The organism is Clostridium autoethanogenum DSM 10061 (assembly GCF_001484725.1).
GTDB classification, from domain to species: Bacteria; Bacillota; Clostridia; order Clostridiales; family Clostridiaceae; genus Clostridium_B; species Clostridium_B ljungdahlii.
Map to the genome: position 1 here is coordinate 4,037,003 of NZ_CP012395.1, position 57,671 is coordinate 4,094,673.

Sequence of the window (57,671 nt, forward strand, 5' to 3'; positions counted from 1 at the left end):
AGTTATCAGAATTTGTTCAAGTATATTTTAGTTGATGAGTTTCAGGATTCAGATAACCTCCAAATAGAGCTTTTACAACTAATAGGAAGTAAGGGGGTTATATTTGCAGTAGGAGATGAGGATCAATGCATATATTCTTTTAGGGGATCTAAGCCAGAGTGCATGGTGAATTTTGATAACTATTTTAAAGATGGAAGAAAAATTTATTTAAAAATAAATTACAGAAGTGTTAAAAATGTAGTTGAATTGTCCAAAAAGATTATATGTAATAATAAAAATAGAAATGTAAAACTTATTGAAAATAACAGAAAAAATGATGGAAATATATACTTCAAGGTATTTGAAAGAGAAAAAGAGCAGGCCTTTTTTGTATCAAATTCAATCAAAGAAATTATAAATAAGGGAAAATACAAATATAGTCACATAGCTGTATTTTATAGAACAAACCTGGAATCAAGAAGTATAATAGATGCTTTTTTAAAATACAATATAAAGTTTAAACTTTTGGACGGTCAGTATAATTTTTATGAACATTTTATATGCAAGGATTTAATAGCATATCTTAAATTGGCTGTAAATATGTGCGATAAGAATAGTTTTATGAGAATAATAAATAAGCCTTTTAGGTATATTGGAAAAGTAAATATAAAAAAAGTTATAGATAATAGAATAAGGGAAAATTGCTTTGATATTTTAAGGCAAGTAGGTGATTTACCTATTTTTCAGCTTAAAAACATAACTGTGCTTGAAAAAAATATTAGAAAATTAAATAGAATGAAGAAGCAGGATAGAATAAATTATATATTGGATAAATTAGATTATATGGATTATTTAAAAAATTACTGCATGAAATTAAATAGGGATATGGATGAACTTCAAGATATTATAGGAGAGTTTAGGGAAGCTTGCGGAGAATTCGATAGTATAGAATCATTTTTGGATAATGTTGGAAAAGTGGAGCAGACTTTAGAGAAAGGTAAGAAAGAAGGTAATACAGTTACTTTAAGTACTATTCACGGCGTGAAAGGTATGGAGTTTGAGAATGTGTTCATAATAAACTGCAGCGAAGGATTAATTCCCCATGCAAATAGCATACAAAATAATCTGGAAGAAGAAAGGCGGCTTTTTTATGTAGGGGTTACAAGAGCCATAGATAATTTGACTTTGTGTTATTCAAGTACTATTAGGAAAAAAGCAGTAGATGTATCCAGGTTTATAGAGGAATGTGATTTGCTAAATTCGGGAGAGCTTATGAAAAATTGCGGCTTAGAGACAGGAGATTATGTAGTTCACAAAGTATTTGGAAGTGGAAAAATAATAGATAAGGGAGATAATTGCTTAAAAGTATTATTTTCAGATAATAGAGAGATAGGATTTGATTTATCGGTTCTTTATAATGGACAGCTGATGAAGGATGCTGCTAGAAAATGTTTGTGATTAAAGGTAAATGTGTCAAATAATTCGTTCCATACACGTAACTACTAAAAAAATGGTTGGGGGTATGGAATAAAAATGGCTAAATTAAAGTTAAAAAACATTAAAAAAACAACAAATAAAAATATAAGGGAAATATATAAAGATTATTTAGAATATTGCATAAGTATAGGTCAAAGGGAAATGACAATCAAATCTAAACAAAGATATGGAACATATGTACTAAATAAAGTTGTTAATTTAGAAGATAAAATAGAAACATTAACAAAAGATAAAATAGAAAATTATGTGAATAAAATGCGTAGAGAAGGATATAAAGGGAATACTTATCAATCTTTTGTAATAAAAACGAGAGCTTTTTTAACTTATTGTTTTAATCAGAATTATTTAAAAAAATTTGATGTTAAAATACCAAATATTTTATTAGAAAAAAAGCAAATTTATATGGAAGAAGAAATATTAAAATTATTAAAAAAACCTAATATAAATGATTGCTTAGTAGGGGATTTTAGGTCATGGGCTGAAATAAGCTTTCTATTAGGTACAGGATGCAGGGCAGAGACTTTATTAAATGTACATGTAGAAGATATAGATTTTAACACAGATAGTATATTATTTAGGCATATGAAAACAAAAAGGCAAATCACAGTACCATTGTCTAATACTTTAAAAGTAACGTTAATAGAATATATACAGAGAACAGGGTTAAAAAAAGAAGATTACTTATTTCCTCTATTAAATGGGGAAAAAATGAGCTATGATACTTGTCATCAAAATTTGCTTAATTACTTTAAACATAGAAAAATAAAATTTCATGGTGTTAATACATTTAGGAATACCTTTGCTACTATGTTCATTAAGAACGGCGGCGATATCTACCGATTAAAAATTATATTAGGTCATTCTGAGATAAAAACCACAGAAAGATATATAAACTTGTTACCACTACAAGTAAAAAACGATATACAAAAGTTCAATCCTCTTGATGTTCTTTCTAAGAAAAACATAAGAATGTCTGTTAAAAGGGGAGGTAGACGATAATGATTAATTATACTATTATAGATAATTCTACTATCACTTACAATATTTCCGATAATGCTTATAGAATTTATAATTTTCTTTTATCTATGTGCTACAATAAAGATCATTGTTATCCTAGTCAAAAATATATATCTGAAAGGCTCTGTAAAAGCGTTAGAACGGTACAGAGAGGTATACAAGAATGCTTTAAAGCAGGATTAATTTTACGAATAAAAAGAAGAGGAAGTATATCTAACGTATATACGTTACTAAAAACATCGACGTCTAATGTTGTAAATACAGTAAAAACTACTATAGATAAGGTTAAGAAAAGCTATACTAAAAAGAAAAGCCTATTCAATGATTTTCCTCAACGTAAGTATGATTATAAAGAACTAGAACAACAATTGCTAGGAAATGCAGTATATGATCCTAAAAAATTAGAATAAATCAAAAAAGTAAAAGTCCCTTAAATATCATAGCAGGATATTCAAAGAACTAATACTAAAAAAACGAAAATCAAATATTTATCATGTTACTTATATTATAAACTATTTTTTTGAAAATATCAAAATTTTGGTTTATTAAATTCGCACTTTTTTTAATCTTAAAGAATAAGATTTATTTGTGCTACCTAAAATTATTAATAAAAATTACTATTTGTAATATGCAATTATATTTTTATAATTATTAATTGTAAATTAGAGATAGTAATTTTATTTTTTGTAAAAATTAGTATATAATTATGTTAATACGACAGTATTGTAGTTTTAAATATGAAATATGTAATATAACAGATACGCAACCGTTCCTATACAAAGAAATAAAGCTTAAGAATTAATAACTTAATATATAATATGATGGAGTAGAAATTATGGTTAAAAATAGATTAAAAGAAATTAGAATGAAAGAATATATGATGAATCAGAAAGAATTTTGTGAAAAAGTATTAAATATAAGTAGATATACGTATAATCCTATAGAAGGAAATAAGGTTCAAGGAAATATTGAAACAGCAATGAATATAGCTAAAGCTTTAAAAAGAAAAGTTGAAGATATTTGGTATTTTGATAATGAGGCTAAGTAAAGCCTTATTTTTTTATATTTTTGTGTGTATATGGAAACTTTGTTTTTATATGAAAATTTTGTGTGTGGACATGCAATATTTAAAATATCCCACATATACTTATATTGTAGAGTAAGAAAGGTATATGTAGGAGGTATAAAAAATGGTACAAAAGATTATTAGACTATTATTAACAAAGGTTATTCCTTCACCAACAGGTAGTAGGTATGTTGAGGATATTCTGTATAACCAAAGGGTTTATCCTATTTATTCAGAAGTCCAACAAAGACTTACTTATTGCTTAAAAAACAAACTAATCAATCGTGATGAATTAATGACTTTTAAGTATATGCTAAATAAGTATATTAGAAATTCTTATGCCTATAAGGATAAGAAGTGGAAAAATGATGCTCATGAAATATTTACAAAACTTAAAAGTCATTATATCAAAACAAAAGAAATGAAAAGGCTATTGAAATATGTTAATCAATTTTATATTGATATTCCAGAGCCAATACAGAAATTTAAAACAGTATCTTATTTAAAAGTAATTAAGTAAGCATATCAAAGCTTATAATCCATGAGGAAGAACATTAATTTATATATTGCTTACCATAGCTTTATTTTGTTCTTTCTCAAAATCTCTACATAGTATAAACAATTTCAGGGAGGTTTATTCGATGCTAGAAATTTTAGATTATTATTTATTTTATTCAGATCGATTATTAATTAATTTTCTTATACAGCATATATCAGCACAACAATTTTTTATGGGAACATTATTTGTTTCATTAGCAATGGATTGTACTTTAGAAAATAGTAATAAAAAGAAGAAGGTAAGTAAATAATGTTTGTAGAAATGGGTTTAATTGGTGGAGGTTGGTATTGTTACGATAGGATAAAAAATAAAGATATATATTATGTAAAAAGTAAAATTAAAAAAATGTTTGAAAAGAATAATATTGATTATTACCCTATTTATAAAGTTAATCGTAAATTACCTTGGGGATATGAAGTGCTAATAACATTAGGTGAACATGGATTTAATAAATTAAATAATTTACAAGATGAAATACAAACTTCTATAGGCTATCCAATTACTATAGAACAAAGTTTAAATTATGAGTTAGGAATTATAAAAGTAATTGTAAATCCACCTAACACAGAGACAATATTTGCACCAGTTAAAGTAAAACCTTATGAAATATTTGTATCTTTGAATAATACTAATCAAAATCTTATCGTTAATCTACAAAAATTCCCTCATGTCTTGGTTAGTGGGCAAACTGGTTGTGGCAAAACCGAAGAAATTAGATCTATTCTTACTAATTCAATTTATTTTCATACTGCAAGAGATTTAAATTTATATTTTGCAGATTTAAGTGATATGTGTGATTTTGATATATTTAAGAATTGCAAGCAGACAAAAGCTTATGTAAAGAATATTGAAGATTCAACCAAATTATTTGAATATTTAATGCACATATATACTAAAAGACTTCAAATATTCGAGAAAAATAATTGTAAAAATATACAAGAATATAATAGTAGATTTTATGGTAAAAGAATGGCTTATAATTTTATCGTACTAGATGAATTTGCAGATTACTTTCCAACGACAAAGTTAGATAAGAATTATAAACAGAAGGTATTGTGTTACAACTATTTAAAGGAATTTGCACGTAAGTTTAGGAAAGTAGGTAGCTTTCTAATTTGTGGAATACAAAGACCAGATACAACAGTTCTTGATCCAAATTTAAGAAGCTGCTTATGTACAAAAATAGGATTCTCACAAAATTCAGATGCTTCAAGTTTAACTGTATGTGACACCGCAGAATTAACCAATATAGAGAATAGAAAAGGTTTATTAATGTATGGTAATAAGAGAGAATGGTTTTATAGTTTAGCTATAGATGATAATTTAATAAAAGAAAATATTAAAAATAGCATACTTGAGAATAGAGGCTCTTATACAGATTACAATAAATTTTTAAATACAAATAATAATGCAGTACCAATGAAAACCAAAAAATGTGAAAAGGATGATAATCCAGGTATTAAGAAAGATAGACCTAAAACTAAAACAAAGTTAAAGGTGAAAAAGAATGTTAAGTAAGCATAAAAGGGAAATATTAAATTTTATACAAGAGGAAGGAAGCATAACTATTCGCCAATGTGCTAAAATTATATATCATGGACGGAAATATGGCTATGATATGTCAAGGAAAACACTAAGAAGTTTATATCAAGATAAAGCAATTGCCCGTTATAGATATAATATGACCGCAGAAACAATTTATTATATTAACCAACGTTAGGTATTCACGCACTCAAATTACTTGATGTATATGCAGAATTTATTGATTTAGGTTGTACAATTGAAACTTTTAAAAAGAAATATAGAATTTATACTAATGGTAAAAAATATAGAGAAATTGATGCACTATTAGAATTAAATTATCAGGAATATTTTATACCACTAATTATTGAAATAGATTATTCGCACATGACTTCAATTCAAAAATTACAAGAGATATATGAGAGCAATCACTTCCAACAATTATATTTGAAAAAGTTGGGTGAGGAAATATATCCAATAGTTATAATTGTTAGACCAGTTACAACTAATTCGTTAGTTGAAGATCATACTTTTTCAATTTTATACTCAGATTTTGAGTTATCCAATTTGGCAAAAGTTTTAAATAATTAAGTTGCCACAAGTTCGGGTTGTCACTCTCACTATTACACTTCATTTCATTATTCTATTGTCTTGTAAGAATCCCATAAAATCAATAAGTTAAAGTATAAGAAAGTACCTATATAGTAGTAATTACTAAGGTACTTTTTTTAGGTATTATATTTAGTATAAAATAAATAGAATTTACCCATAATGTTTAATAAGAGGTGGTAAAATGTTTTTAGTAGATATATTATTTTTTATTATAGATAACTTTACTTTAATATTGATTGGTATTGGATTAATAATAATAATATATAGTTGGATTACCATATTTGTAAATAAGGATTATGAGTTTATAGCAGATTACAGTAGAAAGTATAAAAATAGAGTTTTAACTATAAAGGATTTAGATAAAATTAAACATGAAATTGAATATATGGAAGGTAGACAATTTGAGAGATTTTCTGAATGGCTATTTAAAAATATAGGCAAATATAAAAAGGTTACTCTAACGCCAGCAGCGAATGATGAAGGCAGAGATTTAATTTTAATTGATGATGACGATAACACTATATTTGTTGAGTGCAAAAGGTATACAGAAAATGCAACAGTTACAGAAGATTTTATGATTGGTAGAGAGATATGCCAAAAGTTAGTTGGAGCAATGGTTGCAGATACTATAAAGCGAGGAATTATAATTACTACAGGAAATATACATCAAAATGCATGGGATTATATAGTTAAATTAGAGAAGAATAGTGATATTAGAATAGAAATTATAACGTTAGATGATATTATGAGAATGATTAAAAAAATAAACAGTCCAGAAGTTTTAAATGTTGTTGGGGCTTGAATATTAAATTAATAGTAGAAAGACTAGGAAACTAAATTCTGGTCTTTTTTTATTAATCAAAGTCTTCGTGGTGATCAATGACTCAAAAAGTAGAAGAAGGTTCAACACGTGATATAATAGCAGACAAAGCATAACTATATTTTTACCAATTTTTATAATCAAATCATAAATCCTAAATAATAATATACATTATATAACTAAAACATACAAATTATGTTGAGAAAAATGTTAAAATGTATTACAATCATTTATAAATATATTTTAAATTGTAGGCAATACAAAATACGGAGGATGTAATATAAATGGAAAATTCTCAAAAAGAACTAATGAAAGATTTTGTGATAAAAAATAAATTTTCATGTTATAACGATGATATAAAAGATATGGCAATCAGAAAATTACAAAACGAAATGAAAAAGGAATTTTTTGATGATATTATTGATTATAAAATACACAATATAAAAGATATAATGACAATATTTTTCAAATTTAATAATAATTTAGGTGTAAATTTACATTGTAATAGAATAATATATGATACATTAAGAACACATATCACATTTAGATATGAAATTGTATGCTATTGCGATAAAAAAAATCCTATATATAGTGAAGTTATAAGAACTTTTGAATATATGAAAATAGAAAGGATAAATGAAATATTTGAATTTATTAAAAGTTTACGAATATATTTTTTTGATATCGATCATCGTAAGTATAAGTATGATGGTTATGGTCATTTTGAAAGAAAGAAAAAGGATATGGTTAAATACATTGATAAATCTATAGAAGAAATTCTTATGTATGGGGTAGTAAAAAAATATTAACTAAAGATAAGAAAAGGAATTAAATATGTTTAATGATAAGATGAGGTTAATTAACGAGACTGTTTTTATAGATACTATTAAAAAAACTAGTATGTGTCTAAAGAAATCTAATGATATTTTAGAAAACTTAAAAGATGGAGTTACTAATAATGAGTATTATAATGCTTTATATATTTTAGATAAAACATGTAAAATTTTAGAAAATTTATCAGAAATGAATTTTAAAGAAGCAAAGCTGTATACTAAATTGATGTTACATAAAAGTGGAAATGAAGAGATTGAAAACAAAGTTGAAGACGATAATATTAAACAATTTTCTAAAGAATGAATTGAAGAAAACGCAGCAGGATTATCATTAGTCCTCTGCCTTTTTTGTCTAAAGTGAATAAATTTTTATAATAATTCAAATTATTTAGTATTTAATAGAGGAATTTCCTTCTACATTGTAGAATATTTACAAAAGAAGGGAGATGTTATCTATGATAATTAATCTAAAAAATATATCAGAGAAAAATATAAAAAATCTGTTGATTAATGGAGATAAAATTGTTAGAAATATAAACCGAATTAGTAAAAATACAAAAAATATTATTAAATTAAATGGAGCAACCTATGCTAAATTAAATATAGATATAAAATCATATGGATCTATATTTAATTTTTTAAATCAAAATTATAAAATGAATGAATATTATACTGATGAATTTATAAAGTATTTTATAAAATTTATGTTTGTAAATTTTAATGATGTATATTATGTAGTTTATGGCAATATAAGTGATCCAATAGATATTAAAGAATCAAAATTAATGCTAACTGGTATGTACTTAAACAAGTTATATTTAACTCTAACAGGACATGTATTTATTGAAGAACCAGACTTTGATATGAAAGTAATTTTAACTTATACTGATAATAAACTTTTAATAGATAAATTTGACAACTGGGGTATAAACCTTATTGATTAAACTAAGAAAAAGGTAGAAGAATATTTATTCTTTTACCTTTTCTTCATTATCTTTAATTATTTCCATTACATCTGAAAGATCACATTTTAAAACTTCACATATTATCTCAAGTAGAGAAAATTTTATGGAATCAGTGTTATTTGCAGCAAGTTTTTTTAAATTAGCATAATTGCATTTGCATTCCTTACTTAACCAATAGATTGTTTTCCCTTGTTTTTTTAGCTGTTCATTTATTTTAATATGTATCATAATAATTGCTCCCGTAAGTAGTATTTCTAACTGTATTATATACCTTTGAGCAATAGTGGTCAAGAAAAATAAAAAAAGTATATTTTTCAAATATAGTGCTTGACCGATAGTGCTTGAGGCAGTATAATAAGATTATAGAAAACAAACATAATTAAAACAAAGTTTTCTATTAATGTAATTTATAGCTTATACAAGGGTGGCAACCTAATAATTGGATGGGGGGATAATTATGGTATACTATCATTTTACACCAATTGATAACTTACCAAGTATTTTAAAATCTAGAACATTAGTTAATAAAAGTAATGGAGTGTTTGTGTGTGATAGTTTCGAGGACTTATGTAAATTTGTAACAATTTATCGTAATCTTAATGGATATAAACTAGATGATTTGGCATATATTAGCTTTGAAACGGATATGGAACTAGAGGAAAGTTTTGATCATGACAAAGAATTTTTTAATGGTGCTAGAGCCTATTATAGTTTGGATGATATAGAAATGGAAAATATATGCGTAAGTTTGTTTTCATAGAAATGAAATATAAAAAAAGCACCTAACAACCCACAAGGAAAATGTTAAGCACTAACTCCAATTAGATTATAACATAATCCTTATGGAAATCAAATAGTAGGAGGCTAAAACATGAGCAACGTATTAGAAATTAAGCAGCAACAATTACAGGAGAAAATAGGACAAATAGTTCCTTGGGATTATGTGCCTAAAGAAAATATTGAGCACGTATTTACAGTGTATATAAGTGGCAATATGCCTATAAAAATTAAATCGTCACTAACTTACAAACAATTTTGTAAAATATGTTAATTAAAAATTAAGAGGAGGATTTTATTATGGAAATGACAAATATAAAAAATTATAGTTCAGAGGATGAGGAAAGACAGATTTTTAATAGTATAGTAAAAAATGCAGTTGAAAGAAACTTAGGTGAAATTAAGGGACAAGATGTAATACTTCATTACAGTGGCGATATGGATTGTATCTTAAATATAGAGAATACACACGTTGCTACAGTTGCTTGTAAAGATAGAAAGATACATTATATCAGACTTTATGGAGATAACGAACAAGAGGTTGACATAGATGTTGATAAGATCAATTCTATTCAGAACGAAATTGACATGATAGATTTTTATATGCAAAATAACAATTTGATAACTATTGAGTTACAATAAAAGTATAATTTTATCTACAATTTTTAGACAACACAAATAAGGCTATAATAATGTAAAAAAACTAGCATTTATTACCTATAACCATATAATTTAAAATATTAGCAAAATATGATAAAAAATGAATTTGTATGAATTTTAAAAACTTGCTATTATATAAGGTACAGGAAGAACTCAACTCTTTTTGTACCTGATAGTAATTAAAAAAAATGTTCTTTGATAATTCAATATAAAATATATTTTTTATTTACAAATATTATTATAATCTTTAATTTTTTAAAAGTCAACAAGTTCGCATAAATTTTTATTTAACGAACTTGTTAAGTAAAATTACCACTTTACCGTCGTTTTTTGATTTTATAAAATAGCTACAATTGTTGATACATCTATGATTACAGGTTTCACTATCTTGGGATATATGGAGAGTAAAAAATAAAAATAGGGGGAATTTTATGATTAAGTATGTAAATAGGACAAGCAAAAAATTAAGACAAAAGGTATTAGATAAGGCACTAAAGGAAGAAATGGAATATTTAAGAAAGAGGTGTTTTCCTTGGCAAAAACAACCGTTCTTATATAATCCAGTAGTAGTTCATGAAAAAGTATTTTTACCAGACAAAGAAGAAGGTAACACATTAGGCTTATATAAATACAATGAGAAGGAAAATAAGCATTATGTTTATGTAGATAAAGCACATGTTTGGGGAGTACATAAAATGCCTGTAAGTTATTTAAGACAGTATTATTACAAAGAAGTTAGAGGAATTTTAAGACATGAATTAATCCATTGCTTTTGTCAGGAAAACTGGAATTATAAGTACATATCTTTTATTAAAAATATGGAACGAGACGCATCACCAATATTTCTTGCAATATTATATTTTTGTGATGGATATACAGGGCATAATTGTACAAAAGGATGGATGCAAACAGAGTTATATAAGAAGATAAAACAAAAGTATTTTAAAAATTATAAACAATTAGAAAAATATCTGGAAGATATGTTATGGAAATTTGCAATTCAGATTAATAAAATAAAAGAATTTACAAACGAGAAAAATTTTAAACTTGGTTTAGATGCTAATTATACAAAAATTTCTAATGAATTTGAGTTTGCACCTAGGAATAATGGACTAACTAAATTTTCTGAAATTAATTTTCAAGATATATTTTTTTCAAAATATAATAAAGATTTAAAAAATAGAAGAACAATTAAAAATGTAAGTAGGATATGGGAAATTGGTTGCAATGTAGATCCAAATAGACTCATAGAACTTTACAATAGAAAGCAATATTGTGAAGCTACATATTATAATACTAAAAAACGTCTAATAGTTCCAAATGCACAGATAACAAAACCAGAAAAGATTATAAATATAAAAGAAAATAAAAATTTTTAAGGGGGGAGTGATGATTATTTGAACATAAAAAGTATAAAAGTTGGACAAGTGATAAAAAATTATAAAGAGTTGTGTTTACTTATGGAAGAAAAAGTTTCTGCTGGAGATACGAAAAAGAAACAACTAAAAGAATGGGCTAGATATTTTAAGTGGCATAAAGAAGGTCAGAAATTTATTATTGATGAAATCTACAAAGATCCTTTACCTAAACAAGATAGAAGAAAAAATAATAGCCATAGCAAGTACATAGAAGAAATTAAGGATATTTTAACATACTATATACATGGACAAATACAAAGAACTGGAAATAATGTTGTGACATTATCTATTAGCGAACTAATTAATATATGTGGCTTTGCTAATAATACATACTCATTAAGTACATATAAAAAGAAAGAATTAAGTGACATATTACATATTGAATTAGTAGCAATATATAATTTTTATTCTTCTACTAGGACAGAATTTAAAAGAATTATAGAACGTGCATTAAAAAATTTGAAAAGTAGAAGTGTATTAATATATCAAGATACTTTCATAGTTGCCAATGTAGACAAAGGACATAATAAAGTAGATAAAAGACCTGCGACAGATGAAGAATATAATCTGATATTAGATACTCAAAATGAAATGCTAAAACATTACAACATGGAAAGCTTTAAAGATTTATTTTTGGCTGGTAAAAAAGTATATAAAAGTTTTATGAATGATGTAAATAAAGAATTAGAATGGGATTTTTATTATCCTGCATATAAGATAATATGTGGTAAAAATGCAGTAAAAAGAGAATACAAAAAAATAATAGATAAGAAAAAACAGTTGAATGATAAATCTATAGAAAGATGTAAAAATTTATTTAAAATAGTAGATGATAATTCCAATGAAAATAAATTGATAAATAATCTCATTTCATTTAAAAACTATAATCCTAATATTGATGATTTAATTCAAATCCAATACCAAAAAAATAAACATGAATATTTTAAAAAGTTAAATGAAGAAAATTATAGGATAAGTAAAATTGAAGAGGATTATAAAAATAAAGATGATGTTTCTTTATCTGATTTAAGTAAATATAAATATAAAACTAAAAGACATAACGATCATGAAGAATATTGGAGTTATCTACTAAATGAAATTGATACATATAATATCCAAAATTAAAAAGTTGAATGTTTTCAAACGCTAATTAAAAGGGTATTTAATATACCGTCAATCTTATTCAACTTTTCAATACAACATATATACATAAAAAATCTAATAACCATTAATTATGATTGGATTTGCGACCCGTAGGGGAAAAGCAAATACATATCATAATTATGAGGGACTTTTAAATTGTGTAGTGTAACGGAACAATTTAATAAGTACCGAACCTCTTATATATTAAGTTTAATTATAATAGTAAATTTGTTGTCAAAGACATTTTCAATTTATTAAATTTGTTCCGTTCCCTTTTGGGTCACTCACAAATATTAATAAATTGAGAGTTGGATTTTTAAAATATAAAAAATAAAATTGGGGGAATAAAATTATGTTAAATAAACAAGTAAGAATGTATTGTGTAAAATTAAATTTAGTTAGAACTGAAGAAGAGAAATATATGTGTTTGCAGAGAATAAGAATGGAACAAATACGATTTTTCTTGAAAAAACACATGTCTAATATTGTAAGAAGAGAATTAGAAGTTAAAAACTGGACGGAAGAATGTAGTAAATTATTTAAAGAAAAAATAAATGAAAATAAATATTATACATATATAGAATCTAAATTACGTGAAATTAAAAAAGATATACATAAATTATATGTAGCTAATAAAGATTTAGATAGAAGTGTTAAAAGTAAAGATATAAAAACAAAAGATATAATTGCAATAGGTGATAATAATCTTGTACGAGTGTTAGGACTTAATTTAGGAAGCTTTACAGATCAAATTATTACAGTTAAAGTTGGCGATATGGATAATATCATTGTAGAAAAAATAGTTAAAGATGGTTTAACTATAGATAAACAACATTATATTTTCTTTACAGCAGGAGCAGGACAAACAAGACAGAAAAAATTTATGATGATAAAAAATGATGAGGCTCTAAAAGATGTAATGTTAACTTTAATGAATGGACTTACTATAGAAGAAATTAATAAAAAGGGTGGAATGAATATATCAAAATTTCTAGCATATTTGAGTTTAAATAATTCTGGTTCTACTGTATGGGAAAATTTTGATATAGATAGATGTATAGTTGTTGCAGATTTTGAGACAATGGTGTCTGCTAAAGTAGATTATATTAGTAGGAAAACAGAGAAAGTAGAATATAGAGATAAGCTAGATAGAAAAAGAACTAAAGATGTTGCTAACTGGACAATAGATAAAAATAAGACAATGGATGTTCCAATACCACATTTTGATGGATTGGGTATTATGTTACCAAGTATAGCACAAAAAAATACCCAAGTTAGATTACCCTGGATAAAAGGATTGCTTACACCATTTAATTATATTGAATATATTAAAGAAAAAAGCTATGATACAAAAATTACAGATATTTATGGACAAGAGTATGACATTATAGAAGATAATATACAGATTATTTTTACAAAGAGCCAGTTCAAACTTACAAAGTATTATAACGATTGGCAGGAATATAAAGATAATTTTCACAAATATAATTGTACAGCTAATATTTGTATGCAAGATGAAGAAAAATCTGATAAATATAAAGATATGCAAATTAACTACCAAATGTTGCAGCAATTAATCAATATATCAGATAAACAAATAGAATTATTATGTAAAGACTTTAAAAGTTTAATTAGAAAGGTACATACTGATAGAAAATCTCAATTAGAATTTTTAAGTGCAACAAAGAAGAACGAACATAGAAATTATTTTCAAGAAGCATTAAGAATATATCCAGAAATGTTAAAATCTGCTTATGTTAATAAAAAAATAAGTAAGACAATTACAAAAGCTAAAAATGATGCTTGTTGTGGTAAGATAAAGATTAAAAATAGTAAGAGAATATTTATACTTAGTGATCCTATAGCATTTGTAGATTGGTTATTCGGGCATATAGAAGTTCCAGAAGGCTACCTAAAAGATGGAGAAGTGTATTGTAACTTGTATAAAAATGATGTTAAATTAGATGTTTTAAGAAGTCCAAGTTTGAGTTTTGAACATGTTATAAGAAAAAATGTAAGAGCAACTAAAGGAAAATATAAATGGTTTATCACCAATGGAATTTATACAAGTACCCATGATGTTATCTCAAAAACTTTGGCTTTTGATTGTGATGGAGACGAAGCTTTGGTTCTTAGTACGGATTGGATCATTTCTTTAGCTGAAGAAATGATTGATATTTATGATATACATCCTATATATTTTGAAATGGGTAAAGCTCCAGCAACACAGATTAATAAAGACAATATAGTTAAAAGTTTAATATTTGTATATAAAAAAAGTAATATAGGTAAGATTAGTAATACATTGACGAGAATGTGGAATTCTGAAAATCCAATGGATGATTATGAGATAATGCAAAAGCTATGTGCTTATAATAATGATATTATAGATTCCGCAAAAACTTTGTTTCTTCCGAAATTACCATCAGATGTTAATGAATTTATTAAAAATGATAAGTATCCGTATTTCTTCCAATATGCAAAAAATAAAAAAGAATTACAGTGTAAACCTATGAGTAATAGTGTAATGGATAGAATTTGTAAGAATATAGAAAACATAGAAAATACAAAATTTGATTATTCAAAAGGATTTGGAATATTTAGAGTAAAAACATTAATGTTTAATCAGGATAACATCGAAGTTAATAAGGATGTAATTATTAAATATTTAGAGATAGAAAAAGATACGACTGATAAAATTGATGAATATTCTAAAGAATTTACTAATGAAGATGAAGAAGACATGAAGAAAACAGATTTTAAAGAAATATTTTATGGTTATGCAAGAAAAGAATTTGAAACTTGGGGAAAAGAAAACAATATAGATATACTAAATATAGTAGATACTTTAATTAAATATACTTACAAAACGAATGATTTAAAAATGAGTTTTCTTTGGAATGTTTTTGGACAAGAGATTCTCAATAATATAAATATAAATATTAATAAACCTTTAGATAATGGATATTTAATGTGTGAGGACTGCGGAAAAAGGGTAAAAAGAGAAACAAATAATCAGAAAAGATGTCCTAAATGTGCTAAACAGAAAAGTCATAAAAAAGTTAAAGGGGATTCTAAACAAGTCTCTTAATCCTTATAAATACAACGTTTAAAGGTAATTAATAACAAAAAATATTTTTATATAAATTGCTATAAATGGGATAAATACTAGGATTAGAGCATATTTACAAATTCCTAAGATGGAATAGAGATAGAGTGAGAACTCGTAATAAATCAGTAAGGGAATGAACTTACACTAGGGTAGAATAATATAATTCTACCCTTAAAAATATGCTATAGTTTGTAATGTAGTAAGTATACAAATACACGTCCCATCCCAAAGGAAATGTTCATATAGGGAGCTGGTTACTCCCTATTATATTATTTTTTAATGCTTAAAAATATGTATACATAATTATTATATCATATATATGATAATTTGTAAATATAAAAATAAAAATTGGAGGAGAAATATGCTTAAACTTAAAAAAAAAAAAAGAAAATTGAAGTTAAAAGAAAGTGCGGATTAATTGGGAGAAGCCCACACGATCCTGACGATTTATTTTGGGATGAATATGGAGTATATAAAAAAGTATATGTAAATAAATTTGATAAAAATAGGGGGAATGAATAATGACTAATTGCAAAAAAATGTCAAATTTAAATGAGTATATAATTAGAAATTTACATATGGAAGTAATGGATTCAAATATTGTTCCTGTAAAGGATGAGATTGCAGCATGGAAAGACGCTAAACAGGATGAAAATGTAATTAAAAATTTGGAAAAGTATATAGGATATAATTGCTTATATGCTATAGATACATTAAACGGACTTTTCAAACAAGGATGTGTAATTATAGATGATGATATGAAATATATTGGATTTGTAGAAACTGTTTAATTTTTTTATTTAAAAATGGTTAACTTTTTACAAATACAATATAACATATAAAAAAATTAATGTCAATAAAAAATTTTAAAATATGATGATTCTTTTTTAAAGAAAACAGAAAAAATGAAAAACATCACATAATTTAATTAAGTAAATAAAAAATTGGAGGAGTTAATATATGTTAATAAAGCAAGGTAAAATAAATAAATGTGGAATCTATGGAATTAAGACAAACCAAGGCAAAATTTTATATGTGGGTGGAGCTAAAGAATGTAATGATGCTTATAGTAGACATAGGACTAATTTAATAAATGGTGCATATTGTGAAACCAATAAGGATGAACTACAAACAATTTTTAATACTGAACAAGATGATTTAATATTCTATGTTATTGAAGAATGTAAAGAAAATGAATTAGATAAAGAAGAAACTAAATATATAGAATTATATTCTAAGACTATCATAAATTCAGATATGAAGGGTAAAAGAAGGAAAAATAAATCCACACCAGAGGAAACAAAACATAGGAGACAAGCCAATGAGGGGGAAAATAATCCTCACAATACAAAACTATCTGAAGAAGATGTTTTTGATATATTGGATATGCTTAAAAATGGTGTGAATAGAGATATAATTGAAAACAAATATGATATTTGCAAGGGATATACATATAGAATTGGTTGTGACCGATGGGTAAAAACATATAACAAATGGAAAATAAAAAAAGAAGCATCTACTGCAATAGATACTTCAAATATTTGTACATCTGCAAATGTACAATTCGTTTCTTATAACTAATCATAATTATAACATATAACAAATGAAGATATACATAAGGGAGCAATTTTTTATTGCTCCCTACTTGATTTTTTTGTAATAGGAGGATTTAAAAAGATGGAAGAAGATAGGAAGAAGCATATAAGAACTAAGTCTCTAAATGCAATTACATATATTTTATATAAAAATCCATTACAAGACTTAGAATTTTGGAAAGATGAAAGCAACGGACAAATATTATTTCAAGTTTCAAATAGTCCAGAAAATTTGAGTGCTTATTTAGATTATAAGAAAGCTGTAAGATATGATTATATTCTCAAAGTAGATTTAATACTATATAACAATATTTTGCGAAGTGTGAAATATGCCACAAAAGAATATAGAAATAATTAAACTGAGAGGAAATGTTTTAATGTTTATTTTAATTTTTTATACAAAAATGTTGACAAAATTATATGATAGTTATAATATAAGTATACATAAAGATATATATTAACGTAGAGTTACTATATATCTTTATGTAGAAAATCAAGAGCCGACTAATTTCTTGATTAAAATTAATTAATATATTAAAGTTGTTAAAATTATATAAGTTATTATACTGAAAATTATATATGAATTTATAATTTCTGTGGAAGAGAAATTATAAATTATTGTAATATTATTACAGCAACTATTTTATTATAAATGTGATAATTGTTAAGATAGCTACTATAATTGTTAAGATATTGGCAATTATAGTTAAGTTTATTTTTTTCATACTATCATCACCTTTCTATAAGAAAATGTTCCAGTATGAATGCTTATTAATTTTAACAACAATTATGTTATACTATATTTTCTAAAAAATCAAGTTACGTTAATATTTATATTTTAGTAATCATATTAATCTTTCTAGTATTAATATATTGTGGAACTTATAAAACTATAGGTTCTTTTTTTATGAGTAATTATATTTTTAATATACCAGTACTATCCTTAGGTATTATTCTATAATATGCTTAACAAAGAAAAATATTTTCTATTAATTAGGAGTTTAATTCCTAAGTTTTATTATTGAATTGTCTCCTGAAAAATATTCTATTTAATATCTTTTAAATGCTATTCCTCAAATTAATGCACTATATGCATTGTTCTCATTTATAATTATATTATAACCTATCTCAAAGATGTATCTCAATTAATTTAGCTTTATGATAGCATATATACTATTATTAATCAATTTACGATAATTAATATATTTTAATATATTTTGCGATTAAAATATATTAATTATAATATAACGATGTTTTTCAATAAATACAAAAAATAATATAATTATTAAGATTTGTAGTATAATAAAGACATATAAGAGAGATAATGGAGATGGTTATATGGGATTTAGATTTAGAAAATCAATTAAGATTTTACCTGGAGTTAAATTAAATATTGGTAAAAAGGGCATAAACTCTGTTTCTGTAGGTGGACATGGATTTACTAAAAATATAAGTAAAAATGGAACTAGAACTACTGTAGGAATACCTGGTAGTGGAATTAGTTATACAGACTATAAAAAGAAAGATACTAAAAAACAACCCAAAAAGAAAGATGGACTAGATTTTTCTCAAAAAGTAGCAGGAAAAATAGTTAATGCTGAATTGAATTTTCAAGAAGTGCCTTTTGAAATGGAAAAGATACCATTCTTTAGTAAAGCAATGAAGGTTGAATTAGCAGCAACTATATTATTTTGCTTACTTGGAATTGTTCAAATTGCTATGATTGTTTTTGCAATGCCATTTTTATTAGCATTATTGTTTAGCATGATATTTAATAAGAGAGCTAAAGCAAATACAGCACAGTTTTATGGTATCAAGAATTATAAGCTTAGTAAATGGCAGGAATGCGTAGATTATTGTAATAAAAGCCTAAAATTAGTTTATAATGAGAGTACAGAAAAACTTAGAAATTTAGCACAAGAAAAGATTGACACTGGATTCAAAAATAAGCAATTTAGTGATAAAGAAATAAAAGATATATTAGATAAGGCTTAAATAGTAGCCTTATTTTTTTTATGTAAAAGTAGGTGATTATATGATATGGATTAATATTTGGTTTACAATATGGCTTTTATATTTAGTTTATCAAAATAGGAATTTTTATATTGAATTAATAAATAACTGTTGTAAAAGACATGGTTATAGTAATTTAATAGATTTTATTTTAGGACGAAAAAGTCCATATTTAATATTTAATAAGAAGAATAGAAAATGAGTAGATCACTTGATTCAAACAAATTAAAAAATAGAAAATTTATATCAATTTCTTCAAAAGAAGCATTAAAAGAAGTAATCCCTATAGATTGGAGTGAAGATGTATTAACTGGTAAGAAAAAAGTTATTGTAAACAAATTAGAAGGAATGGTGATTAATGATGAATATAAATGATTTAGAAAGAGTTAGTTATAAAATAAAGGATTATAATGATTTACTTGAATATTATAAAAATATGGGTGAGTTTATTAATACACATGGAAATATATTTACAATAGAGGAACAGATTAATTTCTTAAAAGATTACAATAAATTTGTAGATGAATTTAATAAGTTTACTAAAGATTATCAACTGGAATTATATGTAATGTATTTAATTGGAGGGATGATTTAAATGGAAATAAAAATAAATATTGATGCTGGAGAAGTATTGGAAGTGTTGGAGAATATAAAGAATGAAATTAAAAGTTTGGAAGATATGAAAGTAGAAACTAAAAAGAATGATGACTTAGATTATACATGTAATATAAAGATGGATGCTATTAATCCAAATGAATTATTAGCGCCAATAGGAAGAGAACTGACTAAGAAAATTTTAAAAGAACTGAATGAATAGATATGGCATTGAAGAAACTATGCAGTGGATGTGGTAAGATCATAGACTACAATCTTAAAAGATGTGAGGAATGTGAGAAGAAATACAAAGTAGATAAGGCAGAGAAGAACAGGACATATGATAAGAATGTAAGGCAATTAAGAGATAGGAAGTATACATCATTCTATCATTCAAAGGAATGGATTAAGACAGTAGATATAGTTAAAAGTAAGTGTAAAGGACTAGATATATATAGTTACTATATACTTAATAAGATCGAGTATGGTAACATATGTCATCATATAAGACCATTAAAGATAGATGGTTGGGATGATAGATGTAATGTATGTAGGATAGTGTATCTTACTTATAGTAACCATAAGTTAGTACATGGTATGCTGAATGATAACTATGAAGATACAGTACATATGATGATTGGTTTGGTAGATAGATGGAAGAGAGAATATGAAGGTATATTAAGGGATACTGGTATATAGTCTTAATATTAATACTAGTTTTATTGTATTAATATATGCTATATATTTTTTTTACAAAGGTTAAAGAAGTCAAAGTATATATGGTAGGGGTATGAGAAAAGTTTCGACAAATTTCACATTGACCGCATCCCAACTTTCCGTCAAACAAATTTCCGAAATGACAAGTTAAAATCAAATAACAATCATTATCAATTAGAAAGAGGAGGTGTTTATAATGGCATTATCTGCAAAACCTGTAGATTTACAAAGGTCACATTTAACAAAACAAGAAATTACAGAGAGAAAAGAAGAGGAGCAAAAATTAAAAGGTAATAATAATAAAGTTTATAAAGCACCTTCTTATCTTTCTAAGGAAGAAAAGAAATTATATAAATTCATAGTAAAAGAATTAGAAGCCAGTAATATATTAAATAATTTAGATATAACTATTTTAGAAACAACAGTAGATGCAATAGTAAAGATGAAAGAATGTAAAAAAATATTAGATGAGCATGGACTAGTGACACCTAAAGAAGATGGCACGTTGAGTAGAAATCCTGCAAGTTTAATTTACAAAGATTATGTGAATATATTTAATAAGTGTTGCAATGAGTTAGGTCTTTCTCCATCTTCAAGGGCAAAATTAAGCGTAATAAATGTTAATGCAAAATCTACAAAAGAAGATCCAGTTTTACAAGCTCTAAGAGATGATGATAAATGATTCTATTAGATAAAGCCTTACAATATTGTAAAGATGTAATGGAAGGTAAAGAAATTACAACATGGGAAGTTAAAAGACAATGTGAAATATTCTTAGAAGATTATAATACTAATCAATATAGAGAAGATTTTAAATATTATGCAGATGAAAAACAACTTAAAAAAATAAATAATTTATTGAAATTATTGAATTACGCTACGGGATTTGTAGCTGGAAAACAAGTATTAAAATATTTAGTTGGTTTCCAATGCTTTTTAGTATGTGGTGTATTTTTGTTCAGATATAAAGATAATCCACATAAATTTATGCATAATGACATAACTCTCTTCATGAGTCGTAAAAATGCAAAAACAAATTTGGTGGCTATTATATTTATATTGCTTATGCTAACAGAACAAAACTATTCAGAATTTTATTCTATATGTTTAACAAGGGAACTTGCAGCAGAATTAAGAAAGGCAATGGTACAAGTATTAGAAGCAAGTCCTTTAATATTAAAACATTTTACAATTAGTAAAACATTCACTGGAAAAATAGAATGTAAATTAACACATAACTTTTTTCAGCCGAGAACTTCAGAACCAGGTAAGAACAATTCTGTACGACCTTCAGCAATGGTAGGAGATGAATTTGCTAATTTTCAGAATGCAGATAATTTTAACGCATTGCGAGGTGGAATGAAGAATGTTATCAATCCTGTAGTTTTCCGTACCACAACAGCATATGCAATAACTAATTCTATTATGGAAGAAGAAATTGATTATATTAGAAAAGTATTTAATGGTGTTGTAGATGATGAAAGACAATTTGCACTGCTATATTATGCAGAAGAAAAACATTTATGGGATGATACGGGTATATATCAGAGTAATCCACTAAGGATTAAAGAAAATTATAATATTATTAGAGATAATAGGAAGAAAGCATTATTAAAACCAACAGAAAAGATTGAATATATAACTAAAGATATGAATAATTTTCTACAAAATGCTAGTGAACATACATATTTAGACGTGAAAGAATGGAAAAAACATTCTGTTCCTAAGATAGATTTGAAGGGTAAAGAGGTTGTTGTAGGTGGAGATTTTGCAATTTCATTAGATTTAAATGGTATATCTATAATGTATAAGGAAAATGGTAAGTATTATTTAATGTCTAAAGGATTTTTACCCAAAGATACATTACCTGAACGTAGAGAAAAAATTGATTATGTACAGTATGAACAAGATGGATATTGTGAATTAATGGAAGGTAGAATTGCTGATTATAACAGAATAGAGGAATATATAAGAAACATTGAGCCTATGTATAATTGTAAAATTAAATGCATAGTATCTGATCCTTATAATGCCTTGCAGATGATGAACAATCTAGCAAAAAATTATGATGTAATTTTATTAAAACAATCTTTTAGTGCTTTAAGTCCAAGCATCAAAAATTTTAGAGATAGTGTTTATAATGGGGAAATAGTTTATCAGGAAAATAAGTTGTTAGATTATTGTGTCAGTAATGCTGTAGAGCATAGAGCAAAAATTACAGAAGATATTTTGCTCGCAAAAGAAGATAAAAATAAAAACAGAATAGATTTACTTATGAGTTCAATTTTTGCTTATAGTCAATTATGGATGGTAGAAGATAAAATAGAACTTACAGATGAGTATATTAAAAGTTTTTATTCTTAAAGTGGGGAGTGAATATGAAATATATAGCTATAATAAATAGAATTAAAGCAAAAAAAGCAACAATAAACAACTATATACATAATAAATTTAATAAAATAAAGCAGTTTATAAGCCAAAATATAGAAGATATATTAATATTTTTAGGCTTATTTTTTATTTTATATGCTACTTTTCTAATAAATTATATAGCATTTTTATATATTTTAGGCTTTATTTTATTAGGAATTGGTGTATTTTTAATAAAATTTCCTAAGAAATGATAGAGGAGGGAGGTGAAAATATAGAATATGGGATTATTTAAAAGTAGATTACAGAGTAAAGATATAAAAGATACAACATATGGTTTATCTGATCCTGGATTATTAAGTTTATTGGGAATAGATAGTGCTACAATAAATTCAGACAAGTTGGGAGAGATAGTATTCTTTACATGCCTACAAACTCTATCTAATTCTGTTAGTAAATTACCAATATATTTATATTCTTATAATGCTATAAAAGGAAAAGAGAGAATTATAGATAATAATTTAAATTACATTTTAAATATAGAACCAAATGAATACATGAGTGCAAGTACATTCTGGTCTTGTGTAGAATTAAACCGTAATTTTTATGGCAATTGTTATGTGTATGTTAACAGAGATAATAAAGGTAATATAAATTTTTTATGGATACTTGATACCGAAAATGTAACTGTTTGGAGAGATAGTGCAGGATTATTTGGACAGCAAAATGCCATGTGGTATGTTTGGTATGATAAAAATAATAGTGGTAAAAAGTATCTTTTTAGTGCAGATGAAATATTACATTATAAAACAGCCATAACATGGGATGGAATAATAGGAATGGCTGTAAAAGACATATTATCACAGCAAATAGACACACAAAAATATGGAGAAGGATATATTAATAACCTTTATAAGAACAATATGTTTGGGGATAAAGTTTTACTCCAATATACAGGAGATTTAGGAACAAAAGCTAAAGATACTTTAGTGAAGGAGACAGAAAAATATTGTAATTCTAATGGAACAAGGTTTTTGCCAATTCCTGCAACTATAGAAGCAAAGACATTATCAATGAAATTATCAGAAGCTGAATTCTCTACTATAAATAACACAAATGCTTTAAGAATTGCAGCAGCGTTTGGATTAAATCCAAATACCATCAATGATTATGGTAAGTCTTCCTATGCTAATTCCGTTAGTCAGCAAACAGATTTTTATGTTAATACATTATCTCCTATTTTAAATATGTATAAGCAAGAGAATACCAGAAAATTATTATTATTTAAAGATAAAATGAATGGAAATTTTCTTGAACATTACACTAAGGAAATATTTAAATTAGATCCAACAGCACAAATGGATTATTTAACAAAAGGTGTAAACAACATGATTATCAGACCAAATGAAGCTAGAGAAGAATTAGGTTATAGTTGGGCAGACAATGGTGACACATTAATAGGCAATGGAAACTTGGTTACATTGGATAATATAATAAGTGGTAAAACTAATACTCAACCAAGTAATGATACCAATATAGATAATAATTCCAATGATGATGGAGGTGAACAAAATAATAATGAGAAATAAAAAATTTTATGAATTTAAAAATGTAGGAAATGAAAGTTTAGACATTATGGTATATGGAGAAATAGTTTCTGGTGGACAAGATAGTAAATGGGATAGTACAGATGTATGTTTCCAAGATTTTAAGGATACTTTAGATAATTTAGGTAATACAAAAACTGTAAATTTATATATTAATAGCGTAGGGGGAAGTGTAATAACTACACAGGGAATTATTGCTATGTTACAAAGAGTAAAAGACAAAGGTGTGGTAGTTAATAGTTATATAGATGGACTTGGAGCCTCTTGTGCAAGTTTTCTTCCAATGATTTCTGATAATATATATGCTTATAATTCTAGTATTCTCATGATACATAAACCGATGAATATTGTAATGGGAAACGCTGATGATATGCAATCTCAAATTGATATACTAAATAAATTTGAAGATTCTGTAATGTTGCCTTTATATATGAGCAAAGCCAAAGATGGAGTTACAGATGAACAAATAAAAGATATGTTAAGCAAAGAAACATGGATGGATGCAACAGAAATGAGTAACATATTTGATATTACTATCTTAGAAGATGACAAAGACTTGACAGCCTGTATAAATGATGAAAGTATCCTTGATAATTATAAAAATATACCTAAATCTCTAAAAGATATATTAATGAAAGAATCTAAAGTAATTGAAAAAGTAAAAGATAAAGCTGAAGAGGAGAGACTAAAACAAATACAAGATAATAAAGATAAAGAAAAACAGGAGCTAGAATTATTAAAAGCAAAATTGTTATTAGAACTAGAGTGATAGTTCTTTTTTATGTCCAAAAATAAAAAATAAAATTAAAAGCGAGGTAAATTATATATGAAAAAATCAGACGAATTGAAAAAAGAATTACAAGAATTAAAGGATTCCGCAGAAAAATTAACTGTAGCAAAGGAAATAACAGATAAAATTGAAGAAATTAAAGCAGTAAAAGCTAAGATAACTTTAGCAGAAATGGAAGAAGCTGAAGCTAAAGCAGAAGCAGAAAGTAAGACTAAGGATGTTGAAGATAAAACTAAAAAAACTGAATTGAAAGATAAAAATTTAGGATTAATAGTTGCCAAGGCTATTGCAGGAAAAGAAATGACAGATGCAGAAGCTAAAGCATTTAAAGAAATTAGAAATACTGTAATCGAGGGAGATAGAACAAAGGGTGGAGTAGTAATTACACCAGATGTTTCTACAAAAATAATAGAATATCAGGATGCCACTAGAAATTTTGACATAAGACCATACATAAATGTAGAGCCAGTTGGAACTATGACAGGAACTAGACCAATAGCTAATAATATTCCACAAGCAGCAGGTTTTCCATCTTTAGATGAAGATGCAGAAATACAAGAAATGTATGAGCCAACATTTGAAGATATGAGTTATACAGTTCGTAAATATGGTGGATTTATACCTTTGACTTCAGAATTATTGGAGGATTCCGCAGAAAACATTCTAGCATTTATAACAAAATGGTTAGGTGAAAATGAGTTAAATACATATGCATACCAGATATTTAATGGAACAGGTGTAAAATCTGCACAAGGAATTATGACAGAAGCAAAAGTAGGTGGAGCATTAGAGAGTAGATTAGAAAGTATAAATACAGCACCAGATATTAAGAAATTCAAACATATATTTAATGTAGATTTAGAAAGTGTCAGCAATGATAATTTAGTGATATTTACAAATTGTGAAGGTTACGATTATTTAGATTCATTGGAAGATGCACAAGGACATAGTTATTTACAGCCAGATGCAACAAAACAATCTGGATTTACTTTTCTTGGTAGGGAAATTGTAAAAGTTCCTAAGAAATTCCTTGCAGATGTAGTAACAGGTACAGGAGAAACAGCAGTAACACAAGTACCATTTATTATGGGATCTTTAACGGATTTATATACTATGTTTGATAGAAAAGTAATGTCTTTAGAATCATCTAATGTAGGTGGAGATGCTTGGAGAAAAGATAGAACAGAAGTTAAAGGTGTATTCAGATTTGATGGTAAACTTCTTAATAAAAATGCAATTAAAGTATTATTAGCTAAATTAGCTTAAAAAACTTTAATAAATAAGGGTAATTTATAAGACTTAATAGGTCTTTTTTTATTGCTCTTATTTATTTAGGAATAAAAAGGATGGTGATGTAATTGATAGTAAGTTTAGCAGAAGCAAAAGAATGGCTAACAGTAGATTATGATGATAAAGACAACGATATACAGCTATTATGTGATTCCGCAGAAGCTTATTTATTTAATGCAACTGGAATAACTTTCGATAATACTAATCCTTTAGCAAAATTATATTGTAGAGTACTTATAACAGACTGGTTCGATAATAATGGACTAATGACAGATAAAGTTAGCGAAAAAGCTAGATTTTCATTACAATCTATTATGCTACAATTGCAATACTCTTATACCGTAGATACTACTACCACTACTACGGGGGTATAACATGAGCAATTTAACAAGTAAATTAAAAAATAAACTAGATTTATATGGTAAAACAGGTACTAGAGATAAATTAGGAGCTAAAGTACCTACATATGGCAAGATTAAACCTATATTTTGCCAAATAATACCTGCTAGTTTAACAGGAAATACGCAAAGAACAGTGGCAGATACAGAGTATGCAAATGTAACTCATACATTAAGATGTAGAAAATTAAGCATAAAAAATTTATCTATAGATATGTATTTTAAAGATAAAGATGGTTTGAGATATAATATTTTATATTTTCAACCAGATTATCAAGATAACCAGTTTTGGGAAGTAATGTTGGAAATTAAGTATGAATAAGAGGTGATATTGTATGGAAGATGGTTTTGACACACATGAATTAGATGAATTTAGTAAATCTTTACTTGATTTAGCTGAACAAAAACTACCTAAAGAGTCAAAAAAATACCTAAAAAAAGAAGCCAATAAATTAAAAACAAAGATGAAAAAGAAAGCAAAAGAAGTTGGTATACCCGATAAAGGTAATACAAATTTTTATAATAAATTTAAAGCTGGAAAAGTTTATAACTATCAGGGTGAAATGAGCGTAAGGGCATTTAATTCTAGTCCAATAGCACACCTTTTGGAGAATGGACATAAGCAAATAGGACATAAGCCAGATAAAAAGGATACTGGGAAATTTGTAAAAGGTTATGCTTATACAGAAAAAGCTTATCAAGATTTTAAAGAATCTTACTATTCTGACACAGAGGACTGGATAGATAAGATGTTAAAGGAAAAGGGATTATGATTACAGTTGCAGACGTGGTAACACAAATAAATACAATGCTTACAACAAAATTTCCTAGCACAAATATAACTTTTACAGATAATCCAGATGGACACGAAAGAGCTGCTTTTTATACAACAATTTTAAGTAATGCAAGTAACCAGCTATCAGATAGAAGGACACAAAAGAAAATAGGAATAAAAATATATTATTTTCCAAGTGATGAATATGATTATTTAGAAGAATTATGTAATATACAAAATGATATTGATGAATTATTTTGTCAGGGGTTTCCGTTACAAGACATTTATATAAATCTTGATGAGGACGGGATTGATTACAATATTACAGATGGAATATTACAAATATTATTTTATGTAAATTATTATATCGAAAGAGATACAGAAGAGGATAATTTGGATTATATCGAAAATATCGAAGATGAAGAAAATTATAAATAGAAAGGATTTGATATAGATGGCAATAACAAAGCCAGTTATAGATATACAATTTAAGGTATTAGCAAATACTTTTGTCGAAAGAAGTTCAAACAAAAAAGTTATTTTGATAATAAAAGATGATACAAATAAAGCTTTTAGTAAAAAAATATATACACAATTATCTGATGTAATAGCAGATAATGCATTATACACCATAGATAATTTAAACGCTCTTAAAGATTGCTTTAAGAAAAATATAAATCAGTTAACAGTAATAAGAATAGATGATGATGGAGCAATTGCAGACGCATTAGCAATAGCAGGAAGTTGTGAAACACAAAGTTATATAGGAGTGTATTCTAGTACAGCAGCAGATCACACCGCCTTGTCTGCATGGATAAAAACACAAGAAGCATCTAAGAAATATTACAATGCAATATGTTACAATTTAACAACCTCCGCAGATAGTAGGCATGTGATTAATTTTATAAATTCTAAAGTGAAATTTCTAGATTCTACAAGAGGAGAAGTAACAGGAGATAAATATATTCCAAGTTTATTGAGTTCAATAGCTGGAAGGAATGTAGAAACAGATGGTGTAACCTATGATATAATGGACGATTTGGAAAGTGTTACAGAAGTTGCAGATGTAGATACAGCAACAACTAATGGACAACTTGTATTATTCAATGATGGTGATAAAGTTAGAATATTAGTTGGTATAAATAATAAAACTACAGTTGGGACAGATGAAATAGAAGATATGAAACTTATTGAATATTCTGAAGCAATGGATATGATTTATTATGATGTTTACAATACATATAAAGATTTTTATCTATCTAAGTTTAAAAACTCCAATGATAATAGAGAAATTTTTGTAGATGCTGTTAATACTTATTATGGAGATTTAGAGGATTTAGACATTTTGAATCCTGATTTTGATAATATATGTACACAAAATGTAGGTACAATGAGGAATTATTTGAAACAAAATACTTCTTTAATTGTAGATAATATGACAGATGCACAAGTTAAACAGCAAAATTTTAGAAGAAATATATTTACAAGCTCTAATTTAGAAATATTAGAAAGTATGACAAATTTGTCGATGGAAAATATACTTAACTAAAGGTAGAAAACATCTACCTTTTATTATTTTTTTGAAAAAGAAAGGATTTGATATAGATGGCAGGAAATTTACATGTTTTAAGTGGAAGCAACGGAAAGATTTGGTGTAATGGTGATAGAGTCCCAGGAGTAACTAAATGGTCTTGCAAAATTCAAGCAAAAACAGACGATGTCGTTGAGTGTGGCGAATGGGGGACAGGTACGAATATTACTGGAATGTCCGTAAGTGGAACACTTACACTTGATAAAAAGAATAGTTATTTAATAAAAGAAGCTTATCAAGGTATCTCAGGAGGTGCAATACCAGATATAAAATTAATTTCTGGTGCGTATGATGAGGTAACTAAGCAAACCGAACGTTGGAGTATAACTGGTATAGTATTTACAGAAATAGACAATAACTTTGAGTCACAAAAAAATACAAGTCAAGAATTTCCATTTAATGCTTTAATGGCAAAACCAATAGAAACTATAGACTAAATAATAATAATTATTAACTAGGAGGATTTGTTATATATGAAAAAAGAAAATAAAGAAAGTAAAACAGCAGTAAAAAATAAAAAGTTGACTATAAAGGATTTAATAGCTAAAAAAATAGCTAAAAAGAATAATCAACACAAAGTAGTTGAAATTGAAGTAGGTGAAGGTGAAGTTATGGAATTTATAACACCTACTCAAAAAGAAGTTTTTGATTATTTGGACGAACTAGATAAGATGAACGCAGATAATTCGGTATCTACAAATGATGTAGTAGAAGTATATGCAGACTTAATTTATAAGCAATGTCCATCTTTCCATGATAAAGAATTAATTGAAAGTGTAAAGGAAGAAATGGAAGGACATCCAGAGTCAGATATTGTCCTTTTAACTTTTGAAAGACTTGATATTACTAAAATAGGTGATAAACTCATTGCAACTAGTGGAATAGACATGAAGAAATTACAAAATGAAGTAAAAAACTAATAGAGGAAAGTGATTATTTAAAAACAGTTACTTTCCTAGTTGCTAGAGGTCATGATCTTGATAAATTATTAAATGTAGATAGTTATGACAAAATGTTTTACATAGAATGTGAGAATAGATATTGGAAAGATTTAGGACAATTCTTAAAAATACTATTTGACGGAAAAGATAATTAATAATTCTTATCTTTTCTTTTTTTTATATGAGGAGGTGAGAATTATAAGTAGAGTTATAGGTACAATACTAAATTTAAAAGATATGTTTAGTCCAAAGATGAAAGAGCCAGTAGAAGCAACAAAGTCATTTAGTAGAGAACTAAAGCACGCTCAAAATGATGTAGGTGCTTTTAGAAATAAAGTTACAAGTGGTTTTTCTGGCTTAAAATCTTCTATTGCTGGATTTGCAGGTGGTTTATTTGCAGGTTTCAATATGAAATCTGCTATAGCAGGAGCACAAGGGGCACAGAAAGCAACGCAACAAATGGCTAGTGTTTTGAAAAGTACAGGTGGGGCAGCAGGATTAAGTCAAAAACAATTATTGGATTACGCAACAGCAGAGTCCAAACTAACAACCTTCACAAAAGGGACGAACATTGCAACAGAAAATATGCTTTTGACATTCACCAACATAAAAGGTGGCATAATGAAAGATGCATTAAGTACTGTTAACAACATGTCAACTGCACTTGGAACAGATACAAAAGCAAGTGCTATGCAATTAGGAAAAGCTTTAAATGATCCAATTAAGGGTGTTACAGCTTTAACTAAAGTTGGTGTTACATTTACAGATAGTCAAAAGAAAACTATAAAAAGTCTAGTTAGTACAGGGCAAACAGCGAAAGCACAACAAATGATTCTAAGTGAATTAAATAGAGAATTTGGTGGTAGTGCCAAGGCAGCAGGTGCAACCTATGAAGGTACACTTATAAGAATTAAAAACACAATAAATGGACTAGCTGGAAGTATAGGAAGTATGCTTGTTCCCTATATGTCTAAATTTGCTACAGGATTAAGTAACGCAACACCTATTATTTCTAGTATTATTGGTGTAGTAGTTGGAACTGTACAACCAATTTTGGCAAACATTATAAAAGATGTAGGTAAAATTGCAACTAATATAATGCCATCTTTAGGTGGAAGTACAAAAGATGTAACAAAAACTATACAAAAATTATTGAATGATGCACTTTATCCAGTTAAAACAGTATTTGATTGGTTAGCACAACATGGAGGAGCTGTAAGATTAGCTATAGTTGGTATAGGTACAGCATTTGCAGGATGGAAAGTTGCAACCACAATAAATACTGTTGTAAAAGGAATAAAAGATTTTAAAAAAGGATTAGATAGTTTATCGACTGTAGGAAAAGGCGGTAAATTATTAGAAACTATATTTAAATTGCCACCACAATATGTAATAGTTATTGCAGCAATAACAGCATTTGCTTTAATTGCATATGAAGTAATCACACATTGGACACAAGTTAAAACTTTCTTTAGTGGTTTATGGGCATGGATAAAAATGAAATTTACCAATACAATGGAATGGTTTAGTGGTTTACCTGCTAAATGGGCAAAATATGGCTCTGATATGTTTACTAGTTTTAAAACTGGAGCATGGAACATTATATCTGGTATTGGTACATGGATATCAGAAAAATTTACTAATTTTATAAATTTCTTTAAAAATTTACCTACTACGGCTTTACAATGGGGTAAAGATATTGTAAATCAATTAAAAGCAGGAATTCAAGCTAAAATTGACGATGTAGTTTCAGTAGCTAAAGATCTCGGAACAAAAATCCTTAAAGGAATAAAGAATATTTTTGGTATTGCTTCACCAAGTAAGGAAATGACGAAAATTGGAAACTACTTGATACAAGGATTATATAATGGAATTTTTAAAGGAAAAGATAGCTTAAAAACTGTTATCAGTAAAGTATTTGGAGGTGCTATGGATTTTGCACATGGGATTTTTACTGGTGGAGATGTAAGCGGATGGATTACTACAGCTCTAGCGATTACTGGAAGTCCTATGTCTTGGTTGACTAAATTATTAGATATAACAAGCAGAGAAAGTGGAGATCCAGGGAAACTTGGTACAGGAAATCCTAATCTAGTTAATAGTGTTGGAGTTAATGGAGAATATGCAACTGGATTAATGCAAATGCTACCTTCAACTTTTCGTGAATTTGCGATATCTGGATTAGGAGGTATAACCAATCCAATAGCAAATGCAGTAGCAGCAATAAGATATATAAAAAGTAGATATGGTTCACCAGAAAATATTGCCACAGGTGCAGGATATAAAGGTTATTGGACAGGTACGACTAGTGCACGAGAAGGTGTAGCAGACGTAGCAGAAAATACAGCGGAGTTGGTAATAGGTAGACAAAGAATGAGGATGCATGGTGGAGAACAGGTTATAAATGGACAAGATACAAAGAAAATATTAAGTGGAAATAATAAGCAAGATATAAATTTGAATATAAATATTGACACTTTTATTGGTACAGAAGCATTTGCGGATCAAATAGGTAGTCATATTTGGAATTCATTAAAAACAGAAATGCAAACAGCATAAGAGGTTGTTACAAAATGTAGCACCTCTTATTTTTATGGAGGTGTTAGATTGGATATATATTTTTCAGATCAAAAACGTACTTTTGTTTATCAACTACCAGTTATTCCAGAAGATATGCCAGAACTTGATACAGGTAATGCAACTACAGATACTTTTACTGGAAGTGATGGAACAACATATATAATACCACAAGGAACAGATATAGGTAGTTTTTCTATAGAATGTTTTTTGCCACCAGAAAATGCACAAAGAGGATATGTTATAAAAAGTAATATAAATCCAATGGAACTGATTAATTTTTGGAATAATAATAAAAAAACTAAAACTGCAATTAAATGTATACAAACCAGAGAAGATAACAGCGAAATAATTAATTGGCTCGTAATAGTAGATAGTTTAACATGGCAATATAAAAATAATGGGGATATAAAATATAAAGTATCCTTTAAACAATACAATAATCCAGCAGATGCTTTTGTAATAGCTCCAGCTAAAACAGCCTTAATTAATGCTATAGATGCATTAAAGAAGGTGAACATATGATAGGAAAATGGAGATTTCTTACGAATTATTTGGTTGGTTATAATTTTAAAGATTATGTGGATGTAACAAGTTTGTGTGATAATTTTTCTTGGTCATATGATAAAGATAATATAGGTGGAAATTTGACCTTTGATTCGATGATGGATTTTGCTGAAGGAAGAAGTCACATTGCTTTAAAGGTGGATGATACGACGGTATTTACTGGAGTTGTCACACAAAAACAACAGGATAAAGGAAAAGGTAGTTATACAGTACAAGATTATAGTTTCTTTCTTAATCAAGATCAAATTAAAGTATATCAATTTAATGGTGAAGATGCTAAAAGTTGTATTTATAAAATTTTAACTGATAATTATATCGGTGGAGCTTGTATGGCTCTAAGTACAAAAATAAATAACTTATATTGGGGCAAAAAATATATAGATATAATTAAAGATATTTTGGATAAGTGTAAAAGTGAAACAGGAGACGATATATTTGCAGAGATAAGGGGAACAGTCCTCTGGATAGATAAAATTAGTAATATTAAAAAGCTAGATAGTAGTAATTGTAAATATATAATGGCAGATGATTATAATGTAACTAGAAATATGGAAAACATGTGTGACTATGTAATAGTGTCTAATAATTCTACATCTACAGAAAGTAATACAGATAATGCAACTACATCTATAGAAACTACAGTACCACCAACTATATTAGCGACAAAAACTGATGATAATAATATACAAATATTTGGGCGTATGAGTAAAATACTACAAGTAAATGGACAAAATGAAGCACAAGCGAGAACCACAGCACAGAATTATCTCAATGCTTTTGACGCAACTAATAGGGAAGTTACAGTAACACTTTTGGATGTTGAAAATGGTGAAAATATAAGGCCTAACAGACAGATATATATAGATATAAGTAGATATGGCGTAAAAGGATATTATAAAATAAAATCCGCACAACATACATTAAATGGTAATGTACATAAAATACAAATTACTGTAGATTTTAGTGGTGCTACATTTGTAGATACTACAGATTATGGTACAGAAAAATCTACTAGTGGAAGTTCTACTAGTAATGGAAATAATAAAGCAGATCAAATAATTGCATATGCAAAACAATTTTTAGGTGTACCTTATGTTTGGGGCGGTAAAACTCCAAGTGGTTTTGATTGTTCTGGATTTGTAGCATATGTATTTAATCATTTTGGCTACAATTTAGCTGCTTATACATATGATATGGTAAATCAAGGGACTAGAGTAAGTATGAATGATATACAGCCAGCAGATATAGTATTTTTCTTTAATACTGGACACGTTGGAATGTATATAGGTAACGACCAATTTATACAAGCACCTCATACTGGAGATGTAGTTAAAATATCTACGTTTTCTGGATATTATGCACAAAATTGTAATGCAGCAATAAGGGTTTTATAGGAGGTTAAAATATGTACAATGCTAGATGGGCAAACGAATGGAAACAAGAATATGATAAAAGAAATAATCCACAATTATTAGGGCATGTATTAGGAATAGTAGTTGAAATAGATCCTATAAAAGTAAGCGTATTAGATGGACAGGCTTTTTTTTATGGAAAAAATTTAATTGTAGGGGATAAATTAAAAGGTTATACAGAAACAGTTACAATGAGTATTGATGGTGGTGAAAATATAAGTGCTACTATTACACATATAGGATTACAAATTAGTGATAAAGTTATATGTCAATTTACAAATGATAATCAAACATTGATTGTAATTGATAAGGTTAGTTAGGAGGTGGATATTATGGCAGCAACTAATATGCTACCACTTATTCCAGATATACAACAACAAATAGACAATATACCTTCTATAACAACAATAGATCCACTTGGTAGAGTTTATAAATTTGATTTTAATAGTAATACATTTGTTATAGAAGGTGGAAAATTAGTTGAATTAACTACAGATATAGAAAAGATAGAACAATGGATACATTTAATTTTACTTACATATCAAGATAAATTTGATATATATAAGGATACAGAATTTTATTGTAACATAGAAGATTTTTATGGTAAAAAGTTTCTAAAAATGAAAGGATATTACCAGTCTGAATTAATAAACGAGATAAAAACGGCTTTATTGAAGCATAGATATATACAAAGTGTAGACACTTTTGAATTAACACATATAGAAAAAACGAAATGGAAAGTAAGTTACAAAGTTACTTTAATTGATGGAGTAATAGAAAAACAGGAGGTGGTATAGTGGCTTATTATACAGATAAGACAACAGATAATATACAGCAAGAATTATTGGATAATGTAGATAACTCATATGAGAAAACTATAGGCTATCCGATGTATGATACATTAAAATCTTTTGCTATAGCATTGGCAGATGTTTATAAAGAATTATCTGATACTAGAGATAATATGGAAAATGTAGATAATTTAAGTGGTGCGGACTTGGAAAGATTTGTTGAACAACGTACTGGAATACAAAGAAAATTAGGTACATACGCTACTACTAATTTAACTGTAAATGGAAATGGAACAGTACATATGGGAGATAAGTTCGAGACAAAAAGTGGAATTGAATATGCTTGTACAATAGATACTATAATAAATGGCACTGGTCTTGTACCAATACAAGCTTTACAAATAGGTACTTATGGCAATACACCAGCAAATACAATTATACAAATACCAGTTACTTTAAACGGAATAGTTAGTATTACTAATTTAAATGTAGTGTCAAATGGAATAGATAATGAAAACGATGATTTTTTAAGAGAAAGATATTATACATATTTAAGAAATCCAATTACAAGCAATAATGAAAATGCGTTTATAAATTGGGCAGAAAGTATAGATGGAGTGGGACGAGCAAAAGCATTTGGATGTTGGCAAGGTAAAAACAGTGTATTAGTTGTTATTTGTAATAGTAATATGCAAGTAGCAGACCAAACATTAATAGATAATGCACAAAATATTATAGATCCTAAAGGAATACAAGATAGTGATGGAAATTGGTCAACCTGGGGTATGGGTAAAGGATTAGCTGGTGCTGGTAGTTATACTACAATACAAAGTGCTGTAGCTAAAAATATAAATATATCTGCTACGATAGTTTTAGCTACAAATTATACGAAAGATATTGTTCAATCAAATTTTGAATTATCTGTAACAAGTTATTTGAAAACCATAGCACTTAAAGAAGATACACCTTCTGTTTCCTATGCAAAGATAGGAAATTTATTATATGAAACAGAAGGAATCAATGATTATTCTAATTTACAAGTAAATGGTGGAAACTCTAATGTACCATTATCTTTAGTAGCCTCTTTATGCGAAATACCAGAAACAGGGACGGTGACATTGAATGTCTAGTAAAGATGATCTAATACAACACCTTCATAAATTATACAGGAATGATCCTTATATATATCAACTATATAACAGCATTGGACTTGAGATAGATAAAATTAAAGAAATAATAGATATTCTAAGTGGACAAATTTATTTTGACGAACTGACAGAAGACATTGGAATACCATTGATGGAAAAAGTATTGAATTTTAAAACTGATCCAAATTCCAGTTTAGAGGATAGAAGAAGCCAATTAGAAGCAAGAAGGAAAAGTTACGGTAATTTTTCTATAGATTTAATTCAAGCTGTATGTAATAGTTGGCATAATGGGGATATTAAGTCGCAATTAATAGATGGAGATATAAATATAAAATTTATTGGAGAATATGGAGTACCTATAGATTTAGATAATTTAAAGAAAGCTATAAATATTATAAAACCAGCTCAATTAATAGTTTTATATAGTTTTAGATACTTACTTATAAGCGAAATAGATGGAGTGATGACATTAGATCAATTACAGCAACAACCACTCAGTAAATTCGCATTTTAATTTTTTAGTTAGGAAGTGTAATAAAATGGCAACAACAACAGAATCCTTACAATTGTATAAAGCAGAGAACATAGATGGAAGTAATACATTTAATATAAAAACAATATTAAATGATAACTGGGATAAATTAGATGCAGATAGTAAATTAAAAAATGAAAACATAAGTGGAATAAATACTTCTGTTAATAAAATAACACGTTTTGTCGAACCCTCAGATATTGATACGGTACAAGATATAATTGATAATATGACTGTTAATGGAGGGGGAACTATAATATTCTCACCTGGAATTTATTTTTTAAGTAAAGGCTTAAATATGAAAAGTGATGTACATCTTAAATTATCTCAAGGAGCTATTCTAAAAGTAAAAGATCAATTTAAAACTACACTAACAGTAGCGCATACAGCTCATACATATACTTTGACAGTAGCAGATGTATCAGGCTTTAAAATGGGACAACAAATTTGCTATGGTACAGGAGCTACTGGTTATTTACCAGGAATAGCCGCGACTATATCAAGTATATCAGGTAATGTATTAACTGTGACTAGAACTAATTCTGTGGAAACTAATTATGAAAAAGATATTCCTGTAGAAAACAGTTATGTAGTAGTAGCAACGTCAGCTATTTATTGTCATCAAGTAACTAATAGTTCTATTACTGGTGGTGAGATAGACGGTAATAAAGCAAAAGTACCTATTTATACAATAGATATGGACACAGGTTTTAATGGAATTATATTAGATTATACCAATAATTTCACTATAGAAGATGTATATGTACATGATTTTAATTTTCAAGGAATACATCCTTGTGGTAGTAATGAGAATTTAATATTAAATAGAGTAAGAGCAGAGTATTGTTTATCTTCTGGTATATGCGTAGATTCTTGTTTGGATGGAACTATAATAAAAAATAGTAGTGCTAACTATAATTCTGTAGGAGTACAAATTATTTCAAGTGATAATTTTAGATTAGAAAATGTTAAATGTATATCTAATAATTACTCTGGCGTAGAATTATCAAATTCTTATGCTAATCATAATTTTGTAATTGAACAATTAGATAGTGAACAAAATAATCAATATGGAATTAGATTAAGTAATGCAATAAACGGCACAGTAAAAGGTTTAACATTAAAATCTAATAAAGTAGCTGGTATTCATGTTGAAAATACAAATACATGTTTAGTTGATGGTGGTATTATAGAGGATTCTCCTATTGGCATAGAAGAAACTGCAAATTGCGATAGTAATAGATATAATAATATTAAGTTTTCTTCAATTGCTAATAAAGAACTTGATTTATTAGGTACTAATACATCCATAGATGGTAGTTTGGAACAAAAACAAGATATAACTGTAGGAAAAGAAACTATTACCATTGGTTCTAATATTGTGGAATCTCCATTAGCTATTAATGCTAAAGGTAGATACTTAAAGAATTTATTAGGAAATTTAGGCAATATAACTACACATCAATCTGAATATTCTACAGCAGGAATGTATGGTGGAATGTTTAGTATTTGGTTAAATTCACTTGTAAAAACAGTAGATGGTTTTGCATGCTTAGATGGATATTTCAGTGATTTTACAGATCCATTAAATGCTCCTAGATGTTCTTATATCAGATTCACGGGTACGGCAGATTATTATTATTTAATAATGTGCAAAGCAAAAGGTCATATACAGTTGACACAAAAGAATGTATCTGCTAATTCAACTATAAAAACTACTGGAGATGTAACTGAAAGCTCTTGGACTAATGTAGGACTTTTAATGGATGGTAGTGCTTTAGATATGTACTGCAATTTTTGTTCAGGTTATGTAACTTATAATAATGGATATTATAAAGACATAATGGTAATTCCTATATTAAAATCTAATGTAGAAGGATTAACTGAACAACAAATAATAAATAAGTATATTAACAGCAGTTACTTTGATTATAATACGAGTTCTAGTGAGACTACAGTAAGAAGAACAAGTAATGGAGAACAGATTGATTATACAATTCCTTGTTTAAATTGTCTAGAAAATAATCAAGTATATGATGAAATTATATACCCTTGGCAATTAATCCAAAGAATAGGAAAACACACTATATCAGGAACAGATTTTGATCATTTAGAATCAGGTACAAATGTTGATTATATTATTATACCTAGTACAGTTTTTGAAGGGGTTAGAACATTTCCTAATGTATCTGGAAATACAGTAGATATTATTGGAATGACTAGATGTATGGCTACAAGTAAAGATGATGTATCTAACATAGGTCAATATTATGAAAGAAATGACAACACAATTGCTTTAATAATTAAAAAATCTTCATTTTCTGATATAAGTTCTGTTAGAACATCTTATGGTTCATTGACTTCTCAATTTGTCTTAAAAAGTGAAATTGAATCAACTATCAATGCAGTAGAAGGTTTTATAAAACCTAATGATACATTACAATTAGTTTCTAGTGAATCTATCCCTAATGTTATAGTAACTTTACCATTAAATAATTCTGCTGCTGCATCATTAATTACTAACTATTTAGATTATATTCGTTCATCAACAGCAACTAATACAGATAAAATAGATAATCACATAGCAGATAATACAAAACAAATACCACACTTAGGAACTACCACTAACAGTGGTGATGCTTATAGTATTGAAACATCAGAAGTTATTAATACAAACGAAAAATTCACTATAACATTCAATAATCCAAGTACTACAGCACCTACTTTAAGTATAAATGGTGGAACAGCACACGCAATTAAAAAACAAAATGGAAATAATGCTAAATTATACGCAAGTAATTATATGCTATTTTGGAATGGCTCAAATTTTCAATTATTGGGTGAAGGAGGTGATTATGGAACAGCAACCTCTGGAGATGTATTAGAAACAAAAACTTTTGGCACAGAAGATGGCATAAAACAAGGAAGTATTCCTATATGTGGAGCTGGTATAGATGCACAAGCAATAGCCAAAATAGTGTCTAATGGAAAGGCATATATGCACCCACCAGAAGGAACTTATTTTAATGGTGGAAGTGTGTATACCTCAGAACCAGATTTAAGTTCAGACAACATCAAGGCAGGAAAAAAAGTATTTGGTATAGATGGTAAATCTAGTGTAGTAGATACTGCAGATGCAACAGCAACCGCAACACAAATAAGAAATGGTCAAACAGCTTATGTAAATGGAAATAAAGTAACAGGTTCTTGCCCAGTACAGGCTACATCCGCACAGACTGTTACACCGGGAACAAGTGATATTGTAAAACCTGCTGGAATATATGATGATAATATTACTATAAAAGGTGATAGCAATTTATCTAGTAATAATATTATATCTGGTAAATCTATATTTGGAATATCAGGAAGTGCTACTATAGAAAGTTTAGGTGGATTACCTTATGAATATCATCAAATAGATGGAACATATTATAATACTAGTCATACTTATACTTTTACAACTTCTTTCTCAAAAATAATTTTTATAATATTCAGATATATTGATATAAATAATTACTATCGAATATTAGCAGGAGGGTATTGGTGGACATCAGCACAGCTTTACAATCAGAGTACTGATTATTGGATGTCTACTACAGATCCTATTTTCACCTTATCTCAACCAAATAACGGAAGTTTTACATTAACAAAAAATAGTTCACAAGCATTTAATATAATTGGATGGGTATTTGGAAAATAAAAATCAAATATCTAGGTAATAAATTTAGGCTATATAAATATGTAGTCTTTTTTTATTACCTATTTTTAAAGTTTTGGAGGTGAAAAGATGAATAACGAAACAATGGAAATGAAAGTATCAGAACATGATGAAACTTTAAAAGATCATGGTAATAGAATAGGAATCCTTGAAAAATCCGACACAAAGCAAGAATCACAAATTGAAATGTTATGCGAAAAAATAGATAAATTAATAGATAATAACAATAAATGGCTTTATTTTGCAATTACTACAATGGTAGCGTTATTAATAAAGATATTATTCTTTTAGAGGAGATGAGTTAATGAAAGGTATAGACATAAGTAACAATGATGGTTCTGTAAATTTTCAAGCTGTAAAAGATGCAGGATATGAAATTTGTTATATTAAAAGTACTGAAGGCTTAACATATAATGATTCAATGATGAGAACATTCTATAATGGTTGTAAAGATGTAGGATTGAAGGTTGGTTTCTATCATTTCTTGAGAAAGAATGATCCTAAACAGGAAGCAATTCATTTTCTAAATTGTATAAGTGGTTTAGCATATGATTGTATTCCAATGATAGATGTTGAACATGATAGTCTTAAAGATGGTTCAGCATTAGGAAGGACACAATCTTTTGCAAATTACTGTGAATCTCAGGGAGTAAAGGTTGGATTATATACATATACAAGTTTTCTAAAAGAAAGTATGAATAATGATTCTTTAGGTCTAAGCTTGTGGATTGCAGAATATGGTGTAAATAGTCCTCATACTGATAAAGAATATGTTGGTTTCCAATATTCAGAAACAGGAAAAGTTCCTGGCGTATCAACAAATTGTGATTTAGATGATTTTAATGAAAAAATATTTGTTAGTGGAGGTATAAAGAAAGTGAAAAATATAGTATGTATTAATAATAGTGTAGATGAAAGAGCAGCAGGATATTTAGCTGATTTTTTACAATGTCCAATTATAGATAATTCTCTAGTAAAGTTTGATTATAGCTGTGTAGAGAATATTTATTGTGTAGGTGGTGGACAATTTACAGAACATGCTACAAAGATAATTAAAGGACAAACCAGATACGACACATGCCAAGCTGTATTAGATTTCATTAAGAATGGGGGTAAATAATTATGACAACTTTATTAACAACAATCATACCAGATTTAGGATATATAGTAATTGCTAGTTTATTTGCATTAATAAGTTATTATGTTAAAGATTTTAGAAAGAAACATGCTAATTTTATAGAAGAACAAGAAAAAGCATTAAAAGAAAAAATAGGTGTAGATCAATATAATATGGATAAATCTATTGCTACAGATATAATATTAAGGATAGAGGAAGAAGCAAAGGGTTTTAATTGGGATTCAGAAGTTAAACATAGTAAAGCTACAGAGCTGATTTCAAAGAAAACAGGTTTAGATGCAGAAAGTATATATAATTTAATAAAGGCAACTGTAACAAAGATAAAGATGGGACAAGTAAAATCAGAAGATAAAAAAGTAGCTTAATTAGTTTAATTAATATTGCGTTCATAACCGTTAATTTCTAGCTTCAGAGTGTAGTTTTTAGCTTCACTTTCTTTTTTCTATGTGCTATAATAAAAGAAAATTATCCAATAGTTTATAAACTTATCCAATAGTTTATAAAATTATCCAATAGTTTATCTTGAATGTATTCCCATAAATTGTATAATAAAATTAGATATAATTTACAATTTATGGGAGATGTATAATAATATGAATAGAAAATTTAAATGGTATAAACATAAAAAGGTAAAATTAAAAAAATGGAAAGGTAAGGAGGAAGATGGTATGAGTAGATCACTTAATTTAAACAAATTAAAAAACAGAGATTTTATATCATTATCTTCAAAAGAAGCATTAAAAGAAGTAGTTCCTATAGATTGGAGTGAAGAAGTTTTAACTGGTAAGAAAAAAGTTATTGTTTATAGTCCTAAAAACAAATAGATTTAAGGTGATAAAGTTGTGTAAAGTACGAGATATAATTTTAGTAAAAAATTATAAAAGTCAAGGAAAAGAAATAAATAAACATTCTTTTGTTGTTTTAAGTGATGAACATGGAAAAATTCATGGATTAAACTATGATATAATTTGTAGTGTAATGTCTTCATTTAAAAATGATGAACAAAGAAAAAAGAAGTTAGAATATCCAGGTAATTTCCCTATTGCTCATAATGATTCAATTATTGAAAACAATGATGGTATTGATGGATATATAAAAGCAGAACAGTTTTATTATTTTAACAAAGATAAATTAGATTATATTGTTATGGGTGAATTAAAAGAAGATGTTTTTAATTTAGTATTGGATTTTATTGAAGACGAAATGGATTGCCCTATAGAACAGATTACAGATAATTTGTAGAACTTATGTACAAGCCCTTGATGAATAATCAGGAGCTATTTTTTTATATAAAAATTAAAAATAAAAAATATTATTACATACTGAATTAATTAAATGGAAGTAGTATAATATTATTATGTGAATGGAACGAATTATGAAATTTAATAATGAAATCACAGATACTAGCTAATTAAAACATATCAAATTTTCATATTCACGGCGTGAAAGGTATGGAGTTTGAGAATGTGTTTATAATAAACTGCAGCGAAGGGTTAATTCCCCATGCAAATAGCATACAAAATAATCTGGAAGAAGAAAGGCGGCTTTTTTATGTAGGGGTTACAAGAGCCATAGATAATTTGACTTTATGTTATTCAAGTACTATTAGGAAAAAGGCAGTAAATGTATCCAGGTTTATAGAAGAATGTGACTTGTTAAATTCGGGAGAGCTTATGAAAAATTGCGATTTAGAAATAGGGGATTATGTAGTTCACAAAGTATTTGGAAGTGGAAAAATAATAGATAAGAGAGATAATTGCTTAAAAGTATTATTTTCAGGTAATAGAGAGATAGGATTTGATTTATCGGTTCTTTATAATGGACAGCTGATGAAGGATGCTGCTAGAAAATGTTTGTGATTAAAGGTAAATGTATACCGATTTACAAGTGAGGTTCCATTAACTTGATGTATAACCAGTAATAAATACTGGATGAAATAATTTAAATATTATATATTTGTTATGTAAGAAATATACATCAGATATATGCTGTTTTAATAACAGCAACCCATTTAATCAAATGAGGTCAGTATGAAAATACTGACCTCATTTCACTTCTAAAATAAAAAAATAAATTCAAGTTATTATAAATCAACAGGTTAGTTGGGTAATCCAATTACCCTTGATGAATTGGTGTGAAAAATATGATATAATTAACCAAATAAAATAAGAATATTTATAATAATAAAGAGGTGTTTTATTATGTTATTTACCAGTTATTTAATTGGATTAGTTGTATTGGCTGTTGGAGTTGGACTTAAAATTTGCCCACCAGAGAATATAAGTAATGTTTATGGATATAGAACGCCATTTGCTATGCTGAATAAAGATGTATGGGATGAAGCAAATTATTTTTGTAGTAATATGTTAATATATGTTGGTATTATATGCTTAATAATATCAGCACTGTGTAATATAATTTACAAAAACAATATTGATATTGCAAGCAAGATTTCAACAATAATATCTGTAACAATAATTGTATGCTCCGTTCCTAGCACAGAAATTCATTTAAGAAAAACATTTGACAAATATGGAAATAAAAGAATGTAATTTTGGCTATGATTATATTTAAGATAGTTAAAAAAGCGAATAATTTATTAGAATACCACATAATTCAAAATAATTGAATTATGTGGTGTTTTTAAATTGATTACTTAATAGTTTTCTATATGTTTAATATAATTATAGATCTATTTAATTATCCTTAATTTTAAGATGTTATTAGTTGTGGTATAATTAGTCAACAAACAATAGTTACGTTCTAGAGGAGGATGTGATTTTGAATATAAAATCATGGAAATTATGGTTATTTTCAAGTATTTGTTTTTTATTTGTAGGAATAATGAATTTGATTGATAAAAAATATTCCATAGGAATTATCTTTGAACTTTTAGGAGTGTCTTATATTTTTTTAAGCATGAGTCATTATAAAGAAGATAAATAATAGTAAATTTTGGTGAAGGAGTGAAAGATTATGGGTGGTACGATTATATTATTATTGGTACTTATGTTGTTTATTATCTTGGGAGTGGTTTTTTCTTTAGGTAAAGGTGCTTTCTTAATATCAGGTTACAATATGTTGAGTAAAGAAGAGAAAGCAGAATATGATGAAAAGGCATTATGTAAGTTTATGGGAAAATCAATGTTTGCAATTGCTTTTAGTGTTTTTTTATGGGAACTTAGTAGTTTAATTAAACAGCATATTTTATTTGTCATTGGATTAATCTTATTGTTGGGAACAGTTATATTTATCCTAGTTTACTCAAATACGAAAAATAGATTTAAGAAATGCTGACACACAAATAGTAAAATATATGTTTTAAATATTGGGTTGGAGGTCTATTTTATGGTTAAAGTAAAAAAGTTAACCATACTAAATTTTTTAGGATTTGTAATCACATCCATATTAGTGATGTGCAATTATACAAAAAAATTTGATAATGCATTCGCAAATTTTATGAAAATATATAAAAATCATTTATTGAAAAAATCAGCAAATATACTAGCGGTTATTGCATCTCCTAAAAAAATTTTACTTATTTCACTTATATTAATAAGTTTCATATCTATTATATTATTAATTTTTAATAAATGGAATAAAATAAATAATATTTCAGATAATTTAAAATTGCTACTATTTACGATCTTAATAGCCTATTTCTCAAATGATGTTCTAAAAAATTTATTTAAAAGAGCAAGGCCTTCAGTAAAAGTTATTTCAAAAGTGGACAAATATTCATTTCCAAGTGATCATTCTATGATGGCCTTTGCATTTTTTATTACTATAGCTTACATACTTTGCCAGTATATTCAGTCAAAATCAATTAAATTTATTATATGTTTTTTATCTATTTTTATGACAATCTTAATTGGCTTAAGTCGTGTATATTTGGGAAAACATTTCATGACTGATATAATTGGAGGATATTTTTTAAGTGGATTTATTCTGTGCTTTCTTATATGGATTATTTGTAGCATTTCAAAATATTCAATAAATGAACAAAAAATATAATGTTCTATGATATTTTGATCTTATCATAGAACGCCGTGTTTTATATGCTTTTTTATGGAATCACATCAAACGGATTATTTACACAAGAGTATCTAAAGTATTATTTGAAGATTGTGATAAAGAATTAATAGTATTATAAATATTGCCTGGGTTTGAGGAAAAGATACTTGAACAAGCATCCTGATAAGTTCCATTTTCTATTGCATTGTATTGGTATAGAACATCCTCATCCATATTGTCTGTTGTAGTATTGTTACTTTGAAGAAGAGATACAATATTTGATTCAGAAGGAGATAAACCATCACTAGGGGGAGTAATATTTGTAGGTATAGATAAATCACCTGATGAACTATAAGTTAATGGTGTACCATAAGTTGGTTCGACTTGTTTATAAATATCTTGAAGTTCATTGCTAGTAGTATTTCCAAAATAGTTGGATGCAGTATAATTTCCTTGTACAGTTGAGTCAATGTTATTTACTAATGGAACAGAAGAACTTGTTGAGGTAAAATCTAGGGTATTATATAGGGAATTCATATAATAAGTATTCATAACACTATTTACATCCATTAGAATTCATCTCCATAAACAAAGTTTTTGGCATCAGATGGAGTTTTGACTCCACCTGATGCTTATTAACAGGCTTCTTAGTGTCTTTAGCACTTAGAAGGCGTTATCCTTTAGGGAAAATCGTTATCCAGGGACGTAACTGCTCTTTACTCCCACTTGGAGAAGTGGAAGTATTAGAACAGGTAGTCATCGGATAAAATTATTTAAACAATTATCGTGTTAATATATAAAATCTTTAGTATAAATTATCAAAAATTTAAAAAGTCATATGTACTTATCTAGTAGAGTTATTTATTATAAATTCGATTACATTTAACTAAAGTGAAAAATGTTAAATTAAAATATTGTAATCATATTTTAAATTACTATAATTAAAAGTAGGGGTGAATTGAAAAATGAACTTTTTGCTTGTATTTTAAGAATTTAATTTTAAATATCCCGTTTTTTAATTCAAAAGTATTTTTGATGTAAAGATGAAAAAATAAGCGTTAAGAATAATACTCATAAAAGGATTAAATGGACAAGACCCAATGTTTAATAAGGAGATGTGTATTATGGAAGTTAATCGAAGAACATTAATAAAGGATATTGTTAATATGGGTCCTAGGGCAATAGAAATATTAAAGAATTTTGGTATGGGCTGCATTGAATGTCCATCATCTCAAAATGAGAGTATAGAAGATGCTGCAGCAGTTCATGGAGTCGATGTAGAGACTTTAATTCAAAGTTTGAACAAAATTCCATTAAGAGAGAAAATAAAATGGAAAATAGAAAAGAAGATTGAGGATGTTATGAAGGCACGATACAATATTAAATAAGGTAATTTTGAAGATTAGTTATTTTAGATTTTTGATATCTTCTATAAGCTAAAACTAACACTTTAGGCCAATATCATAAACTTAAGGAAACGTGATCAACATTTTTGTTTATCACGTTTCCTTAAGTTTATGTATGGATTAAAATAAGAGAAAGGATGTATGATACGATTACATCCATTGATTTATACTATAGTAATTTTTTATAGGTTAGTAAAATATATACTTTTTATGTAAAGATTGTTGAATTTTTCACGATAATAATATTATTATGCTTTTGATTGTGGGGAGGATTTTGATAGCGTTGATAGTAAAGGCTCTGATATGAGTAGTTATTATTGTATGATTCTTGATATGATGAAAAGACAAGGAATTGATACATCTTCTTTTTCTTTAGGAAGTTCTTCTTTTGTTGATGCAGTAAAAGAATTTGAGAAGAAAGTAGATATAGAAAAACCTGGTGTATTTCCATCGAATTTTTCAGATTTTTGTGATGCATATAAACAGAAACTTATACAGTGCGGATTATAATTTAATATTAAATAACATAGGGAGGTTATTTATATTGTTAAATATAAATAATTTAAATAATAATTATGATTATATCAATAAAGCGATTACTGACAAAGATACTAATTATATGAATGAAGTACAAGCAATAAAAGTGATGGATTATCTATAGATTATGATGAAGATGAAAGACTTGAAAAAATAATAGAAAGCTTAAAATAATTTAGAATACTAATAGTGATTGTTAGAGAAATAAAGTCGCTGCTAAAAAATTTATATGAATAGCGACTTTTTTCTGCTTTTGCTGAATAAATTGTAATGGTAAGAATTGATGAAATTGAGATAGATAGGATTGCGGAACTAACCCAGCTAATGTCTAGCACATAAGATTAAGTTATTTTATGGTACAATTGTAATATACTTTTACATTTATTATATAAAAGTATTAATAATGGAGGGAGTAAAATGTTTAAAAACAAATTAATATTTGTATTGTGTGCTATAGGTATATCTTTTTTTATGTCATCTAAAGTAATGGCTGCAGATTATGCTTCATATGTTCAGCGTATCTGTGGAGATGATAGATATGCTACTGCTATCGAAGTTTCTAAAAATGGTTGGGCTAATGGTTCAGAATATGCTGTATTAGCTAACGGGCAAAACTTTCCAGATGCTCTCAGTGCAGCTCCCCTTGCTAAAAAATATAATGCACCTATTCTACTAAATCCAGACTCAGATTTAGATAGTAGAGTTGAAAATGAGTTACAAAGATTAGGGGTAAAACAAGTATTTATTATTGGAGGTCCATCAGTAATATCTGATACCATTAAAAATAAACTTGAAAGACTTAATATTAAAACTACACGACTTTGGGGACAAAATAGATATGAAACGTCAATTAAAATTGCAGAACAATTAAATTTTAATGGACAAGTTGTAGTAGTAAATGGTGAAAATTTTGCTGATGCTTTATCTATAGCACCTATTGCGGCTGAAAAATCTATGCCAGTTATACTTACGCTGCCAAATACTTTGCCTGAGTCTGTAGCTAATTATATAAAGAATAACAAAATAACAAAAACATATGTTATAGGAGAAAAGGATGTAGTAAGCGGCAGTATTGCAAATAGTTTTCCTAACAGCGAGAGAATATGGAATAGCAATAAATTTTATAATGGCAGTAGCAGATATGATACTAATATTGCAGTATTAAATAAGTTTAGAAATGATCTAAACCTTAGTAATATTTACTTAGCAAGTGGTGAAAATTTTCCTGATGCTTTGGCAGGTTCAGCTTTGGCTGCTAAAAATTCTTCTGCTATTGCATTGGTAAATGGTTCTTTGGAAGCACTTACTATTTATAATGGTGATATTTTAGATATTGAGAATTACGATAATATTGTACCTACTCTTGACTTTTTATGCTTAAGTAAGTCTTTTAGTGTATTAGGTGGTACTGGTTCTATAAATGATACTATTATAGGCAGCCTTGAAATTAGTCGATTTGAAAAGGATAATAACACTACTGGTTACGCAGATAATGTAACTAGTGTTGTTGTAGATGGAGATTGGTTATATTACTATAAAACATATAGCATGAGTGTTGGAGATGAATGGGACACAAAAGAATCATTTTTATGCAAAATAAAAAAGGACTTGACCGGGTATACTGTCTTAGTAGATACAACAAAATATAAGCAAGGTTGTCTTCCTGTTGGTATACAATATAATATAACTAAAATAGAAAATGGTTGGATATATTATGGCAATGAAAGCGTATCCTTTAAGGTAAGAATTGATGGTACCGAAAACACTTGTTTAAGTGGTAACCCTGATTATAGTTAATAATTTTTACAATACTTAAAGGTTTTTGAATAACTCTCTTGTCATTTTTTATGCTTTAAACTTTTCTGTTTAATTTATCAAATTCACGTTAAATTATGTAATTACTTGAAAATTTTTATATGAATTTTAGCTAATAAATGGTATACTAATAGTAAAGTATTTTTATTGAAGAGAATGGAAATGGCACAATTAAATCAAATCTATAAGTGTAATTTATGTAAAAATATGTATAAAAAGTATGATGTAATATTCGTGGATTATGAAAAGCAAATTAACATGTAATTGTATTCCCAAAACAAAAATAAATTAAATAAAGTATAATAATTGGACTTGCTTATATGTAGAGTCCCTAAGAAAATAAATTTAATCAATTAAATCAAAATATTTAAATTAGAGGTGTGTAAAATGGAATTAAAGGGAAGCAAAACAGAAAAAAATTTGTTATCTGCATTTGCAGGTGAATCTCAAGCAAGAAACAAGTATACATATTTTTCTTCAGCTGCTAAAAAAGAGGGATATGAACAGATTGGTGAAATATTTCAACTTACAGCTGATAATGAAAAAGAGCATGCAAAAATTTGGTTTAAACTTTTAAATGGTATAGGTAATACTTCAGAAAATCTGAAATCTGCAGCTGGTGGAGAGAATTATGAATGGACTGAAATGTATAAAAAATTTGCAGAAGAAGCTAAGCAAGAGGGCTTTGATGATATCTCTAGATTATTTAGTATGGTAGCAGAAATTGAGAAACATCATGAAGAAAGATATAATGAACTTTTAAAGAATATAGAAGAAAACAAGGTTTTTAGTAAAAATGCAAAAAAGGTTTGGATATGTCGTAACTGTGGATATGTTTACATTGGCGAAAATGCACCTGAAAAATGTCCTGTATGCTCACATCCTAAATCGTATTTTGAACTAGAAAGCAAAAATTGGTAGTAGTATAGTATTAAAAAACATCGTATTATTCAACTGAATTTTACGGTGTTTTTATATTTGTAAAACGATTTAAATATTAAAATATTTTCTCATACTTATATTTAAAACTAGGGCTAATGAGATAAAATTAGCTAAACTAGAACTTCCTCCATAACTTACAAAGGGAAGAGTTATTCCTGCAATAGGCATAATTCCAATAGTCATACTGATATTTTGAAATACAGAGAAAATGAGGGAAGCTGCTATACCTATACATATAAATCTTCCTAGAGAATCTTTTGAATCTTTTGCTGACTTTATGATTCTATATATTAATATGCCGTATGCTGCTAAAAGTATTGTAGATCCAATGAGTCCCCATTCCTCTCCAATGACAGAGAATATAAAATCTGTGTGTACTTCGGGAATGTATCCACCAGATACTTGAGCACCTTTTAAAAATCCTGCTCCATGTAATCCTCCAGAACCTACTGCTATTAAGGATTGTGTAAGCTGGAAACTAACATCCTGTTGGTATGCTCCAGGGTTGATAAAAGAGGTTATTCTCTGCTTTTGATATTCTTTTAGAATTCCGCTAAACCAAATAATAAGGCATAAGGGTATTGAAGAAGCAATTCCTATTATTATAGACTTTAAGTTTAGACCAGCAATGAAAAAGATACAAAAAACTATAAATAAGTATATTAGTGCCATACCTAAGTTAGGTTGTATTATTATTAAGAAAATTGGTATAAAAGCGTAAAAACACAGTATTAAAAAATTTTTTAAGTTATTTATATTGCAATCCATTTCTTCTAATTTTTTAGCAATAATTAATATTAATCCTATTTTTACAAATTCAGCCGGTTCTAGTGCTCTATTTCCGATCCTTATCCATGAAGAAGCACCTTTTATTGCTTTACTGGTTACATCATTAAATAATAGGACTCCCACACCACTCCAGTATATTAAATTGGCATATTGAACTATAATTCTATAATCAATAAGCAAAATTAGGAAGATTATTATTGTACTTAATATAACCCATAATAACTGTAGTTTGGCATAATAATAATTAGACTGATTATGTGTAGCACTATAAATGTTCATTATGCCAAAAAAGGATATTGCGATTGCAACTAGCAGCGTAGTTACATCTAAATTTCTATATATTTTTTTATTTATTAAAAGCTTGTACATTTTATCACCCGTAAAGTATTACATAAATTTTCAACAAAAACAATATTATTCTAACATATAATTGTTAAAATAAGATGTAATAATCATTATATTTTAATGAAGGAAAAGCTTTGAACATTTAGTAAAATAGGGATATGCATTTTGATATTTCCATTGGCTTTTATTATGGACACATTTTTTAGCCGCTATCTGTGTTTATGGAGAGATAGTTATCAGTGGATCTTATTTAGTGGAAAAAGCAGATATACCAAATCTTTGATTTGGTGATAGTTGCTTTCGCTGTGTGCGTAGTAGGTATCCATCAGATAAAAACATAATGTGCTTTAGTAGATAATTGGCGTTATAATTAGTGCATAAGTTGTACTATGAATAGGAGAGATTATTATGAGTACAAATATTGAGGCAATTTTATTTGATTCTGGTCGTGTGTTAAATTATCCTCGATCTGGCAATTGGTTTATCACACCTAATTTTTTCAAATATGTTGATAAAAACGTATTTAACAGCATTTCAAAGGATAGAAAGAAACTCTCGTTTAAAAAAGCATATGATTATATAAATTCGTGCAAGTTAATTAAAACGCAAGAAGAAGAATATAGGCATTTTGTTGAATATTATAATATATTTTTTAAAGGATTTCCTGAATTAAGTTTAAGCACGGATAATGTGGAAAATGTTGCTAAAGATTTAGTATACAACCCCAAAAAGTATGTATTCTTTGAGGAAGTAGCAGGTGTAATTAGTATGCTGAGAAAAAAATATAAATTAGGAGTAGTATCTGATGCATGGCCATCTTTAAATAGTGTATTTGAAGCAGTAAAATTGCGAAAGTATTTTTCTACATTTATTATTTCGTCAGTGCTAGGAGTTACTAAACCTGATAGTATTATGTATCAAACTGCGTTGGATGAATTAGGTGTGCTGCCTCAAAATGCAATATTTGTTGATGATAATTTAAAAAACTGTATTGGTGCAAATAAACTTGGTATTTATTCAGTTTTGTTATGTAGGAATAAGCATAAGTATATTTTAAATAAGTTATTAAGTATAGGAAAAAAATACGATGTCGTAAATAACCTTCAGCAACTAGACACACTAAAAGATATGAAAAAAAATGGTTATTTATAGGCTGTAAAGGATAAATTTTATGCATGAATTTTTAATAAATCAATTTGGTAAGAATTTAGGTAATAAGATTTATAGTATGCAACAGAAAAAAATACAAACAATAATTGGTTTAGCTATAGGAAAAAGTAACAATCAGTTAAAAACTCTTGAAAAGACAACTATTTTAATAAATTGATTTTAAAAATATGATATAATTACTATTGAATAATTTAGAATTGCAAAATTTTATGAATTAACGGAGATTAATATGGTGGATGTAACTAGGGTTTAATTTTTATCTATAAATAAAGTCCCATCACTTTGAATTTCAGCATAGAAAACATCCTCTATAGAGGCAATATTTTGTTGTTTAAGTTGTTTCTTTAACCAGTTTTTATTTAAATTCAGTTCTTCTAAGTTATGGTTTATTATTTTACCATCAACAATTATCTCAGAAGGAATATATTTACTAGTAGAATAAGGAATTTTCATATCTGATTTTGTTACTTGTTGTTGTGATTGTTTTTTCATTACGCTTAAGTTTCCATCTGGCTCCAATATTGCGTATTCAACTTCTGTAATAGAGAATATATTTTGTTTTCTAAGCAGCATTGATAAATCATCCATATTAAGACGACTTGAGGATAGAGATTGTTTCATGATTTCTCCTCTTTTTATTAGAATAGTTGGCTGGCCGTCAATGATACTTCTTATATTTCCTGACTTTAGGTTTATATATCCAGTTAAGGCAGTTAGTATACACCACCAAGTTAGACCAATAAGATCGTTTATGAATGGTTTATTGCCTATACTAATGATATTTGCGGCAATAGAACCTATTGTAATACCAGTAATATAGTTAAAAAACGTTAAATGACTCATTTGTTTATTTCCTAGTATTCTTGCTAGGGTTAATAGCACTATGAACGTTACTGTTGTTTTAAGTAGTAATTGAAATACATTTATAATTCCAAGAGTCATCGGCGGTACCTCCTTAACACTAACTCTATATAAAAGTAGAGAGCTTATATAATCAATGAAAAATATAATATCAATTTTATATTTTCCCAATATATCTGGCTTATTCATATTAGAGAAAGGAAAATAGTGTATAAAAGGATAAGTTATATATTAAAAATAGATATTGATTACATTTCTGAAAAATAAGACGATAATTAATTATGGTGATAGTTTTTTTGATACTAATCGAATTATAAAATGTGAAGGAGTTTAATATGAATGATGATTATATATTGAGAATAATAGAATCTATAGGGGAGTTTGCTGGAAAAGTATTGTTCAATAAACAGAGTAAGGAATTTAAAAATATAGACGTACAATCAATGACTATACAAGATGTGTTACCAATATTACTAAAAAAACTTATTTTTCAAGGTAAATATAATGAAGCAGAAAATTTGCTATTTGAAGAACTGAAAAAGAATCCTTCAGATGATTTAATTAAAATAGGAAAAGATTTTTATAATATGTTACTTTTAAAAAGTGATGAAGATCTTACCAAAGCAAATTTTTCGAGAGAGGAAATATTTCAAGGATTAAATGATATGAAAAAATTTACTTGAGAGCTTATTCAGGTGACTAACAATTCGCATCTTGAGTAAGCTCTTTGTAATATATTATAGATACGTTAAATAAATGTGTTAAACATTGATTTACAATTTACATTTAGAAGTACTTATAGATTATGATGATATGAAAACCTGCTGCCGTGCAGTTCTTTCCAGACTTCATCACATTGCGAAAGGATTTCATTAGAGAGCGGCCCCTTTTCTAAATATGCTAAATTTTGTTTCAAGTGCTCCAGGCGGCTTACTCCAATAATTACACTGTTCACGTAGCTATAAGAAATACACCAGCGCAATGCAAGTTCAAGCAGCTTCATGCCATGGCTTTGTGCAATCTGAGTTAGCTTTTCCATTGCTTGAAAACTGTCATCATTCCAATATCTTTGATAATATCCACCTAAATCGGAAAAACGTGAATTTTCAACAGGATGATCTTTGCTGTGCTTGCCCGAAAGTAATCCGCCTGCTATTGGATTATATATAACCAGGCCTACCTTGTTTTGCTTAATACAAGGTACTAGCTCGGACTCTATGCCCCTTGTAATTGAGTTATAAACGTTTTCTGTTACACTTGGCGTTATCAAGTTACGCTTGTCGCAAGTCCATAAGGCATCCATTAGTTGCCATGCAGCAAAGTTGCTGATTCCAATATAACGAACCTTCCCTGATTTAACAAGAGAAGTCATTGCTTCCATTGTTTCTTCAAATGGCGTTAGAGGATCAGGTGCATGCATATAATAAATATCTAGGTAGTCTGTATTTAATCGTTTTAAGCTATTTTCCACAGACGAAATAATATGTTTTCTGCTGAGACCTTTGTCGTTTGGCCCTGAACCCGATGGTCCTCCAACCTTACTTGCTAGAATTACATTTTCCCTGCAGCCTTTAATACCTTTACCTGTAATTATTTCACTTTGTCCACCATTATAAATGTCTGCAGTGTCTATAAAGTTGATTCCATTATCCAATGCATACTTAATAACTTTAATGCTATCCTGCTCGTTTAACTGCCCACTAAATGTCATTGTTCCAAGACAAACTCTTGATACATTTAAACCTGTCCCTGCTAAATTTGTATATTCCATATACAAAACCTCCTAGTATATGTTTAATTTCATATTTTAATCTTCTTCATGAGGAAGATATTAGCAATATAATGATTAGAAATCTAACAATTAGGTTTCTGACATTAATAGTATACTTTGCTAAATTTAATGTCAACTCAAATTATTATTTAACGTCTTATTAAAATGGTAGTCATTGGATAAAGATAGTTTCCATAGGCTTCATATTTATCCAACGACAAGCACTAGACGGAATGATTTATATGGTATACATTTATATTATAGAAGTATATATTAAAGTACCATATTATTTTTTAATGGCGATAAACCCATTTAATTATTTGAAGTTAGTATTCCCCAATATTGACTTCTTTTTTTATTAGAAAAGTTGGTTAATATACATCTCGGTGCCATATTAGAAAACAAAAGGTCAATTTTCACTATATAGTGAATTAATTGGCCTTTTATTTTTTATCAAGTGGTAGTCGCTTTCATTGTGTGGTGGGAGTGTTATAGATGGTATACAGCTAATAAAATTATTGTCTATATTGTCTTGGGTGAATGCGGCTGCTATTATCTCTTAAAATAGATCTTGGAAAATTATCCAACCTTTGTCTAGAAGTTAAGCTTAAATTTGTTGTTGTTGTAAATGACCCGCCATCTGTTCCAATTGTAGAAGGATAAATTACAACATTTTCATTACTTGATTCCATTGCAACAGGATTAACCTTGTTACTTGAAGCATTCAATAAATCACCGTTTACCATAGCTGACTGGTATTTTACCGTACCCATATCTGCTAAAGGATATAGCTGATTGTTATCATTAGAAGGATCCTCACTGATCCATTCTGCTGATGTTCCAATTCCTTGTTCATAGGAAGAATCTAGCGTTGTGGATATAGTTTTAGTTTGTGTCCGGCCGTTAGGTTCAGTTACAGCAAATGTCAAATTCCATGTTGAATTGGATGATTTAGATATACTAACATTAATAGTTGAATTAATTGGAACACTAATTATGTTCTGAGAAACATCAGGCAGCTTTTCCCAAAAAATTTCTGCCACAGCTTGTCCGTTTTCTACTTCTTCTAAGGTTCCCATTTGGAGAAGATCTGAAGAACTTGCTCCACCTAAACCAATCCACTGTGCAGCTACTGCATTTTGCTTATTTGTTGGAATATTAGGGATTGTCCAACTACCAGAAATACTAGTATAGCTGCTACTTTTAGAAGTAGGTGTATCTATGTATCCTGCCCAATTACTAGACTTTTCAGTATTAGCAGGAAGATTTATTGTAGATACACTATTTTTCAGCTGCTGAATTGGTAGTTGCTGCTGAGTTGGCAGAGAATGGACTAAATTCCGTCTGGAAAAATAATTAGATAGAACATATTTATTATTGGTGGCATTTTGAGGGCCATTTCCAATTATAGTGGAGCCGGTTCCGAATCCAACTAATAGTGTTAATAATATAAGTGGAATTTTTTTAAATATAGTTTT

At 27.5% G+C, this 57,671-nt stretch carries 69 protein-coding genes (2 of these 69 running past the window's edge); 63 read left to right on the plus strand and 6 right to left on the minus strand.

All coding sequences use genetic code 11. The features are described 5' to 3' along the window. The 11 genes from CLAU_RS18335 to CLAU_RS18385 all read left to right on the plus strand — a co-directional run. On the plus strand, nucleotides 1-1,437 hold the 3' portion of the coding sequence (locus tag CLAU_RS18335) for an ATP-dependent helicase (RefSeq protein ID WP_023163374.1). The gene continues 777 nt to the left of window position 1, outside the view; the window shows 1,437 of its 2,214 coding nt (coding positions 778-2,214); the start codon falls outside the window, past its left edge; it ends in the stop codon at nucleotides 1,435-1,437. Between the two features lie 75 nt (nucleotides 1,438-1,512). After that, the gene (locus CLAU_RS18340) at nucleotides 1,513-2,475 is read left to right on the plus strand and encodes a tyrosine-type recombinase/integrase (protein WP_023163375.1); all 963 of its coding nucleotides are present in this window, start codon (nucleotides 1,513-1,515) and stop codon (nucleotides 2,473-2,475) included. After that, nucleotides 2,475-2,903, plus strand: coding sequence for a helix-turn-helix domain-containing protein (locus CLAU_RS18345; RefSeq protein ID WP_023163376.1), 429 nt, complete (start codon nucleotides 2,475-2,477; stop codon nucleotides 2,901-2,903). Before CLAU_RS18340 ends, CLAU_RS18345 begins: the two co-directional genes overlap by 1 nt. Nucleotides 2,904-3,328: 425 nt before the next feature. Beyond that, the gene (locus CLAU_RS18350; RefSeq protein WP_023163377.1) at nucleotides 3,329-3,541 is read left to right on the plus strand and encodes a helix-turn-helix transcriptional regulator; all 213 of its coding nucleotides are present in this window, start codon (nucleotides 3,329-3,331) and stop codon (nucleotides 3,539-3,541) included. 142 nt (nucleotides 3,542-3,683) lie between these two features. Beyond that, the gene (locus tag CLAU_RS18355; RefSeq protein ID WP_023163378.1) at nucleotides 3,684-4,079 is read left to right on the plus strand and encodes a hypothetical protein; all 396 of its coding nucleotides are present in this window, start codon (nucleotides 3,684-3,686) and stop codon (nucleotides 4,077-4,079) included. A 121-nt stretch (nucleotides 4,080-4,200) separates the two neighbouring features. After that, a complete protein-coding gene (locus CLAU_RS20765) occupies nucleotides 4,201-4,368 on the plus strand; it encodes a hypothetical protein (protein WP_023163379.1) in 168 nt (55 codons plus the stop codon). Then, nucleotides 4,368-5,636, plus strand: coding sequence for an FtsK/SpoIIIE domain-containing protein (locus CLAU_RS18360; RefSeq protein ID WP_023163380.1), 1,269 nt, complete (start codon nucleotides 4,368-4,370; stop codon nucleotides 5,634-5,636). Before CLAU_RS20765 ends, CLAU_RS18360 begins: the two co-directional genes overlap by 1 nt. 796 nt (nucleotides 5,637-6,432) lie before the next feature. Further along, nucleotides 6,433-7,053: a restriction endonuclease gene (locus CLAU_RS18370; protein WP_023163382.1), complete on the plus strand. Its 621-nt coding sequence runs from the start codon at nucleotides 6,433-6,435 to the stop codon at nucleotides 7,051-7,053. 302 nt (nucleotides 7,054-7,355) lie between these two features. Continuing rightward, entirely contained in the window at nucleotides 7,356-7,880 is a 525-nt protein-coding gene (locus CLAU_RS18375; RefSeq protein ID WP_029170230.1) for a hypothetical protein, read from the plus strand. A gap of 25 nt (nucleotides 7,881-7,905) precedes the next feature. Beyond that, on the plus strand, nucleotides 7,906-8,208 hold the full coding sequence (locus CLAU_RS18380) for a hypothetical protein (protein WP_023163384.1): 303 nt from the start codon (nucleotides 7,906-7,908) through the stop codon (nucleotides 8,206-8,208). 151 nt (nucleotides 8,209-8,359) lie between these two features. Then, entirely contained in the window at nucleotides 8,360-8,848 is a 489-nt protein-coding gene (locus CLAU_RS18385) for a DL-endopeptidase inhibitor IseA family protein (protein WP_023163385.1), read from the plus strand. Nucleotides 8,849-8,872: 24 nt separating this feature from the next. On the opposite strand, the gene CLAU_RS18390 is transcribed toward CLAU_RS18385, so the two are convergent. Continuing rightward, entirely contained in the window at nucleotides 8,873-9,097 is a 225-nt protein-coding gene (locus tag CLAU_RS18390) for a helix-turn-helix domain-containing protein (protein WP_023163386.1), read from the minus strand. A gap of 229 nt (nucleotides 9,098-9,326) precedes the next feature. Between CLAU_RS18390 and CLAU_RS18395 the strand changes: the two genes are divergently transcribed. From CLAU_RS18395 to CLAU_RS18610, 45 genes are all read left to right on the plus strand, one after another. Further along, nucleotides 9,327-9,629 carry a hypothetical protein gene (locus tag CLAU_RS18395; RefSeq protein ID WP_023163387.1) on the plus strand — a complete coding sequence of 101 codons (303 nt, stop codon included), beginning with the start codon at nucleotides 9,327-9,329 and terminating at the stop codon, nucleotides 9,627-9,629. 111 nt (nucleotides 9,630-9,740) lie between these two features. Then, the gene (locus CLAU_RS18400) at nucleotides 9,741-9,920 is read left to right on the plus strand and encodes a hypothetical protein (RefSeq protein ID WP_023163388.1); all 180 of its coding nucleotides are present in this window, start codon (nucleotides 9,741-9,743) and stop codon (nucleotides 9,918-9,920) included. 26 nt (nucleotides 9,921-9,946) lie between these two features. Continuing rightward, nucleotides 9,947-10,288, plus strand: coding sequence for a hypothetical protein (locus CLAU_RS18405; RefSeq protein WP_023163389.1), 342 nt, complete (start codon nucleotides 9,947-9,949; stop codon nucleotides 10,286-10,288). 449 nt (nucleotides 10,289-10,737) lie between these two features. Next, nucleotides 10,738-11,685 (plus strand): hypothetical protein, encoded by a 948-nt coding sequence (locus CLAU_RS18410; RefSeq protein ID WP_023163390.1) that lies wholly within the window; start codon nucleotides 10,738-10,740, stop codon nucleotides 11,683-11,685. Between the two features lie 18 nt (nucleotides 11,686-11,703). Further along, a complete protein-coding gene (locus tag CLAU_RS18415) occupies nucleotides 11,704-12,849 on the plus strand; it encodes a hypothetical protein (RefSeq protein ID WP_023163391.1) in 1,146 nt (381 codons plus the stop codon). A gap of 370 nt (nucleotides 12,850-13,219) precedes the next feature. Next, nucleotides 13,220-15,958 (plus strand): RNA-dependent RNA polymerase, encoded by a 2,739-nt coding sequence (locus tag CLAU_RS18420; protein ID WP_023163392.1) that lies wholly within the window; start codon nucleotides 13,220-13,222, stop codon nucleotides 15,956-15,958. Between the two features lie 542 nt (nucleotides 15,959-16,500). Further along, the gene (locus CLAU_RS18425; protein ID WP_023163393.1) at nucleotides 16,501-16,770 is read left to right on the plus strand and encodes a hypothetical protein; all 270 of its coding nucleotides are present in this window, start codon (nucleotides 16,501-16,503) and stop codon (nucleotides 16,768-16,770) included. A 169-nt stretch (nucleotides 16,771-16,939) separates the two neighbouring features. Continuing rightward, complete coding sequence (locus CLAU_RS18430) at nucleotides 16,940-17,560, plus strand: GIY-YIG nuclease family protein (protein WP_023163394.1); 621 nt, start codon at nucleotides 16,940-16,942, stop codon at nucleotides 17,558-17,560. 96 nt (nucleotides 17,561-17,656) lie between these two features. Then, nucleotides 17,657-17,932, plus strand: a complete 276-nt coding sequence (locus CLAU_RS18435; RefSeq protein ID WP_023163395.1) for a hypothetical protein — start codon at nucleotides 17,657-17,659, stop codon at nucleotides 17,930-17,932. A 980-nt stretch (nucleotides 17,933-18,912) separates the two neighbouring features. Then, nucleotides 18,913-19,569 (plus strand): DUF4236 domain-containing protein, encoded by a 657-nt coding sequence (locus CLAU_RS20155; RefSeq protein WP_023163396.1) that lies wholly within the window; start codon nucleotides 18,913-18,915, stop codon nucleotides 19,567-19,569. 216 nt (nucleotides 19,570-19,785) lie between these two features. Then, nucleotides 19,786-19,962: a hypothetical protein gene (locus CLAU_RS20925; RefSeq protein ID WP_023163398.1), complete on the plus strand. Its 177-nt coding sequence runs from the start codon at nucleotides 19,786-19,788 to the stop codon at nucleotides 19,960-19,962. Further along, nucleotides 19,946-20,182, plus strand: a complete 237-nt coding sequence (locus tag CLAU_RS18450; RefSeq protein ID WP_023163399.1) for a hypothetical protein — start codon at nucleotides 19,946-19,948, stop codon at nucleotides 20,180-20,182. Before CLAU_RS20925 ends, CLAU_RS18450 begins: the two co-directional genes overlap by 17 nt. After that, a complete protein-coding gene (locus tag CLAU_RS18455) occupies nucleotides 20,183-20,404 on the plus strand; it encodes a hypothetical protein (protein WP_023163400.1) in 222 nt (73 codons plus the stop codon). It abuts the gene before it with no gap. Nucleotides 20,405-20,406: 2 nt separating this feature from the next. Continuing rightward, entirely contained in the window at nucleotides 20,407-20,880 is a 474-nt protein-coding gene (locus CLAU_RS18460; protein ID WP_023163401.1) for a hypothetical protein, read from the plus strand. Between the two features lie 214 nt (nucleotides 20,881-21,094). After that, nucleotides 21,095-21,580 carry a phage terminase small subunit P27 family gene (locus CLAU_RS18465; RefSeq protein WP_023163402.1) on the plus strand — a complete coding sequence of 162 codons (486 nt, stop codon included), beginning with the start codon at nucleotides 21,095-21,097 and terminating at the stop codon, nucleotides 21,578-21,580. After that, nucleotides 21,577-23,262, plus strand: a complete 1,686-nt coding sequence (locus CLAU_RS18470; RefSeq protein ID WP_023163403.1) for a terminase TerL endonuclease subunit — start codon at nucleotides 21,577-21,579, stop codon at nucleotides 23,260-23,262. Before CLAU_RS18465 ends, CLAU_RS18470 begins: the two co-directional genes overlap by 4 nt. Before the next feature lie 14 nt (nucleotides 23,263-23,276). Continuing rightward, complete coding sequence (locus CLAU_RS18475) at nucleotides 23,277-23,522, plus strand: hypothetical protein (protein WP_023163404.1); 246 nt, start codon at nucleotides 23,277-23,279, stop codon at nucleotides 23,520-23,522. Between the two features lie 27 nt (nucleotides 23,523-23,549). Continuing rightward, complete coding sequence (locus CLAU_RS18480) at nucleotides 23,550-24,857, plus strand: phage portal protein (RefSeq protein ID WP_023163405.1); 1,308 nt, start codon at nucleotides 23,550-23,552, stop codon at nucleotides 24,855-24,857. Then, nucleotides 24,847-25,644 (plus strand): head maturation protease, ClpP-related, encoded by a 798-nt coding sequence (locus CLAU_RS18485; protein WP_023163406.1) that lies wholly within the window; start codon nucleotides 24,847-24,849, stop codon nucleotides 25,642-25,644. Before CLAU_RS18480 ends, CLAU_RS18485 begins: the two co-directional genes overlap by 11 nt. A 57-nt stretch (nucleotides 25,645-25,701) precedes the next feature. Continuing rightward, the gene (locus CLAU_RS18490; protein WP_023163407.1) at nucleotides 25,702-26,931 is read left to right on the plus strand and encodes a phage major capsid protein; all 1,230 of its coding nucleotides are present in this window, start codon (nucleotides 25,702-25,704) and stop codon (nucleotides 26,929-26,931) included. 92 nt (nucleotides 26,932-27,023) lie between these two features. After that, a complete protein-coding gene (locus CLAU_RS18495) occupies nucleotides 27,024-27,329 on the plus strand; it encodes a head-tail connector protein (RefSeq protein ID WP_023163408.1) in 306 nt (101 codons plus the stop codon). Nucleotide 27,330: 1 nt separating this feature from the next. After that, on the plus strand, nucleotides 27,331-27,675 hold the full coding sequence (locus tag CLAU_RS18500; protein ID WP_023163409.1) for a head-tail adaptor protein: 345 nt from the start codon (nucleotides 27,331-27,333) through the stop codon (nucleotides 27,673-27,675). A gap of 13 nt (nucleotides 27,676-27,688) precedes the next feature. After that, a complete protein-coding gene (locus tag CLAU_RS18505) occupies nucleotides 27,689-28,126 on the plus strand; it encodes an HK97 gp10 family phage protein (RefSeq protein WP_023163410.1) in 438 nt (145 codons plus the stop codon). After that, nucleotides 28,123-28,566: a phage tail terminator family protein gene (locus CLAU_RS18510; protein WP_023163411.1), complete on the plus strand. Its 444-nt coding sequence runs from the start codon at nucleotides 28,123-28,125 to the stop codon at nucleotides 28,564-28,566. The genes CLAU_RS18505 and CLAU_RS18510 overlap by 4 nt, the downstream gene beginning before the upstream one ends. Before the next feature lie 16 nt (nucleotides 28,567-28,582). Then, the gene (locus tag CLAU_RS18515; RefSeq protein WP_023163412.1) at nucleotides 28,583-29,677 is read left to right on the plus strand and encodes a phage tail sheath C-terminal domain-containing protein; all 1,095 of its coding nucleotides are present in this window, start codon (nucleotides 28,583-28,585) and stop codon (nucleotides 29,675-29,677) included. A gap of 56 nt (nucleotides 29,678-29,733) precedes the next feature. Next, nucleotides 29,734-30,156 (plus strand): phage tail tube protein, encoded by a 423-nt coding sequence (locus CLAU_RS18520; RefSeq protein ID WP_023163413.1) that lies wholly within the window; start codon nucleotides 29,734-29,736, stop codon nucleotides 30,154-30,156. Nucleotides 30,157-30,192: 36 nt separating this feature from the next. Continuing rightward, the gene (locus tag CLAU_RS18525) at nucleotides 30,193-30,639 is read left to right on the plus strand and encodes a hypothetical protein (protein WP_023163414.1); all 447 of its coding nucleotides are present in this window, start codon (nucleotides 30,193-30,195) and stop codon (nucleotides 30,637-30,639) included. Between the two features lie 210 nt (nucleotides 30,640-30,849). Continuing rightward, on the plus strand, nucleotides 30,850-33,219 hold the full coding sequence (locus CLAU_RS18530) for a transglycosylase SLT domain-containing protein (RefSeq protein WP_029169936.1): 2,370 nt from the start codon (nucleotides 30,850-30,852) through the stop codon (nucleotides 33,217-33,219). A gap of 48 nt (nucleotides 33,220-33,267) precedes the next feature. After that, nucleotides 33,268-33,762 (plus strand): hypothetical protein, encoded by a 495-nt coding sequence (locus CLAU_RS18535; protein ID WP_023163416.1) that lies wholly within the window; start codon nucleotides 33,268-33,270, stop codon nucleotides 33,760-33,762. Then, on the plus strand, nucleotides 33,759-35,198 hold the full coding sequence (locus CLAU_RS20625; protein ID WP_023163417.1) for a C40 family peptidase: 1,440 nt from the start codon (nucleotides 33,759-33,761) through the stop codon (nucleotides 35,196-35,198). Before CLAU_RS18535 ends, CLAU_RS20625 begins: the two co-directional genes overlap by 4 nt. An 11-nt stretch (nucleotides 35,199-35,209) precedes the next feature. Further along, entirely contained in the window at nucleotides 35,210-35,536 is a 327-nt protein-coding gene (locus tag CLAU_RS18545; RefSeq protein ID WP_023163418.1) for a DUF2577 domain-containing protein, read from the plus strand. Between the two features lie 12 nt (nucleotides 35,537-35,548). After that, nucleotides 35,549-36,013 carry a DUF2634 domain-containing protein gene (locus tag CLAU_RS18550; RefSeq protein ID WP_023163419.1) on the plus strand — a complete coding sequence of 155 codons (465 nt, stop codon included), beginning with the start codon at nucleotides 35,549-35,551 and terminating at the stop codon, nucleotides 36,011-36,013. Next, nucleotides 36,013-37,137, plus strand: a complete 1,125-nt coding sequence (locus CLAU_RS18555; RefSeq protein ID WP_023163420.1) for a baseplate J/gp47 family protein — start codon at nucleotides 36,013-36,015, stop codon at nucleotides 37,135-37,137. The genes CLAU_RS18550 and CLAU_RS18555 overlap by 1 nt, the downstream gene beginning before the upstream one ends. Further along, entirely contained in the window at nucleotides 37,130-37,669 is a 540-nt protein-coding gene (locus tag CLAU_RS18560) for a putative phage tail protein (protein WP_023163421.1), read from the plus strand. Before CLAU_RS18555 ends, CLAU_RS18560 begins: the two co-directional genes overlap by 8 nt. Nucleotides 37,670-37,694: 25 nt before the next feature. Next, nucleotides 37,695-41,387 (plus strand): right-handed parallel beta-helix repeat-containing protein, encoded by a 3,693-nt coding sequence (locus CLAU_RS18565; RefSeq protein WP_023163422.1) that lies wholly within the window; start codon nucleotides 37,695-37,697, stop codon nucleotides 41,385-41,387. Between the two features lie 87 nt (nucleotides 41,388-41,474). Next, nucleotides 41,475-41,696, plus strand: coding sequence for a hemolysin XhlA family protein (locus tag CLAU_RS18570; protein WP_023163423.1), 222 nt, complete (start codon nucleotides 41,475-41,477; stop codon nucleotides 41,694-41,696). 13 nt (nucleotides 41,697-41,709) lie between these two features. Beyond that, a complete protein-coding gene (locus CLAU_RS18575) occupies nucleotides 41,710-42,525 on the plus strand; it encodes a GH25 family lysozyme (RefSeq protein ID WP_023163424.1) in 816 nt (271 codons plus the stop codon). 2 nt (nucleotides 42,526-42,527) lie between these two features. After that, the gene (locus CLAU_RS18580) at nucleotides 42,528-42,908 is read left to right on the plus strand and encodes a hypothetical protein (protein WP_023163425.1); all 381 of its coding nucleotides are present in this window, start codon (nucleotides 42,528-42,530) and stop codon (nucleotides 42,906-42,908) included. A gap of 228 nt (nucleotides 42,909-43,136) precedes the next feature. After that, the gene (locus CLAU_RS18585) at nucleotides 43,137-43,367 is read left to right on the plus strand and encodes a hypothetical protein (RefSeq protein WP_023163426.1); all 231 of its coding nucleotides are present in this window, start codon (nucleotides 43,137-43,139) and stop codon (nucleotides 43,365-43,367) included. Between the two features lie 7 nt (nucleotides 43,368-43,374). Beyond that, nucleotides 43,375-43,785, plus strand: a complete 411-nt coding sequence (locus CLAU_RS18590; protein WP_242834130.1) for a type II toxin-antitoxin system PemK/MazF family toxin — start codon at nucleotides 43,375-43,377, stop codon at nucleotides 43,783-43,785. Nucleotides 43,786-43,985: 200 nt separating this feature from the next. Next, complete coding sequence (locus CLAU_RS18595; RefSeq protein ID WP_275935554.1) at nucleotides 43,986-44,402, plus strand: 3'-5' exonuclease; 417 nt, start codon at nucleotides 43,986-43,988, stop codon at nucleotides 44,400-44,402. 342 nt (nucleotides 44,403-44,744) lie between these two features. Beyond that, nucleotides 44,745-45,095 (plus strand): SdpI family protein, encoded by a 351-nt coding sequence (locus tag CLAU_RS18600; RefSeq protein WP_013238354.1) that lies wholly within the window; start codon nucleotides 44,745-44,747, stop codon nucleotides 45,093-45,095. Between the two features lie 229 nt (nucleotides 45,096-45,324). Continuing rightward, nucleotides 45,325-45,489 carry a hypothetical protein gene (locus CLAU_RS20930; protein WP_013238355.1) on the plus strand — a complete coding sequence of 55 codons (165 nt, stop codon included), beginning with the start codon at nucleotides 45,325-45,327 and terminating at the stop codon, nucleotides 45,487-45,489. Between the two features lie 30 nt (nucleotides 45,490-45,519). Beyond that, nucleotides 45,520-45,840 carry a DUF3784 domain-containing protein gene (locus CLAU_RS18605; RefSeq protein WP_013238356.1) on the plus strand — a complete coding sequence of 107 codons (321 nt, stop codon included), beginning with the start codon at nucleotides 45,520-45,522 and terminating at the stop codon, nucleotides 45,838-45,840. Nucleotides 45,841-45,891: 51 nt separating this feature from the next. Beyond that, entirely contained in the window at nucleotides 45,892-46,557 is a 666-nt protein-coding gene (locus tag CLAU_RS18610) for a phosphatase PAP2 family protein (RefSeq protein WP_013238357.1), read from the plus strand. Between the two features lie 78 nt (nucleotides 46,558-46,635). Here CLAU_RS18610 and CLAU_RS18615 read toward each other — a convergent pair whose 3' ends face one another. Then, nucleotides 46,636-47,127, minus strand: coding sequence for a hypothetical protein (locus CLAU_RS18615; RefSeq protein WP_013238358.1), 492 nt, complete (start codon nucleotides 47,125-47,127; stop codon nucleotides 46,636-46,638). Nucleotides 47,128-47,681: 554 nt separating this feature from the next. Between CLAU_RS18615 and CLAU_RS18620 the strand changes: the two genes are divergently transcribed. The 4 genes from CLAU_RS18620 (at nucleotide 47,682) to rbr (ending at nucleotide 51,236) form a co-directional block, all read left to right on the plus strand. Continuing rightward, nucleotides 47,682-47,945 (plus strand): DUF1858 domain-containing protein, encoded by a 264-nt coding sequence (locus tag CLAU_RS18620; protein ID WP_013238359.1) that lies wholly within the window; start codon nucleotides 47,682-47,684, stop codon nucleotides 47,943-47,945. A gap of 321 nt (nucleotides 47,946-48,266) precedes the next feature. Beyond that, the gene (locus tag CLAU_RS18625; protein ID WP_023163429.1) at nucleotides 48,267-48,473 is read left to right on the plus strand and encodes a hypothetical protein; all 207 of its coding nucleotides are present in this window, start codon (nucleotides 48,267-48,269) and stop codon (nucleotides 48,471-48,473) included. A 444-nt stretch (nucleotides 48,474-48,917) separates the two neighbouring features. Continuing rightward, the gene (locus tag CLAU_RS18630; protein ID WP_013238360.1) at nucleotides 48,918-50,297 is read left to right on the plus strand and encodes a cell wall-binding repeat-containing protein; all 1,380 of its coding nucleotides are present in this window, start codon (nucleotides 48,918-48,920) and stop codon (nucleotides 50,295-50,297) included. Nucleotides 50,298-50,702: 405 nt separating this feature from the next. Further along, complete coding sequence (gene rbr, locus CLAU_RS18635; RefSeq protein WP_013238361.1) at nucleotides 50,703-51,236, plus strand: rubrerythrin; 534 nt, start codon at nucleotides 50,703-50,705, stop codon at nucleotides 51,234-51,236. 69 nt (nucleotides 51,237-51,305) lie between these two features. On the opposite strand, the gene rodA is transcribed toward rbr, so the two are convergent. Continuing rightward, nucleotides 51,306-52,415 carry a rod shape-determining protein RodA gene (gene rodA / locus CLAU_RS18640; protein WP_013238362.1) on the minus strand — a complete coding sequence of 370 codons (1,110 nt, stop codon included), beginning with the start codon at nucleotides 52,413-52,415 and terminating at the stop codon, nucleotides 51,306-51,308. A 384-nt stretch (nucleotides 52,416-52,799) separates the two neighbouring features. Between rodA and CLAU_RS18645 the strand changes: the two genes are divergently transcribed. Together CLAU_RS18645 and CLAU_RS20770 are read left to right on the plus strand one after the other, a co-directional pair. Continuing rightward, complete coding sequence (locus tag CLAU_RS18645; RefSeq protein ID WP_013238363.1) at nucleotides 52,800-53,543, plus strand: HAD-IA family hydrolase; 744 nt, start codon at nucleotides 52,800-52,802, stop codon at nucleotides 53,541-53,543. A 19-nt stretch (nucleotides 53,544-53,562) separates the two neighbouring features. Next, nucleotides 53,563-53,718, plus strand: a complete 156-nt coding sequence (locus CLAU_RS20770; RefSeq protein WP_013238364.1) for a hypothetical protein — start codon at nucleotides 53,563-53,565, stop codon at nucleotides 53,716-53,718. Nucleotides 53,719-53,810: 92 nt separating this feature from the next. Here the strand turns inward: CLAU_RS20770 and CLAU_RS18650 are convergent, their stop codons facing one another. Further along, complete coding sequence (locus tag CLAU_RS18650) at nucleotides 53,811-54,503, minus strand: YetF domain-containing protein (protein ID WP_013238365.1); 693 nt, start codon at nucleotides 54,501-54,503, stop codon at nucleotides 53,811-53,813. 254 nt (nucleotides 54,504-54,757) lie between these two features. Between CLAU_RS18650 and CLAU_RS18655 the strand changes: the two genes are divergently transcribed. After that, entirely contained in the window at nucleotides 54,758-55,105 is a 348-nt protein-coding gene (locus CLAU_RS18655; protein WP_013238366.1) for a DUF6483 family protein, read from the plus strand. A gap of 113 nt (nucleotides 55,106-55,218) precedes the next feature. Here the strand turns inward: CLAU_RS18655 and CLAU_RS18660 are convergent, their stop codons facing one another. Both CLAU_RS18660 and CLAU_RS18665 read right to left on the minus strand, forming a co-directional pair. Beyond that, nucleotides 55,219-56,193: an aldo/keto reductase gene (locus CLAU_RS18660; protein ID WP_013238367.1), complete on the minus strand. Its 975-nt coding sequence runs from the start codon at nucleotides 56,191-56,193 to the stop codon at nucleotides 55,219-55,221. 515 nt (nucleotides 56,194-56,708) lie between these two features. Next, nucleotides 56,709-57,671 carry the 3' portion of a G1 family glutamic endopeptidase gene (locus CLAU_RS18665; RefSeq protein ID WP_013238368.1) on the minus strand. Its footprint extends 3 nt past the window's final position, so 963 of the gene's 966 nt are visible here — the last part of the coding sequence; its start codon lies off the right edge, out of view; its stop codon occupies nucleotides 56,709-56,711.

Bases quoted from the DNA above. Each gene is read 5' to 3' on its own strand.
- CLAU_RS18585 (WP_023163426.1), top strand. From the start codon at position 43,137: ATGAATAGAAAATTTAAATGGTATAAACATAAAAAGGTAAAATTAAAA.
- CLAU_RS18450 (WP_023163399.1), top strand. From the start codon at position 19,946: ATGATGAATATAAATGATTTAGAAAGAGTTAGTTATAAAATAAAGGAT.
- CLAU_RS18455 (WP_023163400.1), top strand. From the start codon at position 20,183: ATGGAAATAAAAATAAATATTGATGCTGGAGAAGTATTGGAAGTGTTG.
- rbr (WP_013238361.1), top strand. From the start codon at position 50,703: ATGGAATTAAAGGGAAGCAAAACAGAAAAAAATTTGTTATCTGCATTT.
- CLAU_RS18545 (WP_023163418.1), top strand. From the start codon at position 35,210: ATGTACAATGCTAGATGGGCAAACGAATGGAAACAAGAATATGATAAA.
- CLAU_RS18570 (WP_023163423.1), top strand. From the start codon at position 41,475: ATGAATAACGAAACAATGGAAATGAAAGTATCAGAACATGATGAAACT.
- CLAU_RS20155 (WP_023163396.1), top strand. From the start codon at position 18,913: ATGGGATTTAGATTTAGAAAATCAATTAAGATTTTACCTGGAGTTAAA.
- CLAU_RS18420 (WP_023163392.1), top strand. From the start codon at position 13,220: ATGTTAAATAAACAAGTAAGAATGTATTGTGTAAAATTAAATTTAGTT.
- CLAU_RS18580 (WP_023163425.1), top strand. From the start codon at position 42,528: ATGACAACTTTATTAACAACAATCATACCAGATTTAGGATATATAGTA.
- CLAU_RS18505 (WP_023163410.1), top strand. From the start codon at position 27,689: ATGGAAGATGGTTTTGACACACATGAATTAGATGAATTTAGTAAATCT.
- CLAU_RS18340 (WP_023163375.1), top strand. From the start codon at position 1,513: ATGGCTAAATTAAAGTTAAAAAACATTAAAAAAACAACAAATAAAAAT.
- CLAU_RS18370 (WP_023163382.1), top strand. From the start codon at position 6,433: ATGTTTTTAGTAGATATATTATTTTTTATTATAGATAACTTTACTTTA.
- CLAU_RS20925 (WP_023163398.1), top strand. From the start codon at position 19,786: ATGAGTAGATCACTTGATTCAAACAAATTAAAAAATAGAAAATTTATA.
- CLAU_RS18655 (WP_013238366.1), top strand. From the start codon at position 54,758: ATGAATGATGATTATATATTGAGAATAATAGAATCTATAGGGGAGTTT.
- CLAU_RS18380 (WP_023163384.1), top strand. From the start codon at position 7,906: ATGTTTAATGATAAGATGAGGTTAATTAACGAGACTGTTTTTATAGAT.
- CLAU_RS18565 (WP_023163422.1), top strand. From the start codon at position 37,695: ATGGCAACAACAACAGAATCCTTACAATTGTATAAAGCAGAGAACATA.
- CLAU_RS18650 (WP_013238365.1), bottom strand. From the start codon at position 54,503: ATGACTCTTGGAATTATAAATGTATTTCAATTACTACTTAAAACAACA.
- CLAU_RS20765 (WP_023163379.1), top strand. From the start codon at position 4,201: ATGCTAGAAATTTTAGATTATTATTTATTTTATTCAGATCGATTATTA.
- CLAU_RS18510 (WP_023163411.1), top strand. From the start codon at position 28,123: ATGATTACAGTTGCAGACGTGGTAACACAAATAAATACAATGCTTACA.
- CLAU_RS18350 (WP_023163377.1), top strand. From the start codon at position 3,329: ATGGTTAAAAATAGATTAAAAGAAATTAGAATGAAAGAATATATGATG.
- CLAU_RS18630 (WP_013238360.1), top strand. From the start codon at position 48,918: ATGTTTAAAAACAAATTAATATTTGTATTGTGTGCTATAGGTATATCT.
- CLAU_RS18620 (WP_013238359.1), top strand. From the start codon at position 47,682: ATGGAAGTTAATCGAAGAACATTAATAAAGGATATTGTTAATATGGGT.
- CLAU_RS18520 (WP_023163413.1), top strand. From the start codon at position 29,734: ATGGCAGGAAATTTACATGTTTTAAGTGGAAGCAACGGAAAGATTTGG.
- CLAU_RS18435 (WP_023163395.1), top strand. From the start codon at position 17,657: ATGGAAGAAGATAGGAAGAAGCATATAAGAACTAAGTCTCTAAATGCA.
- CLAU_RS18390 (WP_023163386.1), bottom strand. From the start codon at position 9,097: ATGATACATATTAAAATAAATGAACAGCTAAAAAAACAAGGGAAAACA.
- CLAU_RS18425 (WP_023163393.1), top strand. From the start codon at position 16,501: ATGACTAATTGCAAAAAAATGTCAAATTTAAATGAGTATATAATTAGA.
- CLAU_RS18515 (WP_023163412.1), top strand. From the start codon at position 28,583: ATGGCAATAACAAAGCCAGTTATAGATATACAATTTAAGGTATTAGCA.
- CLAU_RS18430 (WP_023163394.1), top strand. From the start codon at position 16,940: ATGTTAATAAAGCAAGGTAAAATAAATAAATGTGGAATCTATGGAATT.
- CLAU_RS18465 (WP_023163402.1), top strand. From the start codon at position 21,095: ATGGCATTATCTGCAAAACCTGTAGATTTACAAAGGTCACATTTAACA.
- CLAU_RS18600 (WP_013238354.1), top strand. From the start codon at position 44,745: ATGTTATTTACCAGTTATTTAATTGGATTAGTTGTATTGGCTGTTGGA.
- CLAU_RS18550 (WP_023163419.1), top strand. From the start codon at position 35,549: ATGGCAGCAACTAATATGCTACCACTTATTCCAGATATACAACAACAA.
- CLAU_RS18615 (WP_013238358.1), bottom strand. From the start codon at position 47,127: ATGGATGTAAATAGTGTTATGAATACTTATTATATGAATTCCCTATAT.
- CLAU_RS18525 (WP_023163414.1), top strand. From the start codon at position 30,193: ATGAAAAAAGAAAATAAAGAAAGTAAAACAGCAGTAAAAAATAAAAAG.
- CLAU_RS18460 (WP_023163401.1), top strand. From the start codon at position 20,407: ATGGCATTGAAGAAACTATGCAGTGGATGTGGTAAGATCATAGACTAC.
- CLAU_RS18345 (WP_023163376.1), top strand. From the start codon at position 2,475: ATGATTAATTATACTATTATAGATAATTCTACTATCACTTACAATATT.
- CLAU_RS18500 (WP_023163409.1), top strand. From the start codon at position 27,331: ATGAGCAATTTAACAAGTAAATTAAAAAATAAACTAGATTTATATGGT.
- CLAU_RS18395 (WP_023163387.1), top strand. From the start codon at position 9,327: ATGGTATACTATCATTTTACACCAATTGATAACTTACCAAGTATTTTA.
- rodA (WP_013238362.1), bottom strand. From the start codon at position 52,415: ATGTACAAGCTTTTAATAAATAAAAAAATATATAGAAATTTAGATGTA.
- CLAU_RS18410 (WP_023163390.1), top strand. From the start codon at position 10,738: ATGATTAAGTATGTAAATAGGACAAGCAAAAAATTAAGACAAAAGGTA.
- CLAU_RS18475 (WP_023163404.1), top strand. From the start codon at position 23,277: ATGAAATATATAGCTATAATAAATAGAATTAAAGCAAAAAAAGCAACA.
- CLAU_RS20770 (WP_013238364.1), top strand. From the start codon at position 53,563: ATGCATGAATTTTTAATAAATCAATTTGGTAAGAATTTAGGTAATAAG.
- CLAU_RS18360 (WP_023163380.1), top strand. From the start codon at position 4,368: ATGTTTGTAGAAATGGGTTTAATTGGTGGAGGTTGGTATTGTTACGAT.
- CLAU_RS18660 (WP_013238367.1), bottom strand. From the start codon at position 56,193: ATGGAATATACAAATTTAGCAGGGACAGGTTTAAATGTATCAAGAGTT.
- CLAU_RS20625 (WP_023163417.1), top strand. From the start codon at position 33,759: ATGATAGGAAAATGGAGATTTCTTACGAATTATTTGGTTGGTTATAAT.
- CLAU_RS18400 (WP_023163388.1), top strand. From the start codon at position 9,741: ATGAGCAACGTATTAGAAATTAAGCAGCAACAATTACAGGAGAAAATA.
- CLAU_RS18355 (WP_023163378.1), top strand. From the start codon at position 3,684: ATGGTACAAAAGATTATTAGACTATTATTAACAAAGGTTATTCCTTCA.
- CLAU_RS18605 (WP_013238356.1), top strand. From the start codon at position 45,520: ATGGGTGGTACGATTATATTATTATTGGTACTTATGTTGTTTATTATC.
- CLAU_RS18560 (WP_023163421.1), top strand. From the start codon at position 37,130: ATGTCTAGTAAAGATGATCTAATACAACACCTTCATAAATTATACAGG.
- CLAU_RS18480 (WP_023163405.1), top strand. From the start codon at position 23,550: ATGGGATTATTTAAAAGTAGATTACAGAGTAAAGATATAAAAGATACA.
- CLAU_RS18575 (WP_023163424.1), top strand. From the start codon at position 41,710: ATGAAAGGTATAGACATAAGTAACAATGATGGTTCTGTAAATTTTCAA.
- CLAU_RS18385 (WP_023163385.1), top strand. From the start codon at position 8,360: ATGATAATTAATCTAAAAAATATATCAGAGAAAAATATAAAAAATCTG.
- CLAU_RS18375 (WP_029170230.1), top strand. From the start codon at position 7,356: ATGGAAAATTCTCAAAAAGAACTAATGAAAGATTTTGTGATAAAAAAT.
- CLAU_RS18490 (WP_023163407.1), top strand. From the start codon at position 25,702: ATGAAAAAATCAGACGAATTGAAAAAAGAATTACAAGAATTAAAGGAT.
- CLAU_RS18610 (WP_013238357.1), top strand. From the start codon at position 45,892: ATGGTTAAAGTAAAAAAGTTAACCATACTAAATTTTTTAGGATTTGTA.
- CLAU_RS18470 (WP_023163403.1), top strand. From the start codon at position 21,577: ATGATTCTATTAGATAAAGCCTTACAATATTGTAAAGATGTAATGGAA.
- CLAU_RS18485 (WP_023163406.1), top strand. From the start codon at position 24,847: ATGAGAAATAAAAAATTTTATGAATTTAAAAATGTAGGAAATGAAAGT.
- CLAU_RS18625 (WP_023163429.1), top strand. From the start codon at position 48,267: ATGAGTAGTTATTATTGTATGATTCTTGATATGATGAAAAGACAAGGA.
- CLAU_RS18405 (WP_023163389.1), top strand. From the start codon at position 9,947: ATGGAAATGACAAATATAAAAAATTATAGTTCAGAGGATGAGGAAAGA.
- CLAU_RS18645 (WP_013238363.1), top strand. From the start codon at position 52,800: ATGAGTACAAATATTGAGGCAATTTTATTTGATTCTGGTCGTGTGTTA.